Annotated in this window: 47 protein-coding genes and 1 pseudogene (1 of these 48 running past the window's edge); 16 read left to right on the top strand and 32 right to left on the bottom strand. The window is 60.2% G+C overall.

All coding sequences use genetic code 11. The annotated features are described in order from the left end of the window. Nucleotides 1–461: 461 nt before the first annotated feature. From CAG47_RS00005 to CAG47_RS00015, 3 genes and pseudogenes are all read left to right on the top strand, one after another. Nucleotides 462–1406 (top strand): chromate resistance protein ChrB domain-containing protein, encoded by a 945-nt coding sequence (locus CAG47_RS00005; RefSeq protein WP_085722897.1) that lies wholly within the window; start codon nucleotides 462–464, stop codon nucleotides 1404–1406. Next, on the top strand, nucleotides 1399–2757 hold the full coding sequence (gene chrA, locus CAG47_RS00010) for a chromate efflux transporter (RefSeq protein ID WP_085722898.1): 1359 nt from the start codon (nucleotides 1399–1401) through the stop codon (nucleotides 2755–2757). Before CAG47_RS00005 ends, chrA begins: the two co-directional genes overlap by 8 nt. 66 nt (nucleotides 2758–2823) lie before the next feature. Then, a pseudogene (locus tag CAG47_RS00015) lies at nucleotides 2824–3039 on the top strand (YkvA family protein); the annotation flags it as partial. A gap of 8 nt (nucleotides 3040–3047) precedes the next feature. On the opposite strand, the gene CAG47_RS00020 reads toward CAG47_RS00015, so the two are convergent. From CAG47_RS00020 to CAG47_RS00030, 3 genes are all read right to left on the bottom strand, one after another. Beyond that, nucleotides 3048–3482 (bottom strand): hydrogenase, encoded by a 435-nt coding sequence (locus CAG47_RS00020; protein WP_256577353.1) that lies wholly within the window; start codon nucleotides 3480–3482, stop codon nucleotides 3048–3050. 368 nt (nucleotides 3483–3850) lie between these two features. Continuing rightward, nucleotides 3851–4045: a hypothetical protein gene (locus CAG47_RS00025; RefSeq protein ID WP_085722900.1), complete on the bottom strand. Its 195-nt coding sequence runs from the start codon at nucleotides 4043–4045 to the stop codon at nucleotides 3851–3853. Between the two features lie 475 nt (nucleotides 4046–4520). Continuing rightward, nucleotides 4521–4802, bottom strand: coding sequence for an excalibur calcium-binding domain-containing protein (locus tag CAG47_RS00030; RefSeq protein ID WP_085722901.1), 282 nt, complete (start codon nucleotides 4800–4802; stop codon nucleotides 4521–4523). Between the two features lie 508 nt (nucleotides 4803–5310). Here CAG47_RS00030 and gabP point away from each other — a divergent pair. Then, complete coding sequence (gene gabP / locus CAG47_RS00035) at nucleotides 5311–6714, top strand: GABA permease (protein WP_085722902.1); 1404 nt, start codon at nucleotides 5311–5313, stop codon at nucleotides 6712–6714. A 5-nt stretch (nucleotides 6715–6719) separates the two neighbouring features. Next, nucleotides 6720–7820 carry a GlxA family transcriptional regulator gene (locus CAG47_RS00040; RefSeq protein WP_371917172.1) on the top strand — a complete coding sequence of 367 codons (1101 nt, stop codon included), beginning with the start codon at nucleotides 6720–6722 and terminating at the stop codon, nucleotides 7818–7820. Nucleotides 7821–7864: 44 nt separating this feature from the next. On the opposite strand, the gene CAG47_RS00045 is transcribed toward CAG47_RS00040, so the two are convergent. Together CAG47_RS00045 and CAG47_RS00050 are read right to left on the bottom strand one after the other, a co-directional pair. Beyond that, nucleotides 7865–9061, bottom strand: a complete 1197-nt coding sequence (locus tag CAG47_RS00045) for an MFS transporter (RefSeq protein ID WP_085723428.1) — start codon at nucleotides 9059–9061, stop codon at nucleotides 7865–7867. Between the two features lie 131 nt (nucleotides 9062–9192). Beyond that, the gene (locus tag CAG47_RS00050) at nucleotides 9193–10242 is read right to left on the bottom strand and encodes an NAD(P)-dependent alcohol dehydrogenase (protein ID WP_085722904.1); all 1050 of its coding nucleotides are present in this window, start codon (nucleotides 10240–10242) and stop codon (nucleotides 9193–9195) included. Nucleotides 10243–10403: 161 nt separating this feature from the next. Here CAG47_RS00050 and CAG47_RS00055 point away from each other — a divergent pair, with 161 nt between their 5' ends. Beyond that, complete coding sequence (locus CAG47_RS00055) at nucleotides 10404–11312, top strand: AraC family transcriptional regulator (protein WP_085722905.1); 909 nt, start codon at nucleotides 10404–10406, stop codon at nucleotides 11310–11312. 247 nt (nucleotides 11313–11559) lie between these two features. Here the strand turns inward: CAG47_RS00055 and CAG47_RS00060 are convergent, their stop codons facing one another. The 11 genes from CAG47_RS00060 to CAG47_RS00110 form a co-directional block, all read right to left on the bottom strand. Beyond that, on the bottom strand, nucleotides 11560–13035 hold the full coding sequence (locus CAG47_RS00060; protein ID WP_218190668.1) for an aldehyde dehydrogenase family protein: 1476 nt from the start codon (nucleotides 13033–13035) through the stop codon (nucleotides 11560–11562). A 19-nt stretch (nucleotides 13036–13054) separates the two neighbouring features. Next, complete coding sequence (locus tag CAG47_RS00065; RefSeq protein WP_085722907.1) at nucleotides 13055–14005, bottom strand: NTP transferase domain-containing protein; 951 nt, start codon at nucleotides 14003–14005, stop codon at nucleotides 13055–13057. 274 nt (nucleotides 14006–14279) lie between these two features. Beyond that, entirely contained in the window at nucleotides 14280–15782 is a 1503-nt protein-coding gene (locus CAG47_RS00070) for an aldehyde dehydrogenase (protein WP_085722908.1), read from the bottom strand. 16 nt (nucleotides 15783–15798) lie between these two features. Then, nucleotides 15799–16848, bottom strand: coding sequence for an aminoglycoside phosphotransferase family protein (locus tag CAG47_RS00075; protein WP_085722909.1), 1050 nt, complete (start codon nucleotides 16846–16848; stop codon nucleotides 15799–15801). Nucleotides 16849–16852: 4 nt separating this feature from the next. Then, the gene (locus CAG47_RS00080) at nucleotides 16853–17197 is read right to left on the bottom strand and encodes a cupin domain-containing protein (RefSeq protein WP_085722910.1); all 345 of its coding nucleotides are present in this window, start codon (nucleotides 17195–17197) and stop codon (nucleotides 16853–16855) included. A 60-nt stretch (nucleotides 17198–17257) separates the two neighbouring features. Further along, nucleotides 17258–17623 carry a cupin domain-containing protein gene (locus tag CAG47_RS00085; RefSeq protein ID WP_085722911.1) on the bottom strand — a complete coding sequence of 122 codons (366 nt, stop codon included), beginning with the start codon at nucleotides 17621–17623 and terminating at the stop codon, nucleotides 17258–17260. Continuing rightward, nucleotides 17616–18902: a glycosyltransferase gene (locus tag CAG47_RS00090; RefSeq protein ID WP_085722912.1), complete on the bottom strand. Its 1287-nt coding sequence runs from the start codon at nucleotides 18900–18902 to the stop codon at nucleotides 17616–17618. Before CAG47_RS00090 ends, CAG47_RS00085 begins: the two co-directional genes overlap by 8 nt. Before the next feature lie 30 nt (nucleotides 18903–18932). Further along, on the bottom strand, nucleotides 18933–20012 hold the full coding sequence (locus CAG47_RS00095) for an ABC transporter ATP-binding protein (protein ID WP_085722913.1): 1080 nt from the start codon (nucleotides 20010–20012) through the stop codon (nucleotides 18933–18935). Continuing rightward, nucleotides 20002–20814, bottom strand: a complete 813-nt coding sequence (locus CAG47_RS00100) for an ABC transporter permease (RefSeq protein WP_085722914.1) — start codon at nucleotides 20812–20814, stop codon at nucleotides 20002–20004. The genes CAG47_RS00095 and CAG47_RS00100 overlap by 11 nt, the downstream gene beginning before the upstream one ends. Then, complete coding sequence (locus CAG47_RS00105; protein WP_085722915.1) at nucleotides 20807–21670, bottom strand: ABC transporter permease; 864 nt, start codon at nucleotides 21668–21670, stop codon at nucleotides 20807–20809. Before CAG47_RS00105 ends, CAG47_RS00100 begins: the two co-directional genes overlap by 8 nt. 87 nt (nucleotides 21671–21757) lie before the next feature. Then, entirely contained in the window at nucleotides 21758–22810 is a 1053-nt protein-coding gene (locus CAG47_RS00110) for a spermidine/putrescine ABC transporter substrate-binding protein (protein ID WP_085722916.1), read from the bottom strand. Nucleotides 22811–23003: 193 nt separating this feature from the next. On the opposite strand from CAG47_RS00110, the gene CAG47_RS00115 reads away from it, so the two are divergent. The 8 genes from CAG47_RS00115 to CAG47_RS00150 all read left to right on the top strand — a co-directional run bounded on the left by CAG47_RS00115 (nucleotide 23004) and on the right by CAG47_RS00150 (nucleotide 32655). Beyond that, nucleotides 23004–23933: a GntR family transcriptional regulator gene (locus CAG47_RS00115; protein WP_085722917.1), complete on the top strand. Its 930-nt coding sequence runs from the start codon at nucleotides 23004–23006 to the stop codon at nucleotides 23931–23933. 193 nt (nucleotides 23934–24126) lie between these two features. Beyond that, nucleotides 24127–25410 (top strand): glycosyltransferase, encoded by a 1284-nt coding sequence (locus CAG47_RS00120; RefSeq protein ID WP_085722918.1) that lies wholly within the window; start codon nucleotides 24127–24129, stop codon nucleotides 25408–25410. A gap of 30 nt (nucleotides 25411–25440) precedes the next feature. After that, nucleotides 25441–26835: an FAD-binding oxidoreductase gene (locus CAG47_RS00125; RefSeq protein ID WP_085722919.1), complete on the top strand. Its 1395-nt coding sequence runs from the start codon at nucleotides 25441–25443 to the stop codon at nucleotides 26833–26835. 34 nt (nucleotides 26836–26869) lie between these two features. Then, the gene (locus CAG47_RS00130) at nucleotides 26870–27232 is read left to right on the top strand and encodes a cupin domain-containing protein (protein WP_085722920.1); all 363 of its coding nucleotides are present in this window, start codon (nucleotides 26870–26872) and stop codon (nucleotides 27230–27232) included. 87 nt (nucleotides 27233–27319) lie between these two features. Continuing rightward, nucleotides 27320–27997: a carbohydrate-binding family 9-like protein gene (locus CAG47_RS00135; RefSeq protein WP_085722921.1), complete on the top strand. Its 678-nt coding sequence runs from the start codon at nucleotides 27320–27322 to the stop codon at nucleotides 27995–27997. Nucleotides 27998–28350: 353 nt separating this feature from the next. After that, nucleotides 28351–28827 (top strand): 2,4'-dihydroxyacetophenone dioxygenase family protein, encoded by a 477-nt coding sequence (locus CAG47_RS00140; protein WP_085722922.1) that lies wholly within the window; start codon nucleotides 28351–28353, stop codon nucleotides 28825–28827. Between the two features lie 80 nt (nucleotides 28828–28907). Continuing rightward, entirely contained in the window at nucleotides 28908–31271 is a 2364-nt protein-coding gene (locus CAG47_RS00145; protein WP_085722923.1) for an arylsulfatase, read from the top strand. Nucleotides 31272–31386: 115 nt separating this feature from the next. Next, nucleotides 31387–32655 carry an anaerobic sulfatase maturase gene (locus CAG47_RS00150; protein WP_085722924.1) on the top strand — a complete coding sequence of 423 codons (1269 nt, stop codon included), beginning with the start codon at nucleotides 31387–31389 and terminating at the stop codon, nucleotides 32653–32655. 84 nt (nucleotides 32656–32739) lie between these two features. On the opposite strand, the gene CAG47_RS00155 is transcribed toward CAG47_RS00150, so the two are convergent. The 7 genes from CAG47_RS00155 to CAG47_RS00185 all read right to left on the bottom strand — a co-directional run bounded on the left by CAG47_RS00155 (nucleotide 32740) and on the right by CAG47_RS00185 (nucleotide 43619). Continuing rightward, nucleotides 32740–33573, bottom strand: a complete 834-nt coding sequence (locus CAG47_RS00155; RefSeq protein WP_085722925.1) for an SDR family oxidoreductase — start codon at nucleotides 33571–33573, stop codon at nucleotides 32740–32742. Nucleotides 33574–33587: 14 nt separating this feature from the next. Then, complete coding sequence (locus CAG47_RS00160) at nucleotides 33588–36020, bottom strand: RND family transporter (RefSeq protein WP_085722926.1); 2433 nt, start codon at nucleotides 36018–36020, stop codon at nucleotides 33588–33590. Between the two features lie 36 nt (nucleotides 36021–36056). Then, entirely contained in the window at nucleotides 36057–37115 is a 1059-nt protein-coding gene (locus CAG47_RS00165) for a YCF48-related protein (protein WP_085722927.1), read from the bottom strand. Between the two features lie 76 nt (nucleotides 37116–37191). Then, nucleotides 37192–38553, bottom strand: coding sequence for a DUF1329 domain-containing protein (locus CAG47_RS00170; protein ID WP_085722928.1), 1362 nt, complete (start codon nucleotides 38551–38553; stop codon nucleotides 37192–37194). 33 nt (nucleotides 38554–38586) lie between these two features. After that, nucleotides 38587–40416, bottom strand: coding sequence for a DUF1302 domain-containing protein (locus CAG47_RS00175; RefSeq protein ID WP_085722929.1), 1830 nt, complete (start codon nucleotides 40414–40416; stop codon nucleotides 38587–38589). Between the two features lie 68 nt (nucleotides 40417–40484). Beyond that, a complete protein-coding gene (locus CAG47_RS00180; RefSeq protein WP_085722930.1) occupies nucleotides 40485–41636 on the bottom strand; it encodes an acetyl-CoA acetyltransferase in 1152 nt (383 codons plus the stop codon). 345 nt (nucleotides 41637–41981) lie between these two features. Then, nucleotides 41982–43619, bottom strand: a complete 1638-nt coding sequence (locus CAG47_RS00185) for a DUF1254 domain-containing protein (protein WP_218190667.1) — start codon at nucleotides 43617–43619, stop codon at nucleotides 41982–41984. A 676-nt stretch (nucleotides 43620–44295) separates the two neighbouring features. On the opposite strand from CAG47_RS00185, the gene CAG47_RS00190 reads away from it, so the two are divergent. Then, entirely contained in the window at nucleotides 44296–45279 is a 984-nt protein-coding gene (locus CAG47_RS00190) for an AraC family transcriptional regulator (protein ID WP_085722931.1), read from the top strand. Between the two features lie 43 nt (nucleotides 45280–45322). Here CAG47_RS00190 and CAG47_RS00195 read toward each other — a convergent pair whose 3' ends face one another. From CAG47_RS00195 to CAG47_RS00225, 7 genes are all read right to left on the bottom strand, one after another. Further along, a complete protein-coding gene (locus CAG47_RS00195) occupies nucleotides 45323–47968 on the bottom strand; it encodes a LuxR C-terminal-related transcriptional regulator (protein WP_256577363.1) in 2646 nt (881 codons plus the stop codon). A 422-nt stretch (nucleotides 47969–48390) separates the two neighbouring features. Beyond that, nucleotides 48391–49185, bottom strand: a complete 795-nt coding sequence (locus CAG47_RS00200; protein ID WP_085722932.1) for an SDR family oxidoreductase — start codon at nucleotides 49183–49185, stop codon at nucleotides 48391–48393. A 69-nt stretch (nucleotides 49186–49254) separates the two neighbouring features. Beyond that, complete coding sequence (locus tag CAG47_RS00205) at nucleotides 49255–49503, bottom strand: hypothetical protein (protein WP_085722933.1); 249 nt, start codon at nucleotides 49501–49503, stop codon at nucleotides 49255–49257. A 14-nt stretch (nucleotides 49504–49517) separates the two neighbouring features. Beyond that, a complete protein-coding gene (locus CAG47_RS00210) occupies nucleotides 49518–50756 on the bottom strand; it encodes a thiolase family protein (protein ID WP_085722934.1) in 1239 nt (412 codons plus the stop codon). A gap of 4 nt (nucleotides 50757–50760) precedes the next feature. Next, the gene (locus CAG47_RS00215; protein ID WP_085722935.1) at nucleotides 50761–52332 is read right to left on the bottom strand and encodes a class I adenylate-forming enzyme family protein; all 1572 of its coding nucleotides are present in this window, start codon (nucleotides 52330–52332) and stop codon (nucleotides 50761–50763) included. A 57-nt stretch (nucleotides 52333–52389) separates the two neighbouring features. Then, nucleotides 52390–53523 carry a trans-acting enoyl reductase family protein gene (locus CAG47_RS00220; RefSeq protein WP_085722936.1) on the bottom strand — a complete coding sequence of 378 codons (1134 nt, stop codon included), beginning with the start codon at nucleotides 53521–53523 and terminating at the stop codon, nucleotides 52390–52392. 35 nt (nucleotides 53524–53558) lie between these two features. Next, the gene (locus CAG47_RS00225) at nucleotides 53559–54839 is read right to left on the bottom strand and encodes an acyl-CoA dehydrogenase family protein (protein WP_177408898.1); all 1281 of its coding nucleotides are present in this window, start codon (nucleotides 54837–54839) and stop codon (nucleotides 53559–53561) included. Nucleotides 54840–54958: 119 nt separating this feature from the next. On the opposite strand from CAG47_RS00225, the gene CAG47_RS00230 reads away from it, so the two are divergent. Continuing rightward, nucleotides 54959–55831 (top strand): helix-turn-helix domain-containing protein, encoded by an 873-nt coding sequence (locus CAG47_RS00230; RefSeq protein ID WP_085722937.1) that lies wholly within the window; start codon nucleotides 54959–54961, stop codon nucleotides 55829–55831. Nucleotides 55832–56641: 810 nt separating this feature from the next. On the opposite strand, the gene CAG47_RS00240 is transcribed toward CAG47_RS00230, so the two are convergent. Continuing rightward, entirely contained in the window at nucleotides 56642–57004 is a 363-nt protein-coding gene (locus tag CAG47_RS00240; RefSeq protein ID WP_085722939.1) for a P-II family nitrogen regulator, read from the bottom strand. After that, nucleotides 57001–57671: the 3' portion of a DUF1538 domain-containing protein gene (locus tag CAG47_RS00245; RefSeq protein WP_085722940.1), read on the bottom strand. The gene runs 1114 nt beyond the window's last position; only the last 671 of its 1785 coding nucleotides appear in the window; its start codon lies off the right edge, out of view; its stop codon occupies nucleotides 57001–57003. The genes CAG47_RS00240 and CAG47_RS00245 overlap by 4 nt, the downstream gene beginning before the upstream one ends.

Raw genomic sequence — 57671 nt, forward strand, 5'->3', positions numbered from 1 at the left:
GAGTAACTTGTGATGCTGATAATCTGTTGACTAGCAGTCTGACTCCACAAGCACCCACACGAATTGCTTGATTCAGTTGTTAAAGAGCGGTTGGTTAAGATCTTTCGTCTCAACCGAGGCGCGCATCTTACAGCGCACTTTTTCAATTTGCAACCCTAAAAGTTAATGATTTTTCAGTAAAATCAATCACTTAAACCAAGAGCAACTTCGAACTGCTCGTTAGCGGGAGGCGAATAGTACAGCATTAAAATACTCGGTCAACTCCCTCCGAAAAATTCTTTTCCCTTGTCTCACTGCGACCGACTGCCCATGAAAGCTGACAGGTACGCGAGAAAGCCCTGCACACTTCCTTCGGCGCTCTGCCGGCATCCCTGCCTAGCCCTCGTTCCGAGTGGCGGCTTTGCAAATACCCGGCACAATAGTAGTGTTGCGATTACTACATATTAAGCATCTTACTCTACATGAAAAACTGGCTTGCGCTGATTCTCGGCTTACCCACTGCCAATGCCACCGAACGCATGCGAGCCTGGCGTGCCTTGAAGGCATCAGGTGCGGCGGTTTTGCGCGATGGTGCCTATTTGCTGCCTGACACCGATGTCTGTCGCGAAGCCTTGGAATCTGTGGAACGGGATATCCTTTCTATCAATGGCACTGCTTACACACTGCCGGTGGTCGATCCGCATGGCGAGCGATTTGTCTCGTTGTTCGACCGTAGCGATGACTACAGCAAGCTACGCGCAGAGATCGAGGAATGTCGCGGGCAACTCAATCCTGAAAACGCGTTGGCCACCACCAAACAGATACGCAAGCTGCGCAAAACCTACGATCAGCTTTCCAACATCGATTACTTCCCGGGCAAGTCGAAGCAGCAGATCCACTCCGCCTTGCAAGAGCTTGAGACCGCAGTCAGCAGAGCGTTGTCTGCGGATGAACCCCATAGCCGCGACTTGCTCATAACGGCACTCAATCGTGGTGACTATCAAGGACGTGTTTGGGCGACTCGCAAGCGTCCATGGGTAGATCGTCTTGCGTGTGCCTGGTTGATTCGTCGCTTCATCGACCCACAAGCCCGGATTCTCTGGCTCGACAGCCCAACAGACTGTCCAGCAGATGCCTTGGGTTTCGATTTCGATGGAGCGACCTTCAGTCATGTCGGCAACCGTGTGACCTTCGAAACCCTGCAAGCCAGTTTCGAGCTTGAAGAGCCCGGCCTGAACCGTATCGCGGCCCTGGTGCACTACCTCGATATCGGGGGCATTCAGCCGGTGGAGGCTGCCGGGATCGAACGGTTGCTGGCTGGCCTGCGCGAAACCATTAGCCACGACGACCATTTGCTGGCTGCTGCGAGCGCCATTTTTGACGGGTTGCTCGCCGGATTTGTGAAAGAGGAACAACCTAATGAGTAAGGTTTTGGCAGCAGCGACTGAAGAAAACCTGTCGAAGCCAAAGCCGATCAGTTTGCGTGAGGCTTTCCGGTTCTGGCTGAAGCTGGGCTTCATCAGCTTCGGCGGGCCAGCGGGACAGATCGCGATCATGCACCAGGAACTGGTGGAGCGGCGGCGCTGGATATCCGAGCGCAGATTCTTGCACGCCCTCAACTACTGCATGTTGCTGCCTGGGCCCGAGGCTCAACAGTTGGCAACCTACATCGGCTGGCTGATGCATCGAACCTGGGGCGGAATAATCGCAGGCGTGCTGTTTGTGCTGCCCTCCTTGTTCATCCTGATCGCTTTGTCGTGGATGTACATCGCCTTCGGCGAAGTGCCTGTGGTGGCTGGACTCTTCTATGGCATCAAGCCCGCCGTGACGGCCATCGTGGTACAGGCGGCCCATCGAATCGGCTCCCGGGCTTTGAAGAACAATTGGCTATGGGCGATAGCGGCAGCATCATTCACCGCCATCTTCGCGTTCAATGTTCCGTTCCCGTTGATCGTTCTGGGAGCCGCGCTGATCGGTTATGTCGGTGGACGCCTGGCCCCCGAAAAATTCAGAGCGGGGGGCCATGGCGCCGCCAAAAAATCCTACGGCCCGGCCTTGATCGATGATGACACTCCGTCTCCGGAGCATGCACGGTTCAGCTGGTTGAAATTGGCGTCGCTCGCGATCATTGGTGCTGCACTTTGGGCATTGCCAATGGGTATTCTGACCGCACTCTTTGGTTGGGAAGGCACTTTGACCCAGATGGGCTGGTTCTTTACCAAGGCAGCGCTGTTGACGTTTGGCGGGGCCTATGCGGTGCTCCCATATGTTTACCAGGGCGCGGTCGGTCACTATGGCTGGCTAACCCCGACACAGATGATCGACGGACTGGCTCTGGGCGAAACCACACCGGGGCCGCTGATCATGGTGGTGGCCTTCGTCGGCTTTGTCGGGGCCTATATCTCGCAAATATTCGGGGCCGATCAAATGTTTCTGGCAGGAGCCGTGGCTGCCACCCTGGTGACCTGGTTCACTTTTCTGCCCTCATTCCTGTTCATCCTCGCGGGTGGCCCGCTGGTGGAGTCAACCCACAACGAACTCAAATTCACTGCGCCGCTAACGGCCATTACAGCGGCAGTGGTTGGCGTGATCCTCAATCTGGCGTGTTTCTTCGGTTATCACGTGCTATGGCCCAAAGGCTTCAGCGGCAACCTCGATTGGCCCTCGGCGCTGATCGCCATTGCGGCGGCAATTGCCTTGTTCCGCTTCAAGAGGGGCGTTATTCAGGTACTGATAGCCTGCGCACTCATTGGCTTGGCCGTGCATCTGATGCGCTAAAGAACACGAATTGATCAGCAGTCTATGGCGGGCGTCCGGTCCGCCAAATCAGCCATGAGCACTGGCATGCTTCAACGATTGAAAAAGTGGGCCAGGTCCATCAAGCAACAGACCATGACCCTGTGGTTCTGCTGCCGCAATCCGCGAACCCCTTGGCCGGTGAAATGGTTGTGCATCCTGGTGGTGTCCTACGCGTTGAGCCCCATCGACCTGATTCCGGACTTCATCCCTGTCCTGGGGCTCCTCGATGATTTGGTCCTGTTGCCGGCGGCCACCTGGCTGAAGCCCATTCACTGAACGGGCGCCTTTTTACGCAATCCCCAAAGCATGAGAACGACAGCGATAATGATGGCGACCCCAACGCTCGCAAACCCTGCCGTAACAAGATTCTCCTGCCACGGTTCCCCCATGCGCCCGCCACTTGCAATAGGCGACACGGACATCGTACCGAGAATGGCCGCCAATACCGTGAACGCCCAGTTTGAATAGGCGCCGTAAAGCGCCGTCCAATACGCAACGGCCTTTGTGCGAGGGGCGAGGTGTATCTCTACCCAGGCTGCGCCAAATGCCAGGAGCAGAATTCCATTCATTACCCCCTCAAGGTGAGCTGCAAGCCCTAATCGCGGATTGCTGAATTGTTGCTCTATCAAGCCTGTGCAGAGGCCTAGAAACACTAAGAACATGCCATGCCAAAGCAGTCCTCGCCGAGCTTCGACCATCTCCATGGGGCCTCCCATGATTGGCTGGAATAGGATATTGAACAATCAACAACTCTAGATCGTTCTCCGCAAAATGGGGCCCCGAACTCTGAATGCCCCCTTGCGCATCCAACCGCAACCAGCGGAATGGAAAAGTGCGGCCGAGTTTTGTCGGATCGCCCCCCCGCGCCACCTGGAGGCGGCCATGGCGAGCAGTTACGCAGACAGTGCGCAGGCCCGAGAATGGGTCAGGCACTACGAGATTTGGGATTGCGAGAGGACATCGTAGTCCGAAGAATTCCACGACTACGAGGCCACCGAACAGATGAGTACGCAGCCGATGCCACCGACATGATCGAACTTTACCAATGCATCGCGGTGCGACTCACCTTCAGCTATTGGACCGAGCAGGAAGAGGAAGGCTTGAGCAGTTCCTTTCCATAGGCCATCTCACGCCAGCGCGCCAGATCGGCAATAAGGCGCAGACCTTCGAAGGCTTGCTCATGGAGTTGATCATCGGGAAGCGTGAGCAGCCGCAGCACTTCGTCGCCGATCATCACGATTGCCATTTCATCGGTTGTTGTACTCATCAAGGTCACCCTGGGTGTGTGCCTGATCGAACCTCTTGGTCACCTTACCTATTGCGAGGGAGGTGAAGGCTCGATCCAAACAGTGCAGGCCAGTTTCTTGTTCAATCGGGCCTTCTTTCGGAGTGGGTCCGGGGTCTCACCCGCAAACGCAAGTACCCAGGCGCCTGAACTTCCAAGGGGATCAAACTGTCGCTCATGACTGATCACCTGAACCGGCCCCATGCCGGGATGCCAAACAACAATTGTTGACTAAAGCTGTAGACGGATCGGCACCTCCACCGTTCGGATGAAGCGACCAATGGTGAGTGCACGCGTCCCTGCAAGGAGCGTAAATCCCGATAAATTTGGTAGGCGCGATTGTCAATGGAGCGGGCGAGATAATCCCCTGAACCGCAGTTCACCCGATCAACTCGCCCGACGCCCCTCATCTGATGTCATATCCCAACTTTCAGCCTGCGCGAGGAGCGGCGAACAGTCACTGGCACCACTGCGTCTCGCAGGGTATCCCGTCGTTGTCTCCATCCATTTTCATTCCCGGGCAATTTTGCAGGAAGTTCTTGGCCTCTGCGCACGAGGTCATCTGCGAGCAATATTTGCGTCCATCACATTTGACTCGGACCGAAACAGCTTTCGGCGCGATCGCGACCGTGGAGGTTGCATGGGAAGTCGATAATTGAGCCTCAGCCCAAGACTGAAGTTCAGGGGAAAACTTCCAAGCCAACAGCCCAACGAAAAGCACCACCAACATCAGCTTCATTTTGATCCTTCCTTGAGAGATCGTTTGCACGCTCACGTTGCCTGCCTTTCAGCGTAAACCATTCATCGACATACAGCCCGCCGGTGAAAGGCAGCCGATGATTGGGCGTAATACGGGAACAATGGGGGGTCGGTTGTCTGGGAAGCTTCCGTCCCCCAACCCGGCATCGCTCACCGAATACGCCCCTGCCCTTCTCACTTCTGCCGCCATGGCAGATCTCCCGACAAAACAAAATAATTGCTTTTGGCCACTTGATGACCAACTGGTTTTTACCGTGAACGAAAAGTTTTCACGTGTCGATATCAGATATAGATGTGGCGTGATCAGGTAACTGAGTCGTCGGACAAGCCGGGTAAGGTGGCGCGTCTTTTCATCGAGATAGACCTGTCCCGATGATGGGTTTGATAAGAACAGCAGCGTTTGAAGGGGGTCGCTTTCAGGTAAGGCGACAGTGATGATCGCGCCCCCGTCAGTACGCTTAAAAGTCGATCAGCAGAGAAAAAAAACAATGATTAGCCCGAGCTCCAATGATTCGAGTGGCCAATTGGCGCAGGGCTTCAAGCCTCGTCACGTCACCATGTTGTCTATCGCCGGGATTATCGGTGCCGGTTTGTTCGTGGGTTCGGGGCATGCCATTGCAGCCGCAGGCCCAGCCGTCCTGCTGGCCTATCTGTTCTCGGGCCTACTGGTGGTCCTGGTCATGCGCATGCTGGGTGAGATGGCAGTGGCCAACCCGGACACCGGTTCGTTCTCCACCTATGCCGACCAGGCGATCGGCCGTTGGGCCGGCTTCACCATCGGTTGGCTCTACTGGTGGTTCTGGGTACTGGTGATTCCCATTGAGGCGCTGGCCGCCGGGCATGTGCTCAACCAATGGTTTCCCCAGATCGATGCCTGGCTGTTCGCACTGGTGTCGATCATTGCGCTGGTGGTGACCAACCTGTTCAGTGTGTCCAAGTACGGCGAGTTCGAGTTCTGGTTCGCCATGGCCAAGGTCGTGGCGATCATTGGTTTCATCGCCGTGGGCTTCGCGGTGTTGATGGGCTGGATCCCCGACCGGGAAGTCAGCGGTTTGAGCAGCCTGATGGCCGAGCACGGCGGGTTCGCGCCCAACGGCCTGTCGGCGGTGGTGGGCGCCTTCATCACCATCATGTTCAGCTTCATCGGCACGGAGGCGGTGACCATCGCAGCCGCCGAATCCGACAACCCGTCACAGAACATTGCCAAGGCTACGCGCTCGGTGATCTGGCGCATCGGAGTGTTCTACCTGCTGTCGATTTTCGTGGTCATCTCCGTAGTGCCCTGGAACGATCCGCTGTTGGCCTCGGTAGGCTCCTACCAGCGAGCCCTGGAAATCATGAACATTCCCCACGCCAAGTTCATGGTGGACGTGGTGGTACTGATCGCCGTGGCGAGTTGCATGAATTCCTCGATCTACATCGCCTCACGCATGCTGTATTCATTGGGGCGCCGTGGCGATGCACCCAAAGCGCTCAAGGCGACGTCCTCTGAAGGCGTGCCACGGGCGGCGGTTATCGCCAGTTCCGTGTTGGGTGCTGCGATCACCGTGTGGAGCTACTTCATGCCCTCCGGTTTGTTCGAGTTCCTGCTGGCCAGTTCCGGCGCGATTGCCTTGCTGGTGTACCTGGCCATTGCGGTGTCGCAGTTGCGCATGCGCCGGATGTTGCGTCGGAAAAACGTCGAGCTGACCTTTCGCATGTGGCTGTTCCCATGGCTCACGTGGCTGGTGATCGCGTTCATTTGCGCGGCGCTGGCGGTCATGATGGTTTCCCCGCAACACCGTACTGAAGTGAGCACGACCATCGGCCTGGCGCTGGCAATATCATTTATCGGCCTGGTCACGTCCCGTCAGCCTGCACATTCTGCAGCGGCGAAGTCAGTAAGAACATGACCACGATGGCATCAGGTTCCACCATGGCCAAGGGTACAACGACCCAATCGGTTGGCTTTCTACTGCTGGATAAATTCACGCTGATTTCCCTCGCCTCGGCGGTAGAGCCTTTACGCATGGCCAATCAGTTATCAGGACGAGAGTTGTACCGCTGGCATACCTTCAGCCCGGGTGGCGAGCCCGTGTGGGCCAGCGACGGTGTGCCGATCACCCCGGATGCTTCATGGAGCAATCCATGGGTGGCGGACACTGTCATCGTGTGCGGCGGCGTAGGCATCCAGAACGTGGTCACTGGCGAACACATTGCCTGGCTCAAGGCCCTGGCACGTCAATCTCGACGGCTGGGAGGCATATGCACCGGTAGCTGGGCACTGGCCAGGGCAGGCCTGCTGGACGGCTATGAGTGCAGCGTGCATTGGGAATGCCTGGCCGCCATGCAGGAAGCTTTTCCGCGACTCAGCGTCAGCGCGAGCCTGTTCACCCTCGACCGGAACCGGTTCACAAGCTCCGGCGGAACGGCGCCCATGGACATGATGTTGCACCTGATCGGTCGCGATCATGGCCAGGAATTGTCCTCCGCCATTTCGGAGATGTTTGTCTACGAGCGCATCCGCAATGAACAGGACCAACAGCGCGTACCACTCAAGCACGTGCTGGGCACGCATCAGCCCAAACTGCAGGAAGTCGTTGCGTTGATGGAGGCCAACCTCGAAGAGCCGATCGACCTCGATAACCTTGCAGAATACGTTGACCTTTCACGTCGACAGCTGGAGAGACTGTTCCAGAAATACCTGAACTGTACGCCGTCCCGTTACTACCTCAGGCTTCGCCTTATCCGGGCGCGGCAATTGCTCAAACAAACCTCCTTGTCGCTCATCGAGCTGGCATCGATCTGCGGTTTTGTGTCCACACCCCACTTTTCCAAATGCTATCGCGAACACTTCGGTGTTCCACCGAGCGACGAACGCGCAGGCTCTGAAATGAGTCGCAAGCGGGCGGTGCCCGCGACCACGCCACAGCTCACGACCATGCCGCTGACCGCACTGGATCAGGCGCGAAACGAATCGACGTTTGCAAGCGTGCGGATGAATGATCATGCCTGGTAGCGCACGGCAATCGATAGTCCGTCGATGTCGGTCGTGCAGTGATCTCAGGCTGTCGCGTTCGACTCGACAAGTTGTACGTCCGTGGCACTGCGACCCGCCAGCCAAGCCAGGACAGACGCGGCGACCAACACAGTTGCGCTGAGCTCGAATGTGGCTTTATACCCGCTCGAATCAAACGCCAGGCCGCCGATGATTGCTCCTCCTGCAATAGCCAGCTGGACAATGGCCACGAGCAAACCTCCACCGGCCTCGGCATCATCAGGGAGCGTTCGAGCCAGCCATGTCCACCATCCGACGGGAGCAGCAGTAGCCACCAGCCCCCATAGTCCGAGCAACACTGCGGTCAGTAACGGCGACGCGCCGAAGGCTATCAGAGCCAGCGCTATGACAGCCATTGTCAGAGGTATCACTGTCAACGTGCGGTACAGGTCATTCCCGATAAATCTCTCGATCAGAAAAGTCCCGATGAAACCTGCCACGCCCAGACCGAGCAGCATGAACGACAACATTGAAACGCTGACGCCGGTGACGACCTCGAGAAAGGGGCGCAGGTAAGTAAACAGCATGAACTGCCCCATGAAAAATACGCTGACGGCGACCAACCCCAATGCGACTGGCAACTGCTTTATCAGCCGCAGGGCGTTGCCGCTACCCACGTTGCGCTCGGCCTTGAAAGACGGAAGGCTGATCAGCAGCCACACCGCGGCAACCGTTGCCACCGGCACGACACAGAAAAACGCGCCCCGCCATCCGATCAACGAGCCAAGAAAACTGCCTGCCGGAGCTGCTATCACTGTAGCGAGTGCGTTTCCGCCGTTGACGATGGCCAATGCCCGGGACACCTGATCAGCCGGCACCAGACGCATTGCGGTCGCCGCTGACAATGACCAGAAACCACCGATCGCTATTCCGATCAAGGCACGCCCGACCATGAAAGAGGGATAGCCTGGCGCAAACGCGACGACCGTACCGGAGATGATCATCAGCAAGGTCAGACACAGCAGCAGCTTCTTGCGTTCGACGCGAACGGCGATCGCTGCAATGACCAGGCTTGTGACCAAGGCAAATGCACCTGACACCGAAATGCCCTGACCTGCCTGGCCTTCGGTAATGTGCAGCTCTGCGGCAATGGGCGTTAGCAGGCTGACGGGCATGAATTCCGATGCGACCAGGGCGAATGCGGCCAGCGACATAGCCAGCACGGCGCTCCAGCCGCGTTTTTCTGTAGAGCGAGATGTCATGAAAACTACCTGTGTTGCGAGAAGCATGTTGACGTTGCGTGCAGGGGAACGAGGCATTTTTCGTTCGCTTCGGTCCGCGCGAACAACTGAAGCCAGCACACGTCAGGGCGATTGCCCGGACGCGCCGTTCTTCATTCAGCGAGGGTCGCGTTGTCGATCACGAAACGGTATTTGACGTCACCCTTGAGCATCCGCTCGTAGGCCTCGTTGATGTGCTCTGCGTGTATCAGCTCGATGTCCGAAACGATGCCATGCTCGGCACAGAAATCGAGCATCTCCTGTGTTTGCGCAATACCGCCAATCATTGAGCCGGCGAGTGTGCGCCGCTTCATGATCAGGTTGAACACGTTGGGCGATGAGTGCGGCGAGGCCGGAGCGCCAACCAGCGTCATGGCACCGTCGCGTTTAAGCAGGACCAGGAATGCGTCCAGATCGTGGGGGGCGGCGACGGTGTTGATGATCAGGTCGAAACTCTTCAGGTGCGCGGCCATTTGCCGGGCATCGCTGGAGACAACCACTTCATTGGCGCCCAGCGCCCTGGCGGCCTCGCGCTTTGACTCGGACGTGGTGAACGCCACGACATGCGCGCCCAACGCATGGGCAAGTTTAATACCCATGTGACCCAAGCCACCGATGCCGACTACGCCTACTTTCTTGCCGGGGCCTGCGTTCCAATGGCGCAATGGCGACCAGGTCGTGATACCTGCACACAACAGTGGCGCAACGGCAGCCAACTGCGTCTCGCAGTGGCGAATACGCAGTGCGTAGCGCTGATTCACCACGATCGATTGCGAATAGCCACCGAGCGTCCAGCCGGGTGCATCCGGAGTCGGAAAGTTGTAGGTACCGATCATGCCATCGCAATAGTTTTCCAGCCCTGCGTCGCATTCCTCGCAATGCTTGCAGCTGTCGACGATGCAACCGACACCGACCAGATCACCGGGTGAAAAATCGGTGACCTTCGAGCCTGTGGCTGCAACGCGGCCAACGATTTCGTGGCCGGGCACACAGGGAAATTGTGTGCCTTCCCATTCGGCGCGAACCTGGTGCAGATCCGAATGACAGATACCGCAATAAGCGATCTGGATCTGTACATCTTCCGGGCCGGGTTCGCGGCGAGTAATGCGCAGGGGTTCAAGTGGTTTGTCGGCCGCATGGGCGCCATAGGCGAAGACTTGCATAGAGGCTCTCCTGTAACAGTTCGACATATTGTCCCGGTCAATTTGCTTCAGCCCCTAGTGCGATCCGCTTGAATGCTTGCCTGATCCTGTGGAGATGCAGGGTGATGAATAGGAAACGCGTCGACAGCAGGCTAGAGTCCGATCAACAGGAGTGAGCTGCCATGATCCCTACCCAGCTGTGCCAGGAATCGCCCCTGGCATTGAACATTGACCCACGCGTGAACATGCCCGGTGACTTCGCCACGCCGATACCCGGTTTGTCACTGTTTCGCCGGGACCGGCCAGCGCCACCTTCCGTGTGCATGGTCGAACCGAGCCTGATTCTGGTGGGACGCGGTGAGAAACGGCTGTGGATCGGTGGCGAAGGCCACAGCTACGACCGCTCACGGTTTCTGGTGACGTCACTGGATCTGCCGGCCAACTCCGAAGTGCTCGTCGCCAGCCCCGAACAGCCCTGTGTCGGACTGGTACTGAAGCTGGATGTCGGCATGCTCGCCGAAGTGATCGCCATGGGCGGGCTGCCGGCGACGCGCAATCGAGCCGTGGGTACCGGCGCGGGTATCGGGAACATGTCGCCGGCGTTGGAGGGCGCGCTCGATCGCCTGCTGGCATTGCTCGACGAACCTGAAGCGATTCCGGTACTCGCACCGCTGATCCTGCGCGAAATTCATTACCGGCTGCTTGACAGCGACCAAGGTGCGCGGCTACGGCAGATCACAGCCGTCGATGGGCAAGGCTATCGCATCGCAAAGGCGATCGACTGGCTCAAAGTCAACTACGCCGCTGTGTTGCGCATCGACGAGCTGGCGGCGCGGGTGCAGATGAGCGCCCCTACTTTTCACCACCATTTCCGCCAGCTCACCGCCATGAGTCCGCTGCAGTACCAGAAGTGGTTGCGCCTGAACGAGGCGCGTCGACTGATGTTGATCGAGCATCTTGATGTCTCTCGGGCGGCGTTTGCCGTCGGGTACGAAAGTCCCTCGCAGTTCAGCCGCGAATACGGTCGGCTGTTCGGCACTGCACCCAGTCGCGACATGGCGCTGCTGCGTGGGCAGCCATTCGAGGCATAAGCGTTGAGCAACGCGGTCAATCAAGGCTTGTAGCAATGCCCAACAGCCGATGAACCAGCGGATGAGCCATGGAACTGCGAATCGACCAGAAGACCTGGTCGAGATCCGGCTGGCACATCGATTTTCCGCACCTTCAGAAGCGGCGCGTGAACCCTCAGAACTTTGCGCATTCGGTCGAAATTTCTTAACAAGAACCGTCACTGGCAGCTTCGTCGAGCGCCTTCGCCTCGGCGCCCCGGCAGGTCGCTCACTTGATGTACCACCCCCAGGGCAGCTCGCTGTCGTAGCGCGTCAGCTGCTTCACCTCACGATAACTGTCGAAACCCCACTGACCCAACTCGCGACCGATTCCGCTCTGCTTGTAACCTCCCCAAGGCGCTTCGGTGAACGTCGGTTGTGAGCAGTTGATCCAGACAATTCCGGCACGCAGACGCCTGGCTACTCGCTCGGCCCGCTCCAGATTGCGGGACATCACCGCTGCGGCCAGGCCGAACGGCGAGTCATTCGCCAGGCGCAGAGCTTCAGCTTCGTCGTCGAACGCGCGCAGACAGACGACAGGCCCGAAGATTTCCTCGCGCCAGATGTCGCTGTCGGTCGGCACATCCGCGAAGATCGTCGGCGTGAGGTAGTAGCCAGCGCTCAGGTGCCCGGGGCGGTCGCCGCCGTAGAGCAAACGAGCGCCGCTGTTGCGACCCGATTCGATGGCAGTCAGAACCTTGTCCAGTTGACCACGACTGACCAGTGGGCCCAGCAGCACGCCCTCCTCCAGTCCGTGACCGATACGGATCCTGCTCGCTTCCTCGACCAGCCGTTCGAGCAGTGCGGGATAGAGCGAACGCTCCACCAACACGCGAGATGTGGCCGAGCAGACTTGGCCCTGGTTCCAGAAGATGCCGAACATGATCCATTCCACTGCCGCCTCGAGGTCTGCGTCGGCGAAGACAATGAAGGGTGACTTGCCACCCAGCTCCAGGCTGATGTTCTTGATGTCACGGGAGGCGGCCTGCATGATCCGTCGTCCGGTCGGCACGCTGCCGGTGAAGGCCAGCTTGTCCACCAGCGGGTGCTCGGCCATTGGAGCCCCGGCATCGGGACCGAGGCCGGTCACCAGGTTGAACACTCCGTCCGGCAACCCCGCTTCATGGATGATGGACGCCAGCTCCAGCGCGGTCAGCGGGGTCAGTTCCGAGGGTTTGAGCACAATGGTGCAGCCGGCCGCCAGTGCAGGCGCCACCTTCCAGGCTGCCATCAGCAGCGGGAAGTTCCACGGGATGATCGCCCCCACCACGCCTACCGGCTCGCGTTCGACCCACGAGCTGAAGCGCTCGTCGGCCAACTCGATGGGCTGCTGCGACTCCTGGTCCGCGGCCTGTGCCAAGTCAGCGTAAAAGTCGAAGCAGTTGGCGGCATCGGCCAGATCCCACTGCGCTTCCGGCAGTGGCTTGCCATTGTCACGCACCTCCAGTTCCGCGAGTTGCGGCAGGCGCCGGCGAATCCCCTCGGCGATGGCACGCAGCACCTCTGCGCGCTGACTTCCGGCAAGACGCGGCCAAGGCCCCTCATCGAAAGCGCGACGCGCAGCGCGCACCGCCAGGTCGATGTCCTCGGCGGTCGCCGCCGGGACCTGGGCGAGCACGCTTTCGTCGCTTGGATCAAGGGTGGTAAAGCTGCCGCTCCTGGCCGGCCGGGTCCATTGTCCATCGATGTACAAGTGTTGATAGATATCCAACTTGCGTCTCCTCTCAGGCTATTCCAGCCGGCTCGATATGAACATGCTCCAGATGGCTGAATGCATTGATGCGCGCGCCGCGTCCAACTTGAACTCCGGGGCCGAATACGACACAGGGCTCCACCCTGACGTCGGCATCGAGCTGGGTATCGGCACTGAAATACACCGTCTCCGCTGCGGTAAGGGTCACCCCTTCCTGCATGGCCCGACGGCGTCGACGACGCTGAAAAATCTGCTCGGCTGCGTGCAATTGCTCACGGTCGTTGACGCCAAGGATTTCTTCCTCAGCGACTTCAACCGCCACCACTGAAAGCCCGGCAGCGTTGGCCTGCTCCACCGCATCGGTGAGGTAGTACTCCCCTTGGGCATTGGTGTTGCCGATCCGCTCGAGCAACCAGAGGCAGTGGTCCGCGCGAAAGCCCATCACACCGCCGTTGCACAACTTGATCGCCCGTTCCTCTGGCGTGGCGTCCTTGGCCTCACGGATTGCCCGCAGGTGGCCGTCTTCCACCAGCAGCCGACCGTACGGGTCTGGCTGTTCGCTCAAGAAGCCGGCGACCGCCACGGCTGCGCCTTCGATCAGGGTTTGCCGCAAGCGCGCCAGCGTTTCTGCGCCAATCAAAGGCGAATCACCAAACAGCACCAGCACGCAGCCCTGCTCGTGGGTTTGCAGCGCAGGCCGTGCAGCCAGCACCGCATGTGCGGTACCCAGGCGCTCACGCTGCACGAATGTCCGGGCGTGCGGCGCCAGCCCTCGGACGTACTCGCCCACCTCTGGCGTGTCCGGCCCGACGACCACGGCCAGCGCGTCCGCACCAGCGGCGTCCGCTGCGGCGAGCACGTGGCCGAGCAACGGCCGGTTGCCGACCTGGTGCATCACCTTGGGCAAAGACGAACGCATGCGAGTGCCCTGCCCCGCTGCGAGGATCACCGCAAGCGTGGGGAAATTTTCCTGCTGGTTCATACCCAAATTCCTCAAACGCTGCAGAGCATGTCGTCGTTGTAGTTAGTCCGCCGATCTACAAGCTGCGGCGTGTCGTCGATGAAGCGCAGGGCGGTATTGCAATAGAAAGTGGTCATCTCATCTCCCCGGGAGTAGGCGGTTTCGTTCGCGCAGGGCCACCCGGGCGACGACGTGCAAGCCGTCGCGCCAGATGGCGATCCATGTGGTTGTCGTTGCATCGGCCGGTTCAGCGCCTCACCGAGGAGGCACTGAACCGGCCGTTATCGCGTACGCCTCAGGCGCGGTAGAACACGTCGTCGCTGTACGGGTACCACCAGTCATGCAGCTGCGGCTTGTGGTCGATGATCACCATCTTCGTGCGGCGAAAGGCATCCAGCCCCTGGCGGCCCAGTTCGCGACCAACGCCGGACATCTTCGAACCGCCGAAAGGCAACGCGTCGTTGTCGATCAGCGGGTTGTTGACCCAGACCATGCCCGCTTCCAGTCGCTCGGAGGCCTCCATGACTTCGGCCAGGTCAGTGGAGAACACGCAGGCGCCAAGGCCGAACGGCGAGTCGTTGGCCAATTGCAGCGCCTCCTCGAAGTCCTTGACCTTGCGAATGGCCGCCACCGGACCGAACACCTCCTCGTGGCAGATATCCATGTCGGCGGTGACGCCGGTGAGGATGGTCGGTTCGTAGAACCAGCCGACCGTCTGCTGCGGCGGGACGCGCCCGCCGCAGACAACGGTCGCGCCCTTGGCCACGGCATCGTCCACCAGACGGATGACCTTGTTGCGCGCCGCCTCGCTGACCAGCGGACCGATCTCGCTGCGCTCCAGGCCGTGGCCGATACGCAACTGGCGCGTGCGCTCGGCGAAGCGGGCGACGAACTCGTCGTGGATATCCTCGACCACGTAGAAGCGTTCGGCCGAGGTGCAGATCTGCCCGGCCAGGTGGAACGCGGCGGTCACCGAACCGGCGGCGGCGATGTCCACAGGTGCATGGGCGCTGATGATCATCGGATCGCTGCCACCGGCCTCGATGATCGCTGGCTTCATGCGTTCGGCACAGGCCCTGGCGACCGCCTGGCCGGCGACCGTGCTACCGGTGAAGGCGACCGCATGAGTACGCTCCGACTGCACCAGCAGTTGGGCGGTCTGGGCGTCGCCCGGCACGCAGGAGACCAGGCCGGCCGGCAGCACGCGGAAGTGCTCCATGAACTTCAGGGTACTCAGAGTGGTACCTTCGGCCGGCTTGACGATGCAGGCATTGCCCGCTGCCAGCGAGGCCGCCACGGTCCAGCAGATCAGCAGGATCGGAAAGTTGAACGGCAGGATGTGCACGCTGACGCCATAGGGGTCGTAGCGCATGTGCTGGAAGGAGCCGAGCTGGGTTGTACCGGCGATCTTGCCGGCATCGTCCCGGGCCATTTCGGCGAAGTAGCGGAAGACCGGCGCGCAGTTGCCCAGTTCGCCCATGGCCTCGGGGAACGGCTTGCCCATTTCCAGGGTCACCAGCCGGGCTACCTCGCGCTTGCAGGCTTCGTCCTGCTCGATGGAGTCGGCCAGGCGATGCAGCAGCGCGGAGCGGGTCTTGGCATCGACTGTGCGCCAGGCCTGGTGCGCCGCGTTGGCGGCGTCGATGGCGGCCTCCACGTCTTCGCGTTCGCACAGGGCGATGGTGCCGACCCGCTGCAGCGAAGCGGGGTCGATGTTGTCGCGCACGCGACGGGTCACCGGTGCCTGATAGTCAGGGTTGATGAAACGCTGAGGGGTATCGCAATTAAACGTAGTCATGGCAACTCCTTGAGATTCAGAGGATTCGTTCGCGCAAGGCGTCCAGGGCAGCGGCAGGCAAGCCGTCGCGCCAGGTCGCCAAGTGGCGATCGAGGAAATCACGCAGTGGATGAAGCGCCGGCCGCTCCAGCGCCTCCTGGAAGAGGCGCTGTACGCGCGGCAGGTGATCGAGGTAGCCGAGCTTGCCGTCGCGCTGGGCCAGGCGCACGAAGATGCCGAGCACCTTGGCGTGACGCTGGGCCGCGAGGACCGCGTAGTCAGCCATGAATGCCTGCACATCCAGCTCCGGGCGGTGCGCCAGGTAGCGTTGCAGCAGTGCGTCCTGCAGCGCCTGCGGGACGTCGCGGCGGGCGTCCTCCAGCAGCGACATCAGGTCGTACGCGGCAGCACCGTGCAGGGCGTCCTGGAAATCGAGCAGGCCGCAGGCGGCCACGCCGTCCCGGTCTTCGAGCAGCATGAGGTTGTCGACGTGGAAATCCCGCAGCACCACGGCTTCGCGACGCCCGGCCACCGCCTCGCAGAGGCTGGCGAAGAGCGTCAGATAGCCCTCGCGCAACGCCGGCGCCGGAGCCTCGTTGAGCAACAACGGGGCATACCAGTCGATGAACAGAGCGAATTCCTCTGCCAGACGCACAGAGTCGTAGGCCGGCAACAACGCACCATATCCGGCGGGTGCGCGATGCAACTCGGCCAGGCAATCCACTGCCAGTTCGTAGAGCGGCGCTTCGGCATTGCCGGCGGCCAGCAGACGGGTATAGGTGCCCTGGCCGAAGTCCTCGATCAGGGCGAACCCCGCCGCCTCGTCGGATGCCAGTACGGTAGGTGCCGACAGGCCGAGGTGACGCAGCAATTTGGACACTCGCAGGTAAGGCGTCAGCGGTTCGCCTGCCGGCGGCGAATCCATCAACAGCATCCCGGCATCCGTCAGGCGGAAGTAGCGTCTCGCCGAGGCATCCGCAGGCAGGGCCTGCAGGTGCGCGTCGGACCTCGAGTGGCGAGCCATGAAGGCCCGCCGCTCGGCGTCGCGTGCGTCCTGCTGCACTGGTTGTTTCAGGGCTTGGCTCATGGCATCACCGAATCATGTAGACCTTTTTCACCGTCTCGTGGACGGTGCACACGCCTTTCCAGTCCTTGGGGAAGAAGGCAGCCGTGTCGGGAGTGATCTCGATCACCTCGCCCGACTCGTGGACATAGGTGCAGCGCCCCTCGAGGAAATGGCAGAACTCATCGCTGGTGACGTGGCAATGCCACTGACCCGGCGTGCAGTGCCAGATACCGCACTCGGAACGGCCTTCCGGCCCCTTGTGCATGACCACACCACTGACTCGGGACTGGCCTTCGATCATGGTCGGGATCACGCCCCAGTCCGCCAGCTCGGTGACGTGCAGAGGTTTGTGGATGACGGGGGTTTTCATAGTCGAACACTCGCTTTTTCGGATGAGGCCGCGCCATTGGGCGCGGCGCAGAACGCCGGATCAGACCAGCATGTATACGTTGCGCAGAACTTCCTGGACCTCGCACTCGCCAGTCCAGCCGGCGGGGAACAGCACCAGGGTGTCGGGACCGACATGGATCACCTCGCCGTCATCGCTGCGATAGATCGCGCGACCGGCGAGGAAATGGCACATCTCGTCCCGAGGGATCGACAGCCGCCAGGTACCGGGGGTGCAGACCCACAGTCCGGTTTCCGGGCTGTTGTTCGGGCCTTTGAAGAGGAGGCGACCACTGGAGTGGGACAGTCCCTTGACCGGGTCGGACTGGGTGCCCCAATCGACCAGATCACTGTAACCACGGGCACCGTAGATTCGCGGTGCACTGGAATCGAGGCAGGCATCAGACATTTTTCAGAACTCCATCGAGAATGTGCGCGGCGTCTTGTTGGCCATTGCGCGAACGCATGTAGGCGCTGGTGTTTTTCAGGCGCTCGGCCAGCGCCTTGTCGCCGACACAGAGCGCGAGTTTTTCTCCCAGCTCGGCGGCGTCCCAGTCGTAGCGATGCAGGCTGAACCCATGGCCGCTTTCCTGGGCACGCATGGCGTTGTCATGGCCGTCCCAGACGTAAGGCATGACAATCGCCGGTTTGCCGAAGTACAGGCATTCGGTGAAGCTGTTGTTCCCGCCGTGGTGGATCACGGCGTCGACCTGGGCGATCACCGAGGGCTGCGGGTACCAGTTGGAAACGATCACGTTGTCCGGCAGATCGGTGTAACGCGCCACGTGCTCGCCGACGTTGAACAGTGCGCGATAGGGCAACGTGCCAATGGTCGCGATGAGGCGCTGGAGCAGCTCCACGTCCCCTGCCCCCAGACTGCCGAAGCTGACGTAGAGCAGCGGCTTATCGTTGTTGGCGCGGAACTGCGGGATCTCGTAGGGTTTGTCCTGGCGCACGCAGCCCTGCAGGTAGTGGAAGCGATCGGCAGGCAGCGGGTGGCGACGCTCGAACTTCACCGGATCCGGATACAGCAGCAGGTTCATGCAGGGCGACTCTTCGAAAAAAGTGCCAAGGGGATAAGGCTCTTCACCACAAGTGGCGAGGAATGCATTGAAGTCGTCGTGAATCGGCTTGATCACTTCCTCGAAGCGGGCACGGAAGCGTGCATGGCCTTCCTTGTCGTCGATGCTCATGCCTGAGAGGTAGGGTGGAATGTCCGAATCCTCCACCTCGTTCTCCGAGCAGGAGATGATTCGTACCCAAGGCTTGCCGTACTGCTTTATCGCCGGGAAGAGGATGATGTTGTCGACACAGATCAGGTCCGGCTTGATCCTGTCGAGAATCGCCGGCAGTTCCTTCTGCGCCCATTTACTGGTCTCGACGACGGCTGCCCAACATTCCTTGACGTAGTTGTCGATCTGGTCGATCGGGTCCTTGCGGAAATTGGGGATGTGGCCGTTGACGAAGTCGGTCCAGTAGCGCGCCATTTCCTCCGTCGGCATCGGCTCGGACATGTTCACGTAGTGCTCCTCGAAGCCGTAAGCCGAATACACCCCGGTCATGCCCGGATCGGTCAGGAACACAGCCTTGTGCCCCAGCGCCTCACAGGCCTGGGCAATGCCCACCGAATTGAGCGCCGGGCCGTAGGCGGCCTCGGGGAAGAATGCGATGACCTTTCGTTCACTCATGATCTGAACTCCAACTTTTATTGTTATGACTTAGCGAGACAGGACACGGGCATGCTGGCTGTTCCAGCCCAGACGTATGGGCATGCCCGTCATGAAGGAGGAAAACTCGTGCTCCGAGCTCGACACACGGACAATCAGGGGTTTTCCGGAAACCGGTGTGCTTACGTGCAGGTTGGTGTCCAGGCCGTGGTAGGCGACCTCGACCACCTGGCCGTTGACTTCGTTGTCGCAGGTGCGGGTGGTCGGCCCCAGCACCTGGAGGCGCTCCGGACGCAGCGCCAGCGCTATCTGGCCGCTCACCTCCTCGGGGGTCGGCTCGATGCGCAGGGTCTGGCCACCGGCTTCGATCAGGTTGCCGGGCAGGCGTGTGCCTTCGATCAGATTGCTCACCCCGATGAAATCCGCAACGAAACGATTGCGCGGGTTCTCGTAGAGTTCTGTCGGTGTGCCGCATTGGCTGACCTGGCCGTCCTTGAGCACGGCCATGCGGTCGGCCATGACCAGCGCCTCTTCCTGGTCGTGGGTGACGACGATGAAGGTGATGCCTATCTCGTTCTGCAGGCGCTTGAGTTCCAGCTGCATCTTCTCGCGCAGCTTCTTGTCCAGCGCGCCGAGCGGTTCGTCGAGCAGCAGCACCCGTGGACGCTTGATCAGCGCGCGAGCCAGAGCTACTCGCTGACGCTGCCCACCGGACAGCTGGTCCGGACGACGCGATGCGAACTCCTGCAGCTGCGCAGTCGCCAGCATGGCGTCTACGCGCTGAGCGATCTCATCCTTCGGCAGGCGCTCCATCTCCAGGCCGTAGGCGATGTTGTCGCGCACGTTCATGGTGGGGAACAGCGCATAGGACTGAAACATCAGGTTCAGCGGCCGGCGGTTGGGCGGGATCGGCGAGATGTCCCGGCCGTCCAGGAAGATACTGCCCGAGGTTGGCGTCTCGAAACCGGCAAGCATTCTCAGGAGCGTGCTCTTGCCGCTTCCGGAGGGGCCGAGCAGCGCAAAGAACTCGTTCTCACGGATCGCAAGAGACACGTTGTTGACGGCCTGACCATGGCCATAGCTTTTGCTGACCTTATCCAGGGTCAGTAGCGGAGCGTTGTTATTGTTCATTCTTGTTTTGCACCTTGTTAAGCCGCTGGGAAGCGAACAGCGCGGTGAAGCTGACCAGCAACACCAGGGTCGCCAACGCGTTGATCTCAGGGGTGATACCGAAGCGGATCATCGAGTAGATCTGCATGGGCAAAGTGATCGAGCCGCTGCCTGCCCCGGAGTTGAAGAAGGCGATGATGAATTCGTCCACCGACAGGGTGAACGCCAGCAGCCCGCCAGCCAGTACGCCGGGAAAGATCGCCGGAAGCAGCACCCGGCGCAGGGTTGTCGGCCAGCTCGCACCGAGGTCAATGGAGGCCTCGAGGATCGAGTAGTCGAAGTGCTTGAGGCGAGTGCGCACCACCGCACAGGCGAAGGCGATGTTGAACACCACGTGACTGAGAATGACCGAGTGCAGGCCAAGGCTCATCTTCAGCAGGTTGAAGAACGACAACAGGGCGACGGCCAGGACGATGTCCGGAATGATCATTGGCGCCATCAGCAACGTGTCCGTCAGGCCCGCACTGCGCCCCGGGTTGCCGCTGGCGTGGGCACGCAATTCGACACCCAGTGCAAGCAGGGTCCCCAGAACGCAGGAAATCACTGTGGAAACCACCGCTACGATCAGGGTGTTCAGCGCTGCGTGCTGGATGGCCGAGTTGGCCAGCAGCGCGCCGTACCACTTGAACGAGACACCACCCCACGCGGTAGGCAGACCGTTCGCGTTGAAGGACAGAGCGATCAGCACCAGGATCGGCACATAAAGGAAGGCGTACACCAGCCACAGGTGGCTGCCCAGCAGAACACCGGATGCATTACGCATGGCGCACCCCCTGTGCGCGACGCGCCAGCATGGCCTGGATGAACAGGAGCAGCAGCATCGTACCGATCAGGAAAAAGGCCAGCGCCGAACCGAAGGGCCAATCGCGAGCGGTAAAGAACTGCGAGTAGATCAGGTTGCCGACCATCAGTACCTGCTTGCCACCCAGCAGATCGGCCGTGACGAAGTTGCCGATGCTGAGGACGAAGACGAAGACCGCGCCGGCCGCGATGCCGGGAACGCTCATCGGCAGAATGATGCGCCGGAAGGTGGTCCAGCCGGAGGCGCCCAAGTCGCTGGAGGCTTCCCACAGTTCTCGGTTGATTCGCGAGAGCGACGAGTAGATCGCCAGGATCACGAATGGGCTGTAGTTGTAGATCAACCCCAGTACTACGGCATTTTCGGTGTAGAGGATGTTGAGGAAGTCTCCATACAGTCCCAGGGGCTCCAGCAGACCCGCAATCACCCCCTGACGATTGAGCAGGACGATCCAGGCATAGGTGCGAATCAGGTAGTTGCTCCAGAACGGCAGCATCACCAGAAACAGGTAGATCGCCTGACGTCGTTGTGGCGCACGCGCGATGGCATAGGCCGCGCCGTAGCCGATCAATACCGCGAAGAAGGTGGCGAGACCGGCGATCTTCGCCGAGCGCAGAACGACTTCCAGGTACAGCGGATCGAGTGCTCGCAGGTAGTTTTCCCAAGTGAATACGTATTCGATACCGCCATAGGCGCCGCGCTCGAAGAAGCTGTAGACCAGCACCAGCAAGCAAGGCAGCAGCAGAAACAGAACAAGCCATCCCAAGGCAGGCAGCAGCAGCCATGCCGAAAGACGTCTGTCAGCGTGCAAAATACTCATGTGTAGCTCCCCCAACCCCAAGCCAATGGGGTGGTATCTAGCGATGTCGGAGTAGCGGAGCGACCTGGGCCGCTCCAGATCGGCGCCTTACTGCGCGGCCATGATTTCGGTCACGGCGCGGGTGTAAGCCTTCTGCGTGGAGCCACCAACGTCTCGCAACTGCTGCTGCTTGATCAGGTCGGCCGGTGAGATGGTGAGGTTGGGATACTTGGCCAGCAGGTCCTTGGGCAGTCCCTCCATGGCCGCCTTGTTAGGCACCTTGTAGAGAATGTTCTCGGCGATCCAGGCGTGGTTTTCCTTGGCCAGCATGAAGTTGACGAACTGGTAGGCGGCATCGAGATGCTTCGAGCCTTTCATCACGACCATGGTGTCCACCCAGAGGTCGGAGCCCTCCTTGGGCACCACGAACTTGATGTTCGCGTCAGCCCGGGTGCCGTAGTTGCACCAGCCATCCCAGGCGTGAGCCATCAGCGTCTCGCCCGATACGAGCTTGGAATAGAAGGTGGTGTCGTCGAAGGAAAGGATGCGCTTCTTGCTCTGGATCAACTCGTCCCGCACCTTGGAAATATGCGCAGGATCGCTCTCGTTCACGCTCCAGCCGTTGGCGAGGAAGCCGGCGCCGAGCAACCACCGATCCGTGGCCAGCAGGGTCAGCTTGCCCTTGGTCGCGTCACCGGGATTGAGCAGCTCGTTCCAGCTGGACGGCGCCTGGCTCAATTTATCGGCGCGGTAGCAGATGCCGGTGGTGCCCCAGGTGTAGGGGGCGGCGAAATGGTTGCCTGGGTCGAAGGCGAGGTTTTGCGCCTCTGGATAGAGGTTCTTCAAGTTGGGAACCTTGACCGGGTCCATGTCGGCGAGCAGTCCCTGCTTCTGCAGAATCTCGGCGAACTGAGAGGACACGAACACCACGTCGTAACCTTCACCGCCGGTGGCCATGAGCTTGCCCATGATCTCTTCGTTGGTGGCATGCAACGACTTGTCCACCTCGATGCCGGTGGCTTTCTGGAACTTCTCCAGCGTATCCGGGGCCATGTAACCGTCCCAGATGGAGATCACCATATCCTTCGCCTGGACCAGGGGAGCGGCCAGGGCGGAGGTCAGGGCAAGACTTGCATACAGCAGCGCTCTGCTTCTGTTCATGGGGGAATGCACCTCTCGATTGCTTGTTTTTGTTTCGAAGGTTGCAAAAGACCGAGCCAAGGCTGCATGTCTTTTTTTGCGATAAAATACCACAAGGAAGTTTGTGTCAATATTTTTCGAATGTTGTTGGCGGTGCGACGCTGTGGCATAAGAGGCGTCGCGCACCGGCGCACCCCGAGCCAGAGGCCCCGCATTGAGCAAGACCAAAGAGAAAAAACCCCGCACCAACCACCTGGAGCTGGCCAGGCGAGTCATCGAGCTTGCTCAGGAAAACGGCATGGGGATCGGCGACGCCCTGTCGGAACAACAGCTCGCACGCACCTTCCAGGTCTCGCGCACACTGATCCGTGCCGCCCTCGACGTCATGGTCGAGCAAGGCCTCGCCGACCATCAGGCCGGTCGCGGCTACGCCTTGCTGGCAGACCCGGCGAGCCAGGCCCTGGGACCGGCACTGCCGCAGGCAGAAGAACAAGAGCTGGCCACTTCGGTATTGCGCGACCGCATGGCCGGACGACTGGGCAACAGCATCAGCATCAGCGAGATCATGCGGCGCTATGAGGTGGGTCGTTCCTCCGCCCAGAAAGTCCTGACCCAGCTTGGCGAGGACCAGGTGGTGGAGCGTGGACCCGGCCAGTCCTGGCAGTTCCGCCCCCTCCTGGACAACCTCTCGGCACTGGAGGAAAGCCTGCGGTACCGCATGACACTGGAGCCCGAAGCGCTACTGACGCCGGGCTTCGAAGTCGACCGCGCACGCCTGTCGCTGCTGCGAGACGGCACCGAGCAGCTACTTCGGACCGCCATCGAGGACTTCGACATCGAACAGTTTCGCGAGCTGGACATCAGCCTCCATGAGCTGATCGCCACCGGTTGCAGCAACCGCTTCATCGGCGATGCACTGCTGCACCACCACTGCCTGCGGCGCCTGCCCAACCTGCTGCCGATGGTCAGCGTGCATCGCCTGCAGGAGGCGCTGCGCGAGCACTTGCGCATCATCGAACACATCGAACGCGGCCAGTTCGAGATTGCCGCCGACCTGCTACGCCTGCACCTGCGCCTCTCTGTCGCGCAACGACCACAGACCGCCAATCGCGGCATTCCCCTGGGTTTCAACCAGCGCCAATAGGCCTTGCAATACCCCCAGACAGGCAGGGCAGCGGCGGGCATGGCTTGCTCGCCTGCCCTGTCACGCCGGTCTTTTTTTGCACACCTGTACAGATCGACCACTGAAGTAATATGTTTTTTTTGAAAAAAATGTACACTCACCAAATACGAGCCGGCTGGAGCCCCTGCTCCCCGACCATGGAAGAAACGCGAACATGTCCAAAGAAAGAATCATCGCCCTGTTCCCCGAAGCCAGTTTCGGCGCTGCGCTGAACTGCATCGGCATTGCCCAGGCGCTGCGCGAGCAGGGCGCTCGCCCGGTATTCATCTGTCACGAATATTTCCAGGGCTTGTTCGCCGAGTACGGCTTTACCGAGTACTTGCTGCCGATCAGCAGCCCCCGGTCGGCCAAGGAGCACCAGCGCTACTGGGAAGACTTTATCGAGCGTAGCGTCCCCTACTTCGACCAGACGCCACTGGAACAGATCGACCTGTATGTCGTCCCGGCCTGGGAAGCGATCATCGATTCCGTCATCGAAGCCGAGAAGCCATTGCAGCAATTGCTCGCCCGTCTCAAGCCAGACGCGATCGTGCTCGACAACGTGGTGATGTTCCCCGCCATTGCCAACGCCGGCTGCCCATGGGTCCGGGTCATTTCCTGTGCCGAAACCGAACTGCCTGACGCGGCAGTACCGCCTTACCTGTCTGGCGTCAGTGCCAGCGACAGGCAGGCCTGCGAGACGTTCCGGGAGCACTACGTCAAGGCCGTCGCCCCGGCCCATGCGCGGCTGTCTCGCTACCTCGAAGGTCACGGGCTCGAACCCTGCGCTCCCGGTCAGTTTCTCGAAGAGTCGCCCTGGCTCAACCTGCTGCTGTCGCCGTCACCGGTGCGCTATGCACGACAGGAACCGCTCGACCCGCAGCGCTTCGTCTACCTCGACGGTTGCGTGCGTCGCGAAGCGCCCTACGTGGTACCGGGTTTCCCCCGACACAACGACGCGCCACTGGTCTATATCAGTTTCGGCAGTCTCGGTGCCGCGGACGTCGCCATGATGAAGCGACTGGTCGACATGGCTGCTGGTCTGCCCTACCGATTCCTGATCAATGTCGGCGCGTATCGCGACCAATACGAGTCCGTACCGGACAACGTCTATCTGGACAGTTGGTTCCCGCAACCGGCGGTACTTCGCGAATGTCAGTTGTTCATTCATCACGGCGGCAACAACAGCTTCTGCGAAGCCCTCTACTTCAGCTTGCCGTCGATCGTCATCCCCTATTGCTGGGATGGCCACGACAACGCCCGCCGCGCCGAAGAAACCGGTGTCGGCCGCTACCTGCCTCGCTTCGCCGACCCCATTGCCGCCCTGCCAGGCGCCATTGAACAGTTGCTGGGCGACAAGGCCATGCACCAGCGCCTGCAGCAGGCCAGTTCCACCATGCAGTCTTCACGCGGTACCGAGGTGGCTGCACGCGCCATCCTCCGGCTACCGATTCCATAGCCGCGCCAACAAAAACAAGAAGCCACTGGTATGACCCAAAACGCACTCGACAGCCTCAAACACGCCATTCCCCTGCCCTATTGGCTGGATGCCGAAGGCCCTCCTCCAGACTTCACCCGACAGGTTGGCGAAGTGCGTTGCGATCTCGCCATTGTCGGTGGTGGGTTCACCGGCTTATGGACAGCCTTGCTGGCACGCCAGCGCCACCCGGACAAACGCATTGTGCTGATCGAAGCCCGGGAGTGCGGTGGCGCGGCCAGTGGCCGCAATGGCGGCTTCTGCGCGCCGAGCATTTCCCACGGCGTGTCCAATGCCCTCAAGCGCTGGCCGACGGAAGCCGAGGCGCTCATCCGCCTGGGGCGGCAGAACCTCGACGATATGCGACGGGATATCGAGCATTTGGGTCTGGACGCAGAGTTTGAACGGGAAGGCAAGCTCACAGTCGCGACGACCCCCTGGCAGATTGAAGGCCTCCAGGCCCAGCGGCGCAAGTACGAGCGCTTCGGCATCGATTGCCAGTACCTTGAGGGCGATGCGCTCAAGGCATACCTCGACTCGCCCGGGTATACCGCAGGCCTGTTCGAGTCCAACTACGCGCTGCTCAACCCGGCGAAGATGGCGCGAGAACTGCGCCGGACATGCCTGGAGCAAGGCGTCGAGCTGTACGAGCATTCGCCGGTTTCGAATCTTGTCCGGCACACGGACGGTCTCACGCTCGAAACCGCCTACGGTGTCATCCACACGGACAGGCTGGCCTTGGCGACCAATATTTTCACATCGCTGCTACCTGGCCTTAAGTCCAAGGTCATTCCGATCTACGACTACGCCCTGACCACGCAGCCACTGAGTTCAGAGCAGCTCAAGAGCATCGGTTGGGAAGGACGCTACGGCATCGCCGATTCGGGCAACCAGTTCCATTACTGGCGCAAGACCAGGGACAACCGCATTCTCTGGGGCGGATACGACGCGATCTATCCTTTCGCGGGAAAACTGGACGAAGGCCTGACCCATCGCCCGGAAACCTTCGTCCGGCTGGCCGAACAGTTCCTTCAAGCCTTCCCGCAGCTGGGGGACATTGCGTTCAGCCACGCCTGGGGCGGCATTATCGACTCTTCCGCCCGCACCACGCTGTTCACCGGCAGCGACGCGGACGGACGCATCGCCTACGCGCTGGGTTTCACGGGTCAGGGGGTATCGGCCAGCCGCTTCGCCGCCGCCACCATGCTCGATCTGCTGGCCGACCAGAAGACAGAGCGCACCGCCTTGAAAATGCTCAGCCGCGCGCCTGTACGTTTTCCTCCCGAGCCCTTCCGGTACCTCGCCGTGAACCTCGCCCAACGCGGTCTGGAGCGAGAGGACAGGACCGGCAAGCGCAATTTGCTTCTGCGAACCATGGACGCCTTCGGCGTAGGTTTCGACTCCTGATCAATTTGGCCATCCAACAAAAAAGAGAAAACCCATGCCCAAAATCCCCGCCCATGTCACTGACTTCGCCTCCAGCCCTGTAGAAGCACTGGTTCGCGACATTACCGATCCAGCCATCGTCGAAGCACCCTATCGGAGTCAAACCTGGCGCCATTTCACTAATCCGCAGAAAAACTTCACGGCCGGCATCTGGGAAGCCGGGCCGCACAAGGAACTCTGCAACTGTGATTACGACGAGCTCTGTCACCTCCTGGAAGGCCGTGTGCGACTGACCGATTCGGAAGGTGCCAGTCGGGAATTCGGCCCTGGCAGTTCATTCGTAGTGGCCGCGGGTTTCAAGGGCACCTGGGAAAACCTGACTCCAGTGCGCAAGGTGTACGTGATTCTGGGGGCCTGATCGCCTATGCATCGAGGATGCCCGACTGGGGCTCCTCGAATGCAATCCGACTGACCCGCAGTGACATCAGACCAGAGGAATCCATTGATGGAATATCGAGTTAACCGCCTGACCGAAGTCGCTACAGCAGGGGCGGATTGGTCTGCGACGATGTGGCGACACGCCGAGTCGATTCCTGTCAACCAGTTCCGCCCGGAAAGCAGTGACCACCACCCGGTGACCGAGGCAAAAATGCTATACGACGATGCTGGAATTCACGGCATCTTTCGGGTTCATGACCGCTACGTGCGCTGCACCCATACGCAGTTCCAGGACCTGGTGTGCAAAGACAGCTGTGTCGAAGTCTATTTCCAGCCCAAAGCCGGACAACCTGAAAACAGCGGCTACCTGAACCTGGAAATGAGTGGGAACGGCACCTTGCTCAGCTACTACATTACCGATGCGCAGCGGGTGCCGGGCGGCTTCAAGGAGTTCGTCAAGCTCACCCCCGAGCAAGGTCGGCAAGTGGCCATTTTCACGACGCTGCCGCCAAGGGTAGACCCTGAGCTGAAAGACCCCATCGTCTGGTGCCTGCAGTTCTTCCTGCCCTTCTCCTTGCTGGAAGCCTATGTTGGGCCTCTGGGGGAGCTTTGCGGACAGACCTGGCGTTGCAACCTGTTCAAGTGCGCGGATGAAAGCTCGCACCCCCATTGGGCTTCCTGGCGACCAGTACCAGAACTCAATTTCCACGCCCCCGAGACATTTGGCGCGATCAGGTTTGCGTAAGAAAGATCAGCCCCATACCGCCGGACCTGCACAAGCCAGGCTAGAAGAATCAACCCGGTGGCGCTCCTGTTGGCGCTGATGATTTTGGCCCAGTTGCCGACATGTCATTGACCCGGTTTGTTCCTCGCGAACCATTGCCTTTACCGGATTTGTGCTGATTTGGAGGTGGGTCAGTCTTGCATCAGCGCGTGGGTCAATTCGGCATTGGCGTCAACACCTGATGGTTCCGTGAGCATCGCCAGGATCAAGGCACTCCCCCTCGCCGATGGGGGGGTAATGGTTTGGGGTCCTCTTCAGGATGTCGCTTTGTACACCGCGTCAATCCACCCGCCGACAATGAGAGAACAACAAACATGTTTTTTGAAAACATTGATACCGCCGCGATCAACGATGAAGACCTGCCGTGGGTTCCGTTCGCGCCTTACAGCGATGAAGTCTTTATCAAATACCTCAAGTGCGATCCGATTCGCGGCGAGACCATCACCCTGCTCAAGGCACCGGCCGGCACCGTTCTGCCCAAACACCATCATTCCGGCACGGTGATCGTCTACACCATCAAGGGCGGCTGGAAGTACCTGGAACACGACTGGATTTCCAGGCAGGGCGGCGTGGTGTTCGAAACCGCCGGCTCCAGCCATACCCCGGTTGCACTGCCTGAATACGGCGACGAAATCATCACCCTGAACATCACCCAGGGCGACCTGCTGTATTTCGACGAGGATGACAACCTGGTCGCCATCGAAAACTGGAAATCCGGCGTCCAGCGCTATCTGGCGTTCTGCGAAGCCAATGATGTCGAGCCCAGGGACATCACCAGTTTCGCGGTCTGACCGATCCCGCACCGCCCTCAACCGCCCGGTTCCCCACCGGGCGGCTATGCCGTTGCAACACGCAAACCTCGGAGACATCCATGTCCCAGAAGCTACATCCCGCCGGGCCTTTTGCCTTGAAACTCTGTGCGCTGCTGGCGACATCGGGCGCCTGCGCGCAGGACACACTGCCTTTCCCGCCCACGCCATCGGCCAGTGATGCGCAACCGACGCTGCAAGCATCAAAGCACCAGAAACGTAAACCGCAATCCCACCTGCCTGCCGACGCACCGAACATCCTGGTGATCATGCTCGACGATGCGGGCTTTGCGCAGTCCGATACAGTCGGTGGCGCGATCCATACGCCGACCCTGACGCGCGTGGCCGACAGCGGCGTGCGCTACAACGCCTTCCATACCGCCGCGATCAGCTCCGCCACCCGTGCCGCACTGCTGACCGGGCGCAATCACCACCGCGTCGGCAACGGCGTGATCGCTGAGTTGGCCACCGATTGGGACGGCTACACCGGCAAGATCCCCAAAAGCTCGGCGACGATGGCCGAGGTACTCAAACAATATGGCTACAGCACCGCCGCTTTCGGCAAATGGCACAACACCCCGCCGATGGACACCACGGCCGCCGGGCCTTTCGACACTTGGCCGACGGCCTACGGTTTCGAACACTTCTACGGTTTCCTGGCCGGGGAAACGTCGCAGTACGAACCGCGTCTGTACCGCAACAACACGCCGATCGAACCTCCACGGGACGGGAAATATCACCTCAGCGAAGACCTGGCCAACCAGGCCGTGAACTGGTTGCAGGAGCATCAGACCTATTCTCCGGACAAGCCGTTTTTCATGTATTGGACGCCAGGTGCCGTGCACGGCCCGCACCAGGTCAACGCGCAGTGGGCGGACAAATACAAAGGCAAGTTCGACGCCGGTTGGGACGTCTACCGCGAGCAGACCTTCGCTCGCCAGAAGGCCCTTGGCTTTATCCCGCAGAATGCTGTCCTCACTCCACGCCCCGCAGAATTGCCGGCCTGGGATAGCCTGTCGGCTGAGCAACGGCAGTATCAGGCACGCTTGATGGAGGTGTATGCAGGGTTCCTGGAACACGCGGACACTCAGGCCGGCAAGATCCTCGACGAACTCGAACGTTCAGGCAAACGCGACAACACCCTGATTTTCTATGTATTGAGCGACAACGGCGCTTCCGCCGAAGGTATGGAAGGCACGATTAACGAATTGCTGGCGCAGAACGGCATTCCGGTGCCAAAGGAACAGCAGTTGAAAGTCCTGAATGACATGTACGGTGGCCTGTCCGCGCTGGGTGGCCCGAAGCTTGAAAACATGTACAACGCCGCCTGGGCCTGGGCAGGTTCGGGTCCTTTTGTCGGCACCAAGCTGGTGGCTGGCTACTTTGGTGGGACGCGCACGCCGCTCGCGGTTTCCTGGCCAAAGCAGATCAAGGCGGACGCCCGGGTTCGCGGGCAGTTCCATCATGTCAACGACATCGCTCCCACCGTCTATGACGTGCTCTCGATCACCCCGCCCAAAGCGGTCAATGGCATCGCCCAGGACCCGCTCGACGGCGTCAGCATGCGCTACACCTTCAATGACGCCGAGGTGAAATCGAAAAAGCCGACCCAATACTTCGAAGTGCTGGGCAGCCGTGGCGTGTACAAGGACGGCTGGATGGCTTCGGTGTTCGGTCCGCGCAAGCCGTGGGTGCAAGGGTTCGCCCAGTTCACTGGCTGGGACTCTAGCAAGGATCAGTGGTCGCTGTTCAATCTGCAGGATGACTACTCCCAGTCCAAAGACGTCGCCGCTGCCAACCCGGAAAAACTCGCTGAACTGAAGGCGGAATTCGATGTGCAGGCCGCGGCCAACCACGTCTACCCGATTGGCGCGGGCCTTTACCCCTTCCTCAACCCTGATGCGCGGGTTTCCACCCACCGGCGCGAGTGGCACTTCAATGACCGCGTGCAGCGCTTCCCGGAATTCCCTGCACCCAACCTGCGCAACCGGAACAACAGCGTCGTGGTGGATGCCGACATACCGGCCAATGCCTCGGGCGTGTTGTATGCCTTGGGCGGTATTGGTGGTGGCGTCAGCCTGTACATGGATGACGGCTTCCTTGTCTACGAGTACAACGCCCTGGCCATCGCTCGGATCAGGTTGAAGTCGGCCGAGCGGATTCCCGCCGGTAAAGTCAGCATTGAAATGTTGACCGTCATGTCTTCCGCCAAAGCCGGCGCGCCGGCCAACCTGGCCATGCGCCTGAACGGCAAGGAAATTGCCAGCGGTACGACGCCGTTTACTCCGCCACTGACCTTCACTGCCAGCGAAACCTTCGACGTTGCCGTCGACGAGGGCTCGCCGGTGACCCTCGACTACTTCGACCGCGCCCCGTTTCACTTCAATGGCAAGGTCAATGATGTTCATGTGATGTATTTGCCCTGAAGTGGCCAACGGTCCGCCCCCCAACCATGGGGGGCGGCCGATCCTGTTCCAATCGCTAGCCTTGGATGCTGACACCGCAGCGTCCCGCCAAGCGGTGCGAACACGGCCAGTCACCATGCCTACCCACGACACCCCGCCCCAGGGCCTGCATCTCATGGCCAAGCCAGTCGGGCCGATCTGTAACCTGGATTGCAGCTACTGTTTCTACCTGGAAAAAGAACAGCTCTATCCGCCCCGCGAACGCTTCAGCATGTCCGACGAGGTGTTGCGCGCCTATGTGCAACGCTACATCGAAGCCCAGACAACTCCCGAAGTTGAATTTACCTGGCAAGGCGGCGAGCCGACGTTGCTGGGCCTGGATTTCTTCCAGCGTGCGATCGCCTATCAACGTCAGTTCGCCGGAACCAAGGTGATTCGCAACACGCTGCAGACCAACGGCACGCTGCTCAACGATGACTGGTGCGCGTTTCTGGCCCAGGCAGGGTTCATGGTCGGGATCAGCCTTGACGGTCCGCGTTTCGTCCACGACCTGTACCGCCCCGACAAACGCGGGCGATCGAGTTTCGACGAGGTCATGCGCGGCCTCGCGTTGCTCAAACAGCACAATGTCGAGTTCAATGTGCTGGTCACCGTGGCCCGCGAGGTCGCCCGCTACCCGCTGGAAATCTATCGTGCCCTCAAGGCGGAAGGCGTTCGGCATATCCAGTTCAATCCGGTGGTGGAGCGCCAGCCGAGCACCTCGCAAATCACTCAGGGCCTGCATTTCGCGACCCCGCCCGAGCTGCGCTTGCACGCGGTACCAGAACCCGCAAGGGTGACGGAGCACACGGTCGACCCCGAGGCCTATGGCGATTTTCTTATCACGATTTTTGATGAGTGGGTGCGCCAGGATGTTGGCGAGGTTCATGTCATGAACTTCGAATGGGCACTGGCTTCATGGTGTCAGCTACCGGCTTCGGTGTGCCTGTTCAGTCCTCGCTGTGGCAAAGCGGCGATCGTGGAGCACGACGGCAACGTCTACTCCTGCGATCACTACATGTATCCCGATTACCTGCTGGGCAACCTGAAGACCGATGACCCCGCCGTGCTACTGGCCTCCCCTGCGCAACAAGCCTTTGGCGCAGCAAAGGAAGAGACGTTGCCGACGTATTGCCAGGAGTGCGACTACCGTTTTGCCTGCCATGGCGAATGCCCGAAGAACCGCTTCATGAATGCCGCGAATGGCGAACCGGGCCTCAATTACTTGTGCCCCAGCTACAAGAAATACTTCCGCCACCTGACGCCCTACATGAACGCCATGGCTCAATTGGTGAGCCACAAGCAACCCGCGGCGTTGATCATGCAGGCTTTCGCCGGCCCGTTGATCGTGCCGCTGGATAAGTAGCCTTTCAACTCTGAAACCTGAAGTGGCCAAACTGTTCGCGCAGCTGACCACCCTCACCGCCGTAGTACTGGCTGGCCAGGAAAATCACAGGTAGCCGATCTTCCGGGCGTCACGCAGGATCACATGACGCATCAGCCTCAAAGACAGGCGCTTGAGGTGGAAAACCAGTTTGGCAAACGGCCCGACCAGCACAAGGTCCTGGCCTTTCTGCACAGCACGGACCATCGCCTCGGCGACCCGTTCCGGTTCACATCCGCTGGCCTTGTAGTAAGCCTGCAGCCGCTCGATCTTCTCGCCACTGATGGAAGGCGAAATGTTGCCAGGGGACCGAGTGATGGCGGTATTGATGATGCCGGGGCAGACCGTGGTGATGTGGACATTGGAGTCGGCCAGTTCCATCTTCAGCACTTCACTGAAACCGAACACCGCCTGTTTGGAGGCTGCGTAGGCGCCCATGCCCGGCGACGGATAGATACCCGCCACCGACGCCACATTCAGCACATGCCGCACCCCACCTGCCTGGATCATTTGCGGGATGAAGTGATGACAACCATGCACCACCCCCATAAGGTTGATGTCCATGACCCGCCGCCAGTGCGCCAGGTCGCTTTGAAGAAACGACCCCAGGTAACCGATGCCGGCGTTGTTGATCAACACATCGATCGGCTTCTGCTTCATGTACGGATGCTCGGCGAGCGACTGCATCTCGTCGTGATTCGAAACATCCACCTGATGGATCATGCAAACAGCGCCGAGCGCTACGATGTCGGCCTGAAGCTGTTTCAATGCCTGCGAATCAACGTCCGTGGCAATGACGTGCGCACCACGGCGAGCGAATGCGAACGCCGCCGCACGACCGATGCCCGAGGCGGCACCGGTGATCATGACTTTCTTGTTTTTGAGATCGGGAATGGCCATGTGGGTTTCCAGTTTCAAGGGTTGCGACGGAGCAGGAAGTGCGACAACGCAGGGATCAACACCAGGGCACCGATCATGTTCCAGACGAACATGAAGGTCAGCAGAATGCCCATGTCAGCCTGGAATTTGATCGGCGACCAGGCCCAGGTGATCACGCCTGCCGCCAGGGTAATGCCCACCAACGCCACCACTTTGCCGGTGAACGCGACTGAGTTTTTATAGGCTTCGGCCAGCGACAGGCCTGCACGTTGTTGCGCCAGTTGCACGCTGAGCAGATACAGCGCGTAGTCGATGCCGATGCCAACGCCCAGGGCAATCACCGGCAAGGTCGCCACTTTGACGCCCATGCCCAGCCAGACCATCAACGCCTCGCAGAGGATCGAGGTCAGCATCAGCGGCACCACGGCCACCACCACCGCGCGCCAACTGCGGAAGGTGATGAAACACAATACGATCACCGCGGCGTATACGTAGAACAGCATGGTGCGGTTGGCGTCGCGCACGACAATGTTGGTCGCCGCCTCGATGCCGGCGCTGCCGGCGGCGAGCATGAATTTACGATCATCATTGCTGTGTTCGCGGGCAAACCGATCGGCCACTTTCACCACTTGATCGAGGGTTTGGGCCCTGTGGTCGGAGAGATAAGCGATCACCGGCATCATCGAGCAATCGCTGTCGAACAGTTCCGGGTTATTCACCGAGGCTTGTTGCGCGCCGTAATTGAGGACGTTCTGGTTGCGGGCGATGGTCAGCATTTTCGGGTTCCCCTCGAAGGAACCTGCCGTGATCTGCCGCACGGCGTTGACCAGCGACACAGTGGTCTGCACACCCGGTTGCTGTTGCAGCAGCCAGCCGAGTCGGTCCGCTTCCACCAGGGTTTCGTATTTCAGGCAGCCTTCGCTGGCGGTTTTAACCATGACGGCGAACTGATCGCTCGACAGCGAATAGTTCGCTGTGATGTAGCTGTTGTCTCGGTTATAACGCGAATCGGCACGCAACTCGGGTGCTCCGGGATCGAGGTCGCCAATCTTCAGGTGAGTGCTGACCATGAAACCGCCAACGGCCAACAGCCCTGCGACCACTACTGCCATCGTCGCCCAGCGCCGCTCGGTGAATCGGTCGAGCAGACTCCACACAGTGCCCAACCCTTTGCCCTTCAACTCCTTGCTTTCCTGACGCAAGCTGCGCGCCGCCGCTTTCGGACTGACACCCCAATAAGACAGCAGCACCGGCAGCAGCACCAGGTTGGTAAAGATCAATACCGCTACGCCGATGCTCGCCGTGACGGCAAGGTCCTGGATCACTGGGATGTCGATCAGCATCAGCACCGCAAAGCCAACCGCATCGGCCAACAACGCGGTGAGACCGGCGAGAAACAAGCGGCGGAAGGTATAACGCGCGGCGATCAACTGATGAGTGCCGCGACCGACGTCCTGCATGATTCCGTTCATTTTCTGTGCGCCGTGGGAAACGCCAATGGCGAACACCAGAAACGGCACCAGGATCGAAAACGGATCGAGTGCGTAGCCGAACAAGGTGATCAGCCCGAGTTGCCAGACCACTGCAACCACCGAACACGAGATCACCAGCGCGGTGCTGCGCACGCAACGGGTGAAGGCATAAATGATGGCGGTGGCAATCAACGCGGCCGCACCGAAATACATCATGATCAGCATCAGGCCATCGATCAGGTCGCCCACCAGTTTGGCGAAACCGATGACGCGGATCTTGATCGGGCCCTTGCCCTCCTCGCCGAACCCAGGCGTTGCCTTACCGGCAAATTCGAACTTGCCGCGCAACTGTTCTTCCAGGGTGCGAGAGAACTGGTGATAGTCGATAGCGGCACCGGTGACCGGGTCCTTTTCCAGAAGCGGCACCACGATCATGCTCGACTTGAAGTTGTTGCCGACCAGGCTGCCGATGATCCCGGAGCGGGCGATGTTCAAGCGCAACTGCTCGACGCCACTGGCTGAACCGTCGTAGGAGTCCGGCATCACCGGGCCGCCGCGAAAGCCATCCTCCGTGACCTCTGTCCAGCGCACCGACGGCGTCCACAGTGACTTGACCCAGGCGCGATCCACCCCGCTGGTCAGGAACAATGTGTCGTTGACCTGCTTGAGCACTTCCAGGTAAGCCGGGGCGTAGATATCGCCCTCGGTGTTTTCCACCACCACCCGCACCGTATTGCCCAACCCGCGCAGTAACTGACGGTTCTCCAGGTAGTTTTTGATGTACGGCTGGCTCTGCGGGATCATCTTCTCGAAGCTGGCGTTGAGCGTGAGCCGGGTGGCGGCGACATAGCTCAGAAACACAGTGACGATTACGCAGGTGAGGACCACCAGCAAACGGTGATTGAAGATCAGCCGCTCGAGGAAGTTGCCGGAACGTGCATCGAAGCCCTTGAGCTCGCGAATGACCGGCATCGTATCGGAGTTGTAATTACCCATGACGTGGCTCGTCTCTTGTTATTGTGGGAAGTGGGCTCATTGCACAGGCAACTGGCGCAAACCCTGCGCGCCCGCGATCACCACAGAACTCGAACCGACGCTCTGCACCGCTGCGGCCGGCCCCAGGCGGTCTTGTGGCTTTTGCGTGAAACTTGCGCCGTCATCGCTGCTGATCAACACATGCCCGGCCTGGCTGACCAGCACGATTCGGCCATCTGCCGTAACAGAACTGGCAGTGATGCTCGAGGCCAGCCCCAACTCGACCTTGTCCCAGCTCGCGCCGTGATCGACGCTGCGATAGACATTGCCCCGCAGGCCATACACCAGGACAACGCCCCGCTTGCCCGTGACGCCGAAGTAACTGCCGCCGTAAGGCGTCGGCACATTGACGAAGCGTTGCGTCAGCGGGTCCAGTCTCAGAACCAGACCCTGCTCGCCGACGATGAACAGGTCATCGCCGATGGCTCGCATCCCGTACAGATTCAGCCCGCCCGGATTGTCTGTGCGGTCCATCATCGGCACCCAGGTCTGCCCGCCATCGTCGGTGCGGAAAATCAGGTTGAATGCACCGACGACGTAGCCGGTTTTGTCATCGATGAACCACACGTCCAGAAAGGGTTTATCCGCGCCCTCGTCGATCAACCGCTGGGCATCGGCCAGCAACGCCTCATTCGGCGCCGATTGCCGCTTATAGTGTTCGAGCACGATCTGCCCGATTTGCCGGCCATCGAGTTGGCGGGTCCAGGTTTGCCCCTGGTCGGCGCTGTGCAACACGACGCCGTCGTGCCCCACAGCCCAGCCTTGGGAGGGGCTCGGGAAATGCACGGCGACCAGATCGGAACTGACCGGTACCTGCGCTTGAATCCAGTGCGCGCCAGCATCATCGGAAAGAAAAATGTGACCGCGCTGACCGACCGCGATCAAGCGATTACCCGCATGGGCCAACCCGGTGAATATCCCGTGAAAGGCTTTTTCGCTTGCAATCGCCGGACTTGACAGCGGATCGACAAACTCCGCAGCGACCACGGGCCTGGTGAATGGCACGGCAACCGCCACGACCAGCGCAGCGAGCGTTATCCATCTAAATGCATTCATGACGTTTACTCGGCCAAAAAAGCCGCCGGGCAGTGACGAGCCCACTGCCGGCGACAAAAAACCTGCATTTATGGCGTTAGCGAATGCCAGTGCCAGCCAGTGACTCAGGTGCCCATTGCGCTTTCGAGAGCGGGTCGATGTACTTGACGCCGCCATAGGGGCCATAGATGCCGGTGATGTTGTAGCTACCGGAGACCAGGTCATAAATCATGTGGTTGTCGGAGTTCGGCGCCTGCACGTCATAGCTGTAGGCCAGATGCGCGAAGGAACCGCGGTACAGCTTGCCGCTGGCGTCGTATTCGTCGGACGCCAGGGCAATCCAGCTGTCTTCGTCGAGATAGAAGGTGCGCTTGCTGTAGATGTGGCGCTTGCCCGGTTTCAGCGTGGCCTCGACTACCCACACCCGGTGAAGCTCCCAGCGCATCAGGTCCGGATTGACGAAGTGCGGCGTGGTGATCGCGGCGGCGTCCTTGTGATAGTTGAGCTTGTAGGTGTTGTAGGGAACGATCATTTCCTTCTTGCCCACCAGCTTGAAGTCGTAACGATCCATCGCGCCGTTGAACACCCAGGCATCGTCGTAGGTCGAGGCACCGGCCGTGCCGGGGTTTGGTGTGTCGTAGGCGATGTCCGGAGCCAGTTTCACCCGACGCTGGCCCGGCAGGTATTGCCAGCCGCGACGCTCCATTTTCAGCGGGTTGACCGCGTCCTGCACCAGGATCGCTTCGCCGGCGCGACGGGCTGGGGCCTGATAATAGAGCTTGGTCTTGAAGAACAGATCCGTCTCTTTCGCCGCATCGGTACGCTTGGGGTCATAGAGCGGGTATTCGAGCCAGGCGTTGCCGGACGTGGCCAGAATCGCTCTGCCGGAGCCGTCGACGTTCCACGAGTCATACTTGATGTGGGTGGCGTAACCCTGATACCGCAGCAGATGGTTCCACATGGCTTCATAGCCGTCTTGCGGAATCGGGAACGGTACGCCCGGCAAGGCATTTTCCAGGGCCAGGCCACCTTCCAGGGTTTTCGCGCCCACGGCATTTTTCGCGGTGTTGTCCAGCAGCCGTTGCGGTAGCGCGACGCTGCGATGGGTGGGATACAGATCGACCCTGAACCCGGGGTAGCGCTTGAGCAACTCCTGGGTGGTGGCGGTCAATTGGCCAGCGTACTGCCCGAGGCTTTTGCCATCGATCACCGCTCGCGGCTTGTCGGCCTCGAAGGGGTCGGGGCGAAACGAACTGCCCGGCTGAAAGCTGGTCGGCGCCGTGGTCAGGCCACCAGTGTAGGCGGGAATAGTGTTGTCGGCATTGCCGGCCGTTTCGGCTCCGACGCCGGTCAGGCTGCTGCCCAACCTTGCCGCTTGGTCCGCCGATACCGCCGCGTGGGTCGAACCGGCGAAGGCAATGCTCAGGGCGGTGAACAATAGGCTGTTGATGAACTTCATGCTGTGACTCCTGCGTTCTAGCAAAGATTTCGATCAAATGGTCGTTTTGAAGGTGAACGTGACCATGCCCCGATCCTTGAGTTGAGGTTGCGTGCCGCCGAATGCCGTGGTCTGCCCCAGCGCGCAGTTGTATTGGCCGTTGGCCCCTGGCGCGGCGCCATCGCCTTGCGCCCTGGCGCTGCCCGCCGAATCGCAAGTGTCGAAGGGGCCGAAGTTGTCGACGTACTTGAGGTCGAACCGGTACTGGTTGTGCACGTCCATGCCAACGCCCACCGAGTAGCTGCCGGAATCCTTGTTACCGCCCAGTTGCACTGCCGAATTGCCCGACAGACCGACGTTGTAGTTGAGCGGCAAATACAGATCGATGCCGGGCGTCACCTGATACCACGTAGGGTTGAAGTTAACGCCCAGGACGTAGTTGTCCCTGGTGACCTTGTCGACACCGCGATACCAGTCTTCGCCCTTGAACAGCTGCTTGTTCTCGGTGACGTCAAGCCAGCGGCTGTAGGCGAGTTCAACCAGCAAGGTCGAGCTGTCCCAGACGGGAGTGGCGCCGAAGGTGGTCAAACCGTTGAGCACCGCATGCACGGTGTTTCCGCGCGCCACGCCGTTGTCGCCGTCGAAACTGCTGATGAAACCTGGCAAACCGGCAGCACCGGCCACTGGATTGACTGTTGCCGGTACGCTGGCCAGCGGCATGTTGTGGCGGTAGTTCAGGTCGAGACCGACGCTGACACCCTCGATGCTTTTCGACAGGCTGAGACCGTAGACATCGATGTCATCGACATAGAACTGGTTGTAGCTGCCGACGTTGCCGGAAATCAGTTGGGCAGGACCTACCGCCGTTGGCTGCAACACCAGGTTTGGCAGAATGTCGGAGGTTTTGCGGTAGTAGACACCCAGGGTGCCCTCCAGCCACTCCGGACTCCACTTGGCCATCAGGCCAAAGTCACCGTGATTGTCCGGGGTAAACGTATGGCCGTTGGACAGACGCAGGAACTGGTTGGCACCCAAGGGACCGGGTGTGCCGAAAAACGGATTTTGCCCTGCTATCAACGAAAGGTTGTGGCCACCATTCTGGATGCCGTCGTTAAAGCCCAGGTAAGTACCCGACTCCGGCAGGCGCGCCGCATCCCAATCCAGGAAATATTGCGCGGCGACCGTCAGTTCCGGATTGAGGGTGAAACTGGTGGACAATTGATTGCGCGGAATGAACAGTTCCTTGGCTTCGGTACCCGGTACCGCCAGTGCCTTGGATATATCCAGACCGGACTGGCCATAGCTATTACCGTGGGCAAAAGCCAGGATGGTTTCCCCCCAGTAGACCGTGTGCCTGCCGGCCTTGCCGCTGAGCAGCGATTCGTCGCCGATTTCAGTGCTGCCGAACACGAAGGCATCGAGAATTTCCGAGGACGGACCGTTGTAGTAGCGATCGACGTAGCCGCTCTGATGACGGGAATCCGGCCGGCCATCATTGATCTGGTTGGTTGAAGCGTTGTCGCTGCCCAGATCATCGTAAGCGTGGTCATACCAGGAGTTGGCGCTGACGCGCAAACCAGCTTTGTCCTTGTAGACCACGTCCAGTTCGGATAACACGTCCAGCCGCTGGGCTACTGCGCTACCGGAGGAAAAGTTGCGGTTACCGTCGTTGTTGTTCCATGAGTGGGCCAACTTACTGTTGGCGGCCTCCACACGCTGGGCGTAATTGAACTTCAGCGTATTGTCGAAACGAACAACAAGGTCTTCATTTCCAGTGTTGATCTCCACAGCCCCCACGGGCGCGGTGCCCAGGCCGGAGAGAATGGCGGAAGCCAACAACCCTTTGCGAAGGTTTGCATGGCAGATCTTATTATTTTTGTTCATCCAGCTTGCCACCTGCTCTATGGTTTACGAAAAGTCATGGGTTGAATCACGGCGTAATGAGTCTCCTCTCAGGTGCGCTGCAGAAGGGTCACCGACACCTCCCTGCCCAGGGCGGTGCTATGCTGAAGCGCCGTGCGGGCGCCGACGATTTGTCTGCCTTCGGCCAGGTTTCGCAGTTGCCAGACAAGCTCGACCAGTTGCGCCAGTCCAGTGGCACCCGGGGCGTTTCCGCGCCCAAGCAGGCCACCGGACGGGTTGACTGCGTTCATCTGCCCTTTCAAGGGGCCGTTGAGTTGTACAAACCGGTGGATTTCGTCCTCCCGGCAAAAGCCCAGCGCGGCACTGTTGACCATGAAGTCGCCGACGCTCTGGTCGTGGAGTTCGGCGACGTCGATGTCCTCGGCGCCGATCCCTGCCTGCTGATACGCCTGCTGCGCCACCCGCCGGGTGGTTGCTCGCCCAAGCACGTCCAGTACGCAGTCCGACTCTTGCTCCGAACTGCTGTCACTGCCCCTGGCACTGGCCAGCACGCGGACGTCAGCACGCGCGCCGAAACGCAAGGCGAAAGCCGGGGTGCAGATCAAGATGGCCGCGGCACCGCAGGCCGGCGGACACAGATAAGGCGCGAACCTGCCATCGCGATCCGGTGCGCGATTCAGCACGGCATAGGGGTTGAGCCAGGCCTGGGTTCGAGCCCGCTCGAGTACGTGTTCGAAGCTGCTTGCATAAATGCCCTGCTGCTTCGACAGCCAGCTGTTCTGTGCAGCGAATAGCTGCATCGGTTGCTGTCGTTGGGAGATGAACCCATTGACGCTATCGAGTTGAGCGGGCGCCGGCGGATCATCGTGAAAGCCGAAAAACTCGCGTTCGCCAATGCGTGGCGGAGTGCACTCCACGCCCACCACCAGCACACACTCGGCCTGGCCGCACTGCAAGCTGTTGTGTGCCAGTTGAAAAGCGCTGCTGGCCGCCACGCAAGCATCGGCGAGACTGAATACCGGTAGCCCCGAATACCCCATCTGCGATAGCGCATGCTCGGCGATGCCAGCTCCACCGTGGACGCAGGAGGTAAAGACCTGGTCGACCAGGTCATAGTCGATTCGCGCATCGGCCAGCGCCGCACGTATGGACTGCCCCGCCATCGTTGCGTGACTGGCGCTGCAACCCAGCGGCTGAAACGGCACCATCCCCGCGCCAGCGACCAGCACCTTTCCAGACATAATCTTTGCTCCCCACCTGCGTTGCGCTACAGCGCTCTTGTTGGGGCCAGACTATTGATTCGTCGAGGTGCTTTAACCCCCATTGGCAGGGGGGTATGGGTTGGAATCGGACCGGGGGGCTTGAGGAAGTCTTCAGGCAGGACGCTGTGGGCGGGGGGTGTCAGTCGGCGACTTCGAAAATCCCCGGCATGAAGACTGCGGCCACCGACGCGAAGACGTCAGCGAAGAAAGAGGATTGGCATGGTTGAAACCTCCCTGGGCTCGCAAGGTGGAACTCCAGGGACAACAGGCAATCCCGCCGCCAGTGCTGGCGGGGGATTGCCGATGGTGTTGCAGAGCGAAAGACTATTTGACCAACTCGATTTCACTTGGCCGCCACTTCTTGCTGAAGAACGGCTCAAGCGGGCTGTAGAGACGCAGAATGACGAACCAGCCCTTGCCTGGCATGGTCTGGATCCAGTTGCCACGCGCCACGCCGTTCGGCTGCTCCGGCGAGAAGTAAACCGTGGTGGAACCATCGGCGCCGGCTTCGGCGGCGGGCGACGGATAGCTCTGGCTGCCGGCGCGCGGGAAACGCTGCGGCGTATCGAGCATTGAGCGCGTCATATTGTCGTAGGCGGTCAGCGACCAGAAATTCGCCTCGGGAATTCCCTTGGGCAAGGTCACCTTGTAGGTTTTGGCGCCGTCAAAATGCTGTTTCTCGCCATCCATGGTCGCCAGCAGGTACTGCGAGCCAACGCCCGGCAGCCGCATGGCCATGGCCGGCGTGATGCCGGTAATGCCGTAGAAGAAGTTGGTGCGGGCATCCATCGTGCGATAACCGGTGTCCGGGAAGGGTTTGACGCCTTCTTGCGTCACCATCGGAATCGGCGTCTCGAACTCGTAGCCGGTCTCGAACAGGAAGTTGAACCAAGAGGATTTCGGGTAGTAGAACCAGCTCGGATCCCGTGGGCTCACGAACAGCGTTCGCGCCGTAGCATTACCCACCGCAAGCGCTCGGGTCATGATCCCCTTCATACGCTCATCAGGCGCAAAGGGTTTGCCCTTGACGATGCCGAGGGCGGCAATCGGCCCCATCAGCTCCGGGTCTAGCGAGGTTGCGGGTTCTTCCTGCACGATCTGGTTGAGCAATTCGAAGTAGCTCCAGTCGCTCGGCGGCACCGTGTTTATCGCCTTGCCGCTGCCCTCGTGGAAAACGGTCGGCGCCACCGGCGTGGCACGTCCGAGCGGCGCCTTGCCGGCCAGGAACTCGGCCAGCGAGGTGCCGACGCCGCCAGGCTCGTAGGGATAGATCCTGGTGAATGTGCGGATCGTATCGGCGACCGGCTTGGGATCGCTATGGTCCTTCAGGAAGGAGCGACCGAACCAGAGGACGTGATTGGTACGGGCATGGGCAACGAAGAAACCACCCTGCGGCAGGGTCCCCTTGTAGTCCGGTGGAACGATCAGGTACTTGCCGCCCTGCCCCCGGTCCGGACCCGGCGCGCCCATGTCGATGACCCAGCGGAACCAGGCGTCCTGCACCACCCCCAGCAACCCGGGCGGCGCTTCGAGCACCACCGGGCCCTTCGTCAGGTCGATAGAGCCCATGACATAGACCGTATCGGCGTTGGCGGTAAGAAACAGCGACTTGGAGTCCATCAGTTCGGAGAAGATGAGGACCTCGTTGTCCTTGACGCCCAGGCTCGCCATCCCCTTGCGCAACGACAGGATGCTGACGCCGCGCATGTTGTCCATGAACGCGCGATAGGCCAGGCTGAAATCGTGTTCCTCGTAGAGCTTTGCGGTCGCTTCAGCGTCAGGTACGCCATCGCGGAACTTGAGTGAGCCGAAGCTGGTTTCGATGCGGTCCGGCGTTACCAGGGACGGCGGAATTGCAGCCTGCTCCACCGCCGAGCAGGTGAGTGCGAAGGACATCCCCATTGCGCTGGCGACGCGCACGCAGTAGGTGATCCCGGTTTTGTTTTTAGGGCAGGTATTCATCACTGTGTTCCCATTGAATGGCAGGTTCCTGAATTTGATACTGGAGGCGGCCTCGTTTTTCAGAGCCTCTCCGATAATCGCTCTTAAATTCCCTGTGCGTTCTGCATCGCCCGGGAGGAGTTTTCCAGCTCGGTACCAGCATCCTTGCGCACGACCTCGACCACCAACTTGCTGCCGCCATCCATGAAGGCCGCATCGGTAGCGATGGTGGTGTCCTGGTCACTTGGTTTTCATTGCTTAAGTCCTATTCATATAAATATGAAAAGTACGGAATCGCCGGTGAAACAACAGTCCCATTTGATGAAAAAATCGCATATTAAAGCGCGGACGCTACAGTGCAGCCCCTTGAGCACCGCCATGTATTGCATTGCAATGTTCGCAATCCCAACAGGAGGTTAGATAAACAACTTGTTTACTGCAAACACGCACACCGATTTGGTTATCCGGTACGCAAACAAGCAAATCGAATCTCGATGACCCTGCTCAAAAGGACTGTCGGAAAAACACCCTCGTCATTAAGCTCGAAGGTCGGAAGGATCGTACGGGAAATGAGACTCCGCTCGTCACTCACGATTTACAGAGGATATTCTTCGTCCCGTAAGGCTCCGTCTACCAGCAAAATGCAAACCTCACCCAAATTGTGAAATAGTGCATTGCACAATTGCAGGGATGACCGATGGATACTCGAACAGACAAGAAACCACTTGATCGATACAGTGTCATTCGGACCAACGATGTCGAAGAGATGACGGCTGCGGCCCAAGCATTTTATGGTGAGCTACATTTTTCAGTCCCCTGCGACCACAAAAACTTCCAGGCCCGAGGCAATCATTGTCAACTCAACGACATTGGTATCTCGTATGTAAGCTTTAGAACGGCTGTAGATCAGACTTACTATGCTGACGCCTCAACTTATTTCGCAGTACCCATTGCCATTTCCGGAGCAGGCTGGGGGGAAACGCGCGGCAAGACTGTCAGCCTTGAAGGGAGACAAGGCTTGATCGCATCACCGGGCGAACGAACCGCGCTGCACACAGGCCCAAACTTTGAAGAGATTGCACTCTTGCTCGATGTCGGCGCAGTGGAGCGCAAACTTACCGGTCTGATTGGCGCCGAAGTCAAAGGAGATATCATCTTCGATCCGGCCCTCAACCTCGAGACTCCGGCCGGCCGACAATGGTGGAGGTTGTTATGCTTCCTCATTGATGAGGCCGAGACGCGCGAAACCGATCTTCCCCTGATGGCTCTGAGCGAGCTTGAACAAGCGCTCATTGTCATGCTCCTCAAGACAAGCAGCCACAATTTCAGCCATGCGCTGAACGCCCAGCGAGACTTGGCCCCACAGACGGTCCGGCTTGTAGAGGAATATATCGAGGCGCATTGGGATCAGCCCATCGCAATAGAGCAATTGGCCCTGCTGACTAATGTCGGCGTGCGCAACTTGTTCTACTCTTTCAAGAAAAGCCGCGGCTACTCGCCAATGAGTTTCTTGAAGCAGGTACGTCTTCGCCACGCTCGCCAGATGCTCTTGCGTGCTTCCCCCGGAACAACCGTGGCGGAAATCGCACTCCAGTGTGGATTCTGCAATCTTGGTAATTTTGCGATGGACTACCGCAGAGTCTTCGGAGAGCGTCCATCAAGCACATTGAAATCGAGATAATGGCTAAAAGTCCTATTGAGCATGTGCAAGCTGACTGCCAGGACTAGCGCTCGACCTCGATGATACCGAGCATGTAGGCACGATCCACCACATGCCGGCGCGTGCCGGCCTGGAACTTGCCGAAGAGATTCTTCAGGTGCCATTTGACCGTCTCCTCACCGACATTGAGAGCGAGCGCGATCTGCTTGTTGGACAAGTTGCGAGCCAGCAACTGCAGCACCTCCTGCTCCTTGGGTGTAAGGAGGCGGCTTGGTGACACCTTGGCAGCCTGAGTCCGGACAACATGCTCCGCGGCAGGGAGGCGGGACAGGAGTTCCACGGACTCGCTCTGCGCTGGTGCCCAGCGAGCCGACTGCGGGAGGGTGTCCAGCAGTACGCGGCGCATACCGTACTCCATCGCCAGGCTATGCGCTTCATGCAAATGGGCCTGACCATCGCGCCCCGACTCGTGAAGCGCCAATGCCTTGAACAACAAGGCCTGTACCACCTCCCGACCACGCCGCAACCGGCTGGCGTGTTCGTGCAGTTCGTTGGCGGCGGACAACAATTCGGGCCAGCCGCGTTGCACCAACAGCACATAGGCACGAGCCACGCAAACGCAAAGGCGCAGCTCCGGTGCCAGCAGGCTATCGGGGTCCTGGAAGCACGGCGGAATCCGCTCTTCCAGCTGGCGCCAGAGCACCTGACATGTATCCACCCGACCTTGCAGCGCGTGCTGGCGGATCTGCTCCCCGAGCGACATGAGGTGGAATCTCGGTACACCACGCTCATCACCCAGCGCGTATAGAGCCTCGAGCAGGTCGTGACTACGATGCGCCTGCCCAGTGAGTCCCGCCAGCCGGGCTGCCGTGACGAAACCGAAAACGATTGCATCGGGGCTGGCCAGTCGCTCGATCACGTCCAAACGGTTCGCCAATGTGGTGGCCGCTTCATCAAGCTCGTTGCATTCCAGCAAAACCGCAGCGAGCGAGCTTGCCAGGAAAGTAGCCACCGTGCTGCGTCGACCAATGTCCTGCTCAGCCTGCATCAAAGTGCTGCGCAGGCTCTCCGCAGCCGGCACCATGCGTCCTTCCCAAAGGTAGCTGGCGCCGATCACCCACTCGGAGAAGCCGCGGATGGCATCCAGGCCCTCCGCCCAGCGGTACTGTGGGGCCCTGCGGCAGACGCGGCGCGCCACTTCCGGCTGACCACGAAACAACGCGAGACGTGATTGTTGGTTGGCCAAGAGCGCCAGCGCCTTGACCGAGGTCTTGGGGGGAGATTCAATCCAGCGTCCGATAATGGCCTGGGACTCATCTGGACGGTCGGCAAAATAGGCCGCTGCGGAAGCGATAGCGGCGGCCTCGCAACTTGCCTCCTCATCGATCGCCGGATCGAATTGCAACTTGGCGATCAGATACCGGGCCTGCTCAGGGTTGTCGCTCATCGCCAGTGCCCAGGCTACCGCCAGGCACATACGTGGCCGCGACTCTACCTCTACGGCAGGCAGCTCACTTTTCCACTCGATGACTCGGCTGAATTGGCCGCGCAGCATGACCTCATACAGGCACTGCTCGATCATGTTATAGGCTTGGGTCGGCAGGCCAGCACTCAGGTAGTGCCGTGCAGCCTCCTCGAAGAAGCCGTGAGACTCCAGCCAGACCGCAGCGCGCCTGTGCAATTCGCTACGCCGTGACTGCGGCAGCAGGGCCACACGCTGTTGAAGGAACTCACGGGCCAGCGGATGGATACGCACCCATTCGCTGCCCTGGCCTTCGGCGAAGATTGGCGTACTGGCGCACAGCTCGGCCATCAGTTCCCCGGCCCGTGGATCGGCGCTCAGTGCCACGCACAGCTCGGGATGCAAGTTCTCCGGCAGAGCGATGCAAACAAGGAAATCGACCTGGTCCGGCTGCAGCTTCTCCACCAGGCTGTCGACGAAGTAGCGTTGTATATCGCCGGTACAAGCCTTGAGCTCGTCGATGGCGCGTTCGGGAGCGGCGCTTCGCTCCATGGCCGCCACTGCCAGTTGCAGTCCCAGCGGCCAGCCTTCGGTGAGCTCGTGCAGTGCCACCCTCAGGTCGATGTCGAGACTATCGCCGAAACGACCGGCGAGCACTGCAACCGTTTCCTCGACGCGAAAGCGCATGGCCTCCAGGCCAAGCCCGAGAAACGCTCCGCGGGCCTGCAGCTCGGCGGCCTGCAGATTGAGGCGGCGGCGGGAGGCCATCAGCACCCGCAGATTGGCCGGCGCGTTGTGCAGCAGGTAGGTCAAGGCCACGCGGACGGCGGCGTCCGATAGAGCGTCGACCTCGTCGAGCATCAGCGCTACCTCGCCGCCCAGGTCGGCCACCTCCGCGAGCCATTCCGTCAGATCACCGAGGGCATCGCGGCGGTTCATGGCCTGGTTGGCCGACCTGGCGAACGCCTGACGGCCGCTGGCCACCAGCATGGCCGCGGCCAACCCCTGGACGAAACGGATGCTGTCGTCGCGACCATCCAGCGTCAGCCATGCAACAACGGCGCCGCGTGAAAGGAGCTCACGGCGCCATTGAGCCAATAACCAGGTCTTACCGAAACCGGCCGGAGCATGCACCGAGATAGCCATGCGGGAGGACAGTTCGTCCACCTCAAGACTGAGGCGCTCACGGCGAAAGGCGGTCTTCTGGCTCCTCGGTGGCGTGGTCTTGAGTACCAGCTCAGGCTCCATTTTCTCCACTTACATCGCCTCCAGCAGGAAAAAAAACTCGTGCCTCCCAGTATCGTTCCATATACCGGTTGCTTGCCAGCCAGGAAGCACCGCATCCGTCTCGGTTTACATTTATGACATCGTCACCAGATCGGACCTGAGCGCAGGTTCGAGCACAGAGGAAAAAACCAGGGGGTAGTCCTGCATCGAACCCGGCACGGCTTCGCTCCATTGTTCTTGTAAGAGGTACTGGCTGACGCTGGTGCAGGCTATGCCTCGCCCTGCGGCAGCACGACAACCTACGGTGATCCAGCCATGCCGCGCGCCCCCTATAACGAGGGGTGTAGTAGTCGACACCCCCTTCAAACAGGTATTTCCCTCCGAGTCAGCAATCGAGCACTGACTCCCATGGCGCATACCCGCACGCCTTGAATCTGTGCAGATTAGCCAAGCCAGCGCAGAATGCTCGGGTAGGCGTTGGGCAATAGCCTCACCAGCCAGTAGGTCGTGCGCGACAGATGCCCGGTCAGGATTCGCTTCTTCCGCTTGCGCAATCCGTCAATGATGTCGGCCGCGCACGCTTGCGGAGGGGTCACCAGCAATTTCTCGGCCTTGCCGGCAAATACCCCTTCCATGTCCCCGGCCAGTTTCACGCGCCGACCTGCGCGCTCGATGTTGGTCTTGATGCCACCTGGGTGTACGCACACCGCACGAACACCCGTCCCCCTCAGTTCCTGCCAAAGGCACTCGGTGAGGCCGCGCACCGCAAATTTCGACATGTTGTAGGCACTCTGGCAGGGATAGGCGAACAGACCGAAGATGCTGGAAATGTTGACGATGCAGCCTTCGGCTTGTCGCAGCATGCTCGGCAGGAACGCCTTGGTGCCATACAGCACACCGTAGAGATTAATGTTCAGCTGCCATTCGTATTCGTCGATGTCGGTATTGGCCACGGAGCCAACCAGAGTGGCACCGGCATTGTTGATCAGGTAATGGACCGCTCCGAAGTCGCGCAGCACCTCTTCGGCATGGGCGAATACCTCGGCCCGAACAGACGCGTCCACCCGGTAGGTGCGTGCTTCGACGCCTGGCGCGAGCTGCTTCAGAGTGCCCTGCAAACCCGACTCGTTGATGTCCGATAGTGCGAGATGGGCGCCTGCCTCGGAGAACTGCACGGCCAGCGCTCGGCCAATGCCAGAGCCAGCTCCGGTGATTACCACGACTTTGTTCTCAAACATGCTCATTTCTCCAGAGCCGATTCAGGTTTCCGTGCATCGGGGCATACACGCCCGACCACAGGCCACAACTCATTGCTGGCGCAGCGGCCACCAGTGCAGGAAGCCAAACAGCAGCGTCAGCAACAAGCTGATCGCCAACGGCCCCGGGTAGCGGCGCACATGGCGGAACATGAAAAACGTCTCCAGCAGATGGGCCGCGAGCAGAATGGCAGCCACATAGCGCAAAGGTATTTCGGCGCCGAAGGGCAGCGCAATGAAGAGGCCCGCGAGTGCCAGCAGGTAGATGGCCAGACAGCCGATTTTCAGGAGCTTGTTCATCTTCTTTTCGTTCTCTATTTGCTCAGAATGTGGACGGCCAACGCGGCTTCTTCTACGCCCTGCAGACCGCCACCGTTTTCCTGAATAGCATGGCGCGCGCCCACCACCTGGCGCTCGCCCGCCTCGCCGCGCAATTGCGTCACCAGTTCGTACAACTGGCCTATACCCGTGGCACCCAATGGGTGCCCCTTGGACTCCAGACCGCCTGAGGTATTGATAGGGATGCGTCCGCCGAGCGTGAAATCACCGCGTTCCGCGGCCGGCCCACCCCCGCCCAACGGGGCCAGGCCCAGGTTTTCCGCCTGAATGATCTCGCCCATGGCAGAGGCGTCGTGCACTTCGGCCACATGCATGTCCTGCGGCCCCAGGCCGGCCATATCGTAGGCCAGATCGGCGGCACGCCGGCCCAGATGCAACTCCGGCCTTTCCAGCGGCCGATGGCTGAAACTCTGGATCACACTGGCGGCGATGCGGATGCAGCGCTTCCTGTCTGCACCAATCCGCTTCAGCCCGTCCTCGGTGCAGAGGATCGCAGCCGCTGCACCGTCGGTAAGGGGCGCACACATCGGCAAGGTGATGGGATAGGTGACAGGAGGCGCCGCAAGGATTTCGTCGATGGAGTAAGGCTTGCGAAACTGCGAATAGGGATTGTGCACCGAGTGCCCATGATTCTTGGCGGACACCGCGGCGATCTGCCGTTGAGTGGTACCGAATGTGCGCATATGGAAAAGACACATGGCAGCGTAGATGGCCATGAATTTGCTGTAGGGCCGATCCGACTCAGAGCCCTCGGGAATCTCCACACCCTCTCCCATCCTCACCAGGGTTCGGTAGTTTTCCTCCGCCCGCGACACATCCCAGCCGCCTTCGAACACAGCGAAGGCTTTGGCCTTGTCGCTGATGTTCATCTTCTCGGCGCCCAATGCCAGCGCCACATCCGTGGCGCCGGCCTTGAGGCTCTGCACCGCCAGATGCACCGCCGAGCTGCCGGAGGCGCAAGCATTTTCCACATTGAAGATCGGAATGCTGTGGATGCCGATCTTGCTGAAAACGACCTGGCCGGGAATGGCGATCTGGCCCTGCAACAGACCGTTGGTCATGCCCGAATAATAGGCCACGCCTACATCTGCGGCGCTGCAGCGGGCATCCCTCAAGGCGCCATGCAGGGCTTCACCGGCCAGGTCCTCGAGGCTGCGTTCCAGATGCCGGCCGAACACCGTCATGGCAATACCTGCGATATAGATATCACTCATGGCTCTAGATCCTGCGCTCTTGGCTGGCCCAGAACTGCGCGCGCAGTTCCTTCTTCAGCACCTTGCCCGCCGGGCTGCGCGGCAGAACCGCAACAAAGTCGACGCTCTTGGGTGCCTTTAGCGAACCGAGTCTTTCCTTGCACAGTGCGATCAGCTCTTCGGCTTCGACCTCCTGGCCGGCGTTGAGCTCCACCATGGCCTTCACCGCCTCGCCCCACTGCGCGTCGGGCACCCCGATCACCGCACAGTCCTGTATCGCCGGATGGCTCCACAGCACCTGTTCCACTTCGCTTGGGTAGACGTTGAATCCGCCGGAGATGATCATGTCCTTCTTGCGATCAGTGATGTGCAGGTAGCCTTCGGCGTCGAGATGGCCGATATCGCCGGTGTGTAGCCAGCCGTCGACGATGGTCTCGGCGGTCTTGTCCGGTGCCTGGTAATAGCCCTTCATCACCAGGTCACCGTGCACGCAGATTTCGCCGGTCGCGCCCTGAGGCAAGATCGTGCCGTCGTCGCTCATGACCTCGCAGCGGATCAACGGATTGGGACGCCCTACCGAGGACAGGCGCTCGTCCGAGGCGATATTGCCAGCGCTGTCGAAGTGCTCATCCGGGCGCAGGAAGGCTATGGAGGCAGGGGCTTCCGTCTGGCCATAACCGCCCATCATCACCGGGCCGAAGGTCTCTATAGCCAGCTTGAGCTTGTCCACCGACATGGGCGCGGCGCCGTACATGAAGTACCTGAGGGAGGAGAAATCCGCCTTCTCCTTCAGACCCGGAATGTCGAGCAGGCGATAGATCACCGTGGGGGGCAGGAAGAATTCCGTGACCCGGTACTTGGCAATGGCACTGAGCAGCAGCGCCGGATCGGGCTTGGTCACCACGACCACAGTGCCCTCCAGCGCAGTGCAGGGCAGTGACAGCAGCCCGGCGGTGTGGGTCATGGGCGCCGCCGCCAGGTTGACGGGGCGCTCGTTGCCACCATAGCTGCAGCGCATCATGAAGTGTGCGCAGAAGGTTTGCGCGCTGCGGTGGGTGTTCATCACCCCTTTGGGCGCACCCGTGGTACCGCCGGTGGCGGACAGCATGATCACGTCGTCCAGATTCACCTGCACCACGGGTCTGTCAGTCGACTGATGCACCACCCAGTGTTGCAGCGGGATGCTGCCGATTACCATCGGAGCCTCGCCGTCTACGCAGATCCAACGCTTGATTTCCGGCAGGCGTGGTTGCAGTCCGGCGATGGTGTCGGCGAAGGCTTGCTGGAAGAACAGTACCTCGCAGCCGAAGCTATCCAGCACATGGTGGTTCTCATCCACCGAGTTGCGCGCGCCCACCGGAATCCAGCACATGTTGGCGCGCCACAACCCCAGGGTGCATGTCCAGGCGGTGACGTCGTTGCCTGCCCAGACAGCGCCCCTGGTTTCTTTGGGCAGCCCTTCCGCCAACAGGGCATTGGCGATACGGCAGGAAAGCTCTCCCACCTCCTCGAAGCTGTAGTGGCGGTCGTCCTGTATATAGGCGCTGCCCTGCGGATTACCGCGCCAGCCGCGGTCAAAGAAGTCGATGATAGCCATGGGGCTCCTCGCAATGGGCACGGCCCCGTCGCAAGGAGCCGTGCGCCTGACAGATGGTTACAGCTGGGTCATTGTGGCGCGGGCCAGGCCGCGCTCTTCCAGGAAGCCCAGCAGGTAGCGGTGGCCAAAGGCTTTGGAGCCGGAGGCGAAGCCCACCTTGTTGGTTTCGCCGTCGAGCAGCTTGATGACGCCGGCGGCCTGCAGCGCACCGGTCGCGATATAGGCGGTTGTGCCGAATACCTCGGCGCGCACGGCGGAAAGCTGGCCCCGGCCGATGGCGGTATCGACCATTCGCACCTGGGTGGTACGTTCGCGCGCAGGCATGCTCGGCGTTGTGGAGTCGACGACCTGCTTGATCACCGCATCCTGCTGCTCGCCGGTCAGGTTCTTGTACTCCTGCTCCCACTTGTATCCCAGCTGATGCACCTTCTGCATCACGTCGTTGTCGTAGAAGCCGACGCAGGAGATGCAGCTGCGCACGCGGGAGTCGTTCTCGAAATAGACCGGCAACGAAGTGCCGCCCCACGGCAGGGCGAAGACCGGCTGCATGAAGTGCGGCGAGGTGACCTGGAACGAAGCGTTGGCCGCATGCTCCTTTAACTTGCCGTCCCACAGGTAGCATTGCTGGACACGCAGCATCTCGAAGATGGACGCGGTGGAGCCCACAGTCACTCCGGCAGCGCCCTCACGCGGACCGCGGCACAGGGTGCTGGTTTCCAGCGCATCGATACCCGGGTGTTCCAGGGCCAGCTCGGCGGCTATTTCCGCGAAGCTGTACATGTAGGACAGGGACGGCGACACCAACAGACCGGCCTGACGATACAGCTCGCCAAACCGGTCGCGAACGGCGCGGATATAGCTCTGCTCACCGGTGGTATCGATGTGGTGGCAGCCGGCCTTGAGCGCGGCTTCGACGCCCACCAGGCCGAAGTTGACGAAAGGCCCTACGGTGTTGCATACCACCTTGGCGCCAGTGAAGGCCCTGGTCAGAGCCTCCACATTGTGCTCGCACTCGATGATCTCGCAGGTGGCCGACTCCAGGCGCACCACTCTCTGCGCCATCATTTCCTTGACGCGGGCGGCGCTGCGGGCCACGGCCGTGAAGGGAATGTTCTGGTCGATCAACCAGTCCATGATCAGCATACCGGTGTAACCACTGGCGCCGTAGACAACTACTGGATACTTGGCCATTGCATGTCCTCATAATTTTTGTTGGATCAAGGAATTCAGTTCTGCGCCCAGCCTTCGGCATATAGCTGCTGAGCCAGCAACCCCAGGCGCATGGTGAGTACCCGGTTCTCGCCATCTTCGATCAGCGCGGCGCGGGCATCCCGGAACAGCTTTTCGATGGGGTATTCACGCGAAGTGCCGGCCCCGCCGAACAGTTGCAGCGCTTCGTCGGCCACACGCATCGCCTCTTCGGTGACGGTCACCTTGGCCGAAGCGGTTGCGTAGGGATGGCTGCTTGGGGAAAGGCGCGCGAAGGCCAGCGAGCGGCGGGCCGTGGCGCGTGCCAGCTCGACCCGACGCAGCATGTCGCCGAGTCGATAGCGGGTCATTTGATGGTCGATCAGCAAACGGCCACCCTGCTTGCGCTCATGGCAGTACTGCAGCGCCATCTCGAAGGCGGCGCGCGCCAGCCCGGTGAACACCTGGGACATGTGGGTCCCGGCAAAAGACCAGGCCGAAGCCATGTTGCCGTAGTACTCGTCGCGCAATGCCACCGCATAGCGCCTGGGCACGCGCACGTTATCGAAGTAGATCTCGCCCTGCGGCAGGGCGCGCTGACCAATCTTGTCCAGCGGGCTGCCGCGTGTCACACCCGGCAGGTCAAGGGGCACTATCACCGCCATGCCGTGGGGGCGGCCATCCGCCGCGAAGAAACCGTCGCCATAGTCGGCGCTTATGTAGCAGAGGGCCACCTGGGCCACCGCGCCGTTCGACACCCATGCGGAACACTGGCCGTTGATCACTATGTCGTCACCGCACAAGCGCCCCCACAGGTTGCCCTTGTTGCCGGGCTGGCCGGGGACCCACTCGCGGGCCATGTCGAACACCTGCACATCACTGCCTTTGTCCGGCTGGGTGATCACCCAGCAGCCGATCTTGTCGGCGCACAGCTCCACCAGTTCCTGATTCTGGGCCGCCACCGCCATCTGCAGCGGAAAGCCAGCCGCACCGAGGGACACGCCCAGCCCGGCGTCACCCCAGCCCAGTTCCTCGCCGATCAGGGACTCCAGGCGCACGGCCATTTCCGGCGGCAGCTCGCCCAACAGCTCGGGACTCAAACCCAGCTTGGCGTACTCGGCGAAAACCTCGTAGTAAGGGGAACCGGACGCGACCACCTTGTCGGCGCTCATCTTGTCCAGCTCGGCGCCCAGGGGTCGCAGTACCTCGCGGGCAAATCGATGAACCGAAGCCTGGATGGCTGCTTCCTCCTCAGCGAGCGGAGTCTCGAAGCCGGTCAGGCCCACGCTTGGCAGAGTCAATCGGGTTTTCAGTTGCATGATCTTCGGCACCTCGCGCTCTTGTTTTTACGGTTGCCATCTTGCCCCTGGAGCGCGGTGGTGCCTTTCAGCAAATGCCGCTATATTTATCAAAATCCGCTCATTGAGGAGTGCCGAGCTTGTCACGTCCGAACTGGCTTTCCGTACGGAAGCAGCTGGGCCAGACGCCCATTCTCGAAGGGCATATCCACGGCGAGATCCCTCTGTTCGTCGAGCGCTACATGTACCAGACCGGCGAGCGCGTGGTTTCCGGGCTCGACTGCATGGCGCTGCTCAATCAGTTTGGTGGCGGTACGGTGCATGAGGGCCAGCAGAGCCAGCCGCGCAGCCAGAATTTGCCGACTCAGTCGATACTGGTGCCACGAGGGGTTTCCACGCATTGGCACTACACGGGCCCGGTGGATTTCGTGGTCTTTTACTTTCTCGAGGGCGGTAACGACATCACCGCCAACCTGGAACTTTTGGTCGAATCGCGTGGGCAGCCGCTATCGTTCAGCGATCAACTGACAGGCGCCGCAGCGCAACAATTGGTGAGCGAACTTTATAAAGGCCTGGGCGCTGACCAAGGCTATATGGCACGGCTGGCGGCGTTGATGCTGGAGCAGAGCTATCGACTGCTGACCACGCCTTGCAGCGTCAGCATCAGCCCACGCTACGCACACTTTTCACGCCTGCAGGCGGTGCTGAACCAGATCCATCGGAATCTGGCGGGCGATCTGTCAGTGGATGCCCTTGCCAGTTGCGCCGGTGTCAGCTCGGCGCATTTCCGGCGCCTGTTTCAGGAAGCCGTGGGCATGCCGGTGCACCGTTATGTGCTGGCTACCCGCCTGGAACAAGCCCGGAAACTACTGACCCTCTCGGAAATGCCTATCGCGCATATCGCTCAGGAGTGCGGCTTCAGCAGCCAGAGCCATCTGACTGTCAGCTTCAGGACGATCCACGCGGTGACACCTGCACAGTTTCGCGCCCGACTCGCCAGCCGACGGCAATAAATGCTTACGCATGGCCCCCTGGATGGGTGTGGCAGGGCAAAAAACTAAAAAGCCCCGCACGAGGGCGAGGCTTAAAATTCGGTCTATTCCAAGATGCACGAAATCAGCGCAGATCCGGAGTTTTCGGGACAGCAGGCATAAAAAGCCCGACATCATAGCCGGGCTTCAAAAGGCGTCACGCTGTGTTCATAGCAATTCACACTGCTATAAAAACAGATCTATTCCGCGCGGAAAAACTTTTAATTTTTGCATACGTAAAAACTGTTTCCGAAATGTCCGCTGATTTTAATGGGCTCTTTGGCACTCAATACTTGAAGGCTTAGAGGACTCAGGAACTCTGTCAATCCGTACGGCAAACAGACCAACTCAATGCCGGTGCAAACCGATAATTCGACCAGGCCGGTGACAGGCAATATTCCTACTAAATATTTTCCCTCCTGGCATCAAGCTCTTGAGGCACGTCCACTGGCATCACCAGAGGTGACGCGAAAGTCAGCGCAACCATATACACCGTACCGCTGCCCGGTTCAGTTAGCCCTGCATGAGTACAGATGAAGTCGAACACCGCCTCGGACTCGGCTACATCCACCACCACGCTTACCATCCTGGAGAGAGACGCCTCTGGTACCTCATTGCGGTGTGCTTTGGCGGCCTGTAGCACGGGTACACTGCGACAGCTAACGCTGTCCATCCGCGTAATTCCATAAGTATCACGCAACAATTGCAGTAGGTGGCGGTCCATCCCATTATCGGGCAATACACAACTGATGAGTTTTGCAGCTCCACCCGGTACAACCATTACCGCCCCGCTCACGAAGTTTTTCCTTGTTCGAGTATTTCGCGCGGAATGTAGGTAGCCACCTTTTCCACAGGGGTCGCATAAATCATGCCGGCGCCGGGAACATCCAATTCGGCCGCGCGATAGATAGCCTCGAGTACCGCGTCCTGGTAATCGGCAGCTACTAGCAGGCTAACCACTTCTTTCTCCGCATCAATGGCAATGCTGAGCAGGCCGAGACGCTCACGGGGACCAAATCCTTGGGCGTGGTGGACAATGGCGCCTGGCGCCCCCATGCCCTGAGCCGCACGGATCACCAGATCTCCGCGCCCGACGGCGACAATGCACGTAATCAATGCAACGTCGGTAAGGTAAGTAATTCCTTGAGCTTTCATCTCACTTCTCCTGTACCCAATATTTGATTCGTAGGCTGCTCAGTGGTGAGTTTTGTCGACCTCCACGCTTGGACACGGGCCCACTGTCCGAGGAGCATGACACTGATGACCGGGCCAACAGATGCCATACAAAGAATTCCGAAACCCTCAACGGCATTGGTTGCATTGCCCAGTCCCAGCCCCATGGCCAGAACGAGCGGTACGGTGATTGGCCCTGTAGTGACACCCGCGCTATCCCAAGCCACATTGACAAACTCTTCGCTCGAAAAAAATGTCAGCAACGCAGCAAATAGATAGGGCGGCACAACCAGCCATACCAGTGGAAGGTCGAACACCAGCTTGGCCACACCCACGGCGATACCGCTCGCTACGCCTATCGATACCGCACGTATCAGACTCCGTTTGCGGATAAAGCCGTTGGTAAGGCTCTCTGCGGTGACGCCTAGGGCATTCAGCGCGGGTTCAGCGACAGTCGCACCGTACCCAAGTACCCACGCGAAGCCCAAGGCGAGTATCAGTCCGACCTCATATAAATAGAGTGGGGAATTGTCAATGCCCGGAATCTGCATGAAGGCCGTCGGGATAAGTGTCCCTGCACTCCCTCCTAGCTTTGATAGGCCGTAAGTTAGCCCGAGATTGAACACACACATTCCAACAACAGTCAGGG

This window comes from Pseudomonas sp. R37(2017), from assembly GCF_002113375.1.
GTDB lineage: Bacteria > Pseudomonadota > Gammaproteobacteria > Pseudomonadales > Pseudomonadaceae > Aquipseudomonas.

Bases quoted from the DNA above. Each gene is read 5' to 3' on its own strand.
- CAG47_RS00005 (WP_085722897.1), top strand. From the start codon at position 462: ATGAAAAACTGGCTTGCGCTGATTCTCGGCTTACCCACTGCCAATGCC.
- chrA (WP_085722898.1), top strand. From the start codon at position 1,399: ATGAGTAAGGTTTTGGCAGCAGCGACTGAAGAAAACCTGTCGAAGCCA.
- CAG47_RS00020 (WP_256577353.1), bottom strand. From the start codon at position 3,482: ATGGAGATGGTCGAAGCTCGGCGAGGACTGCTTTGGCATGGCATGTTC.
- CAG47_RS00025 (WP_085722900.1), bottom strand. From the start codon at position 4,045: ATGAGTACAACAACCGATGAAATGGCAATCGTGATGATCGGCGACGAA.
- CAG47_RS00030 (WP_085722901.1), bottom strand. From the start codon at position 4,802: ATGAAGCTGATGTTGGTGGTGCTTTTCGTTGGGCTGTTGGCTTGGAAG.
- gabP (WP_085722902.1), top strand. From the start codon at position 5,311: ATGATTAGCCCGAGCTCCAATGATTCGAGTGGCCAATTGGCGCAGGGC.
- CAG47_RS00040 (WP_371917172.1), top strand. From the start codon at position 6,720: ATGGCATCAGGTTCCACCATGGCCAAGGGTACAACGACCCAATCGGTT.
- CAG47_RS00045 (WP_085723428.1), bottom strand. From the start codon at position 9,061: ATGACATCTCGCTCTACAGAAAAACGCGGCTGGAGCGCCGTGCTGGCT.
- CAG47_RS00050 (WP_085722904.1), bottom strand. From the start codon at position 10,242: ATGCAAGTCTTCGCCTATGGCGCCCATGCGGCCGACAAACCACTTGAA.
- CAG47_RS00055 (WP_085722905.1), top strand. From the start codon at position 10,404: ATGATCCCTACCCAGCTGTGCCAGGAATCGCCCCTGGCATTGAACATT.
- CAG47_RS00065 (WP_085722907.1), bottom strand. From the start codon at position 14,005: ATGAACCAGCAGGAAAATTTCCCCACGCTTGCGGTGATCCTCGCAGCG.
- CAG47_RS00070 (WP_085722908.1), bottom strand. From the start codon at position 15,782: ATGACTACGTTTAATTGCGATACCCCTCAGCGTTTCATCAACCCTGAC.
- CAG47_RS00075 (WP_085722909.1), bottom strand. From the start codon at position 16,848: ATGAGCCAAGCCCTGAAACAACCAGTGCAGCAGGACGCACGCGACGCC.
- CAG47_RS00080 (WP_085722910.1), bottom strand. From the start codon at position 17,197: ATGAAAACCCCCGTCATCCACAAACCTCTGCACGTCACCGAGCTGGCG.
- CAG47_RS00085 (WP_085722911.1), bottom strand. From the start codon at position 17,623: ATGTCTGATGCCTGCCTCGATTCCAGTGCACCGCGAATCTACGGTGCC.
- CAG47_RS00090 (WP_085722912.1), bottom strand. From the start codon at position 18,902: ATGAGTGAACGAAAGGTCATCGCATTCTTCCCCGAGGCCGCCTACGGC.
- CAG47_RS00095 (WP_085722913.1), bottom strand. From the start codon at position 20,012: ATGAACAATAACAACGCTCCGCTACTGACCCTGGATAAGGTCAGCAAA.
- CAG47_RS00100 (WP_085722914.1), bottom strand. From the start codon at position 20,814: ATGCGTAATGCATCCGGTGTTCTGCTGGGCAGCCACCTGTGGCTGGTG.
- CAG47_RS00105 (WP_085722915.1), bottom strand. From the start codon at position 21,670: ATGAGTATTTTGCACGCTGACAGACGTCTTTCGGCATGGCTGCTGCTG.
- CAG47_RS00110 (WP_085722916.1), bottom strand. From the start codon at position 22,810: ATGAACAGAAGCAGAGCGCTGCTGTATGCAAGTCTTGCCCTGACCTCC.
- CAG47_RS00120 (WP_085722918.1), top strand. From the start codon at position 24,127: ATGTCCAAAGAAAGAATCATCGCCCTGTTCCCCGAAGCCAGTTTCGGC.
- CAG47_RS00125 (WP_085722919.1), top strand. From the start codon at position 25,441: ATGACCCAAAACGCACTCGACAGCCTCAAACACGCCATTCCCCTGCCC.
- CAG47_RS00130 (WP_085722920.1), top strand. From the start codon at position 26,870: ATGCCCAAAATCCCCGCCCATGTCACTGACTTCGCCTCCAGCCCTGTA.
- CAG47_RS00135 (WP_085722921.1), top strand. From the start codon at position 27,320: ATGGAATATCGAGTTAACCGCCTGACCGAAGTCGCTACAGCAGGGGCG.
- CAG47_RS00140 (WP_085722922.1), top strand. From the start codon at position 28,351: ATGTTTTTTGAAAACATTGATACCGCCGCGATCAACGATGAAGACCTG.
- CAG47_RS00145 (WP_085722923.1), top strand. From the start codon at position 28,908: ATGTCCCAGAAGCTACATCCCGCCGGGCCTTTTGCCTTGAAACTCTGT.
- CAG47_RS00150 (WP_085722924.1), top strand. From the start codon at position 31,387: ATGCCTACCCACGACACCCCGCCCCAGGGCCTGCATCTCATGGCCAAG.
- CAG47_RS00155 (WP_085722925.1), bottom strand. From the start codon at position 33,573: ATGGCCATTCCCGATCTCAAAAACAAGAAAGTCATGATCACCGGTGCC.
- CAG47_RS00160 (WP_085722926.1), bottom strand. From the start codon at position 36,020: ATGGGTAATTACAACTCCGATACGATGCCGGTCATTCGCGAGCTCAAG.
- CAG47_RS00165 (WP_085722927.1), bottom strand. From the start codon at position 37,115: ATGAATGCATTTAGATGGATAACGCTCGCTGCGCTGGTCGTGGCGGTT.
- CAG47_RS00170 (WP_085722928.1), bottom strand. From the start codon at position 38,553: ATGAAGTTCATCAACAGCCTATTGTTCACCGCCCTGAGCATTGCCTTC.
- CAG47_RS00175 (WP_085722929.1), bottom strand. From the start codon at position 40,416: ATGAACAAAAATAATAAGATCTGCCATGCAAACCTTCGCAAAGGGTTG.
- CAG47_RS00180 (WP_085722930.1), bottom strand. From the start codon at position 41,636: ATGTCTGGAAAGGTGCTGGTCGCTGGCGCGGGGATGGTGCCGTTTCAG.
- CAG47_RS00185 (WP_218190667.1), bottom strand. From the start codon at position 43,619: ATGAATACCTGCCCTAAAAACAAAACCGGGATCACCTACTGCGTGCGC.
- CAG47_RS00190 (WP_085722931.1), top strand. From the start codon at position 44,296: ATGGATACTCGAACAGACAAGAAACCACTTGATCGATACAGTGTCATT.
- CAG47_RS00195 (WP_256577363.1), bottom strand. From the start codon at position 47,968: ATGGAGCCTGAGCTGGTACTCAAGACCACGCCACCGAGGAGCCAGAAG.
- CAG47_RS00200 (WP_085722932.1), bottom strand. From the start codon at position 49,185: ATGTTTGAGAACAAAGTCGTGGTAATCACCGGAGCTGGCTCTGGCATT.
- CAG47_RS00205 (WP_085722933.1), bottom strand. From the start codon at position 49,503: ATGAACAAGCTCCTGAAAATCGGCTGTCTGGCCATCTACCTGCTGGCA.
- CAG47_RS00210 (WP_085722934.1), bottom strand. From the start codon at position 50,756: ATGAGTGATATCTATATCGCAGGTATTGCCATGACGGTGTTCGGCCGG.
- CAG47_RS00215 (WP_085722935.1), bottom strand. From the start codon at position 52,332: ATGGCTATCATCGACTTCTTTGACCGCGGCTGGCGCGGTAATCCGCAG.
- CAG47_RS00220 (WP_085722936.1), bottom strand. From the start codon at position 53,523: ATGGCCAAGTATCCAGTAGTTGTCTACGGCGCCAGTGGTTACACCGGT.
- CAG47_RS00225 (WP_177408898.1), bottom strand. From the start codon at position 54,839: ATGCAACTGAAAACCCGATTGACTCTGCCAAGCGTGGGCCTGACCGGC.
- CAG47_RS00240 (WP_085722939.1), bottom strand. From the start codon at position 57,004: ATGAAAGCTCAAGGAATTACTTACCTTACCGACGTTGCATTGATTACG.